Source organism: Caulobacter sp. SRI_014 (assembly GCF_057586315.1).
This window is the reverse complement of record NZ_JBYCZQ010000006.1, coordinates 165,256-220,430: the sequence shown is the minus strand read 5'-3', so window position 1 is coordinate 220,430 and position 55,175 is coordinate 165,256. Positions and strand designations below refer to the sequence as shown.

52 protein-coding genes and 2 tRNA genes (2 of these 54 only partly in view) are annotated in these 55,175 nt (G+C 68.3%); 22 read left to right on the top strand and 32 right to left on the bottom strand.

The features are described from left to right. Positions 1-489, top strand: partial view of an MFS transporter gene (locus tag AC2YG9_RS15200; protein ID WP_487298820.1) — the 3' portion only. 807 nt of this gene lie to the left of the window's left edge; only the last 489 of its 1,296 coding nucleotides appear in the window; its start codon lies off the left edge, out of view; it ends in the stop codon at positions 487-489. A gap of 201 nt (positions 490-690) precedes the next feature. Here the strand turns inward: AC2YG9_RS15200 and AC2YG9_RS15195 are convergent, their stop codons facing one another. Next, the gene (locus AC2YG9_RS15195) at positions 691-2,118 is read right to left on the bottom strand and encodes a UdgX family uracil-DNA binding protein (protein WP_487298819.1); all 1,428 of its coding nucleotides are present in this window, start codon (positions 2,116-2,118) and stop codon (positions 691-693) included. Continuing rightward, a complete protein-coding gene (locus tag AC2YG9_RS15190; RefSeq protein ID WP_487298818.1) occupies positions 2,115-3,335 on the bottom strand; it encodes a putative DNA modification/repair radical SAM protein in 1,221 nt (406 codons plus the stop codon). Before AC2YG9_RS15190 ends, AC2YG9_RS15195 begins: the two co-directional genes overlap by 4 nt. A gap of 104 nt (positions 3,336-3,439) precedes the next feature. On the opposite strand from AC2YG9_RS15190, the gene AC2YG9_RS15185 reads away from it, so the two are divergent. The 4 genes from AC2YG9_RS15185 to AC2YG9_RS15170 all read left to right on the top strand — a co-directional run bounded on the left by AC2YG9_RS15185 (position 3,440) and on the right by AC2YG9_RS15170 (position 6,713). Next, positions 3,440-4,297 (top strand): transglutaminase family protein, encoded by an 858-nt coding sequence (locus AC2YG9_RS15185; protein ID WP_487298817.1) that lies wholly within the window; start codon positions 3,440-3,442, stop codon positions 4,295-4,297. Between the two features lie 18 nt (positions 4,298-4,315). Then, on the top strand, positions 4,316-4,462 hold the full coding sequence (locus AC2YG9_RS15180; protein WP_487298816.1) for a hypothetical protein: 147 nt from the start codon (positions 4,316-4,318) through the stop codon (positions 4,460-4,462). A 162-nt stretch (positions 4,463-4,624) separates the two neighbouring features. Next, a complete protein-coding gene (locus tag AC2YG9_RS15175; protein WP_487298815.1) occupies positions 4,625-5,545 on the top strand; it encodes a hypothetical protein in 921 nt (306 codons plus the stop codon). Between the two features lie 148 nt (positions 5,546-5,693). Then, a complete protein-coding gene (locus tag AC2YG9_RS15170) occupies positions 5,694-6,713 on the top strand; it encodes an ABC transporter ATP-binding protein (RefSeq protein WP_487298814.1) in 1,020 nt (339 codons plus the stop codon). Here the strand turns inward: AC2YG9_RS15170 and AC2YG9_RS15165 are convergent. The 7 genes from AC2YG9_RS15165 to AC2YG9_RS15135 all read right to left on the bottom strand — a co-directional run bounded on the left by AC2YG9_RS15165 (position 6,710) and on the right by AC2YG9_RS15135 (position 11,741). Further along, entirely contained in the window at positions 6,710-7,096 is a 387-nt protein-coding gene (locus AC2YG9_RS15165) for a VOC family protein (protein WP_487298813.1), read from the bottom strand. The genes AC2YG9_RS15170 and AC2YG9_RS15165 overlap by 4 nt on opposite strands. A gap of 38 nt (positions 7,097-7,134) precedes the next feature. Then, entirely contained in the window at positions 7,135-8,199 is a 1,065-nt protein-coding gene (locus tag AC2YG9_RS15160; RefSeq protein ID WP_487298812.1) for a Glu/Leu/Phe/Val dehydrogenase dimerization domain-containing protein, read from the bottom strand. 76 nt (positions 8,200-8,275) lie between these two features. Beyond that, positions 8,276-9,283 carry a lysophospholipase gene (locus tag AC2YG9_RS15155; RefSeq protein ID WP_487298811.1) on the bottom strand — a complete coding sequence of 336 codons (1,008 nt, stop codon included), beginning with the start codon at positions 9,281-9,283 and terminating at the stop codon, positions 8,276-8,278. After that, positions 9,280-9,861, bottom strand: coding sequence for a uracil-DNA glycosylase family protein (locus AC2YG9_RS15150; protein WP_487298810.1), 582 nt, complete (start codon positions 9,859-9,861; stop codon positions 9,280-9,282). Before AC2YG9_RS15150 ends, AC2YG9_RS15155 begins: the two co-directional genes overlap by 4 nt. Positions 9,862-9,876: 15 nt before the next feature. After that, complete coding sequence (locus AC2YG9_RS15145; RefSeq protein WP_487298809.1) at positions 9,877-10,506, bottom strand: glutathione S-transferase family protein; 630 nt, start codon at positions 10,504-10,506, stop codon at positions 9,877-9,879. Beyond that, positions 10,503-10,811, bottom strand: coding sequence for a DUF3253 domain-containing protein (locus AC2YG9_RS15140; protein ID WP_487298808.1), 309 nt, complete (start codon positions 10,809-10,811; stop codon positions 10,503-10,505). Before AC2YG9_RS15140 ends, AC2YG9_RS15145 begins: the two co-directional genes overlap by 4 nt. Positions 10,812-10,832: 21 nt before the next feature. Then, positions 10,833-11,741 carry a hypothetical protein gene (locus AC2YG9_RS15135; RefSeq protein ID WP_487298807.1) on the bottom strand — a complete coding sequence of 303 codons (909 nt, stop codon included), beginning with the start codon at positions 11,739-11,741 and terminating at the stop codon, positions 10,833-10,835. Between the two features lie 50 nt (positions 11,742-11,791). On the opposite strand from AC2YG9_RS15135, the gene AC2YG9_RS15130 reads away from it, so the two are divergent. Next, a complete protein-coding gene (locus tag AC2YG9_RS15130) occupies positions 11,792-12,247 on the top strand; it encodes a PaaI family thioesterase (RefSeq protein WP_487298806.1) in 456 nt (151 codons plus the stop codon). Between the two features lie 289 nt (positions 12,248-12,536). After that, positions 12,537-13,535 carry an MsnO8 family LLM class oxidoreductase gene (locus AC2YG9_RS15125; RefSeq protein WP_487298805.1) on the top strand — a complete coding sequence of 333 codons (999 nt, stop codon included), beginning with the start codon at positions 12,537-12,539 and terminating at the stop codon, positions 13,533-13,535. Positions 13,536-13,538: 3 nt separating this feature from the next. Here AC2YG9_RS15125 and AC2YG9_RS15120 read toward each other — a convergent pair whose 3' ends face one another. Continuing rightward, positions 13,539-14,171, bottom strand: a complete 633-nt coding sequence (locus AC2YG9_RS15120; RefSeq protein ID WP_487298804.1) for a glutathione S-transferase family protein — start codon at positions 14,169-14,171, stop codon at positions 13,539-13,541. 18 nt (positions 14,172-14,189) lie between these two features. After that, entirely contained in the window at positions 14,190-15,572 is a 1,383-nt protein-coding gene (locus tag AC2YG9_RS15115; protein ID WP_487298803.1) for a NupC/NupG family nucleoside CNT transporter, read from the bottom strand. Between the two features lie 160 nt (positions 15,573-15,732). On the opposite strand from AC2YG9_RS15115, the gene AC2YG9_RS15110 reads away from it, so the two are divergent. Both AC2YG9_RS15110 and AC2YG9_RS15105 read left to right on the top strand, forming a co-directional pair. Beyond that, on the top strand, positions 15,733-17,661 hold the full coding sequence (locus AC2YG9_RS15110) for a S9 family peptidase (RefSeq protein ID WP_487298802.1): 1,929 nt from the start codon (positions 15,733-15,735) through the stop codon (positions 17,659-17,661). 89 nt (positions 17,662-17,750) lie between these two features. Next, complete coding sequence (locus tag AC2YG9_RS15105) at positions 17,751-19,247, top strand: amidase (protein ID WP_487298801.1); 1,497 nt, start codon at positions 17,751-17,753, stop codon at positions 19,245-19,247. A 166-nt stretch (positions 19,248-19,413) separates the two neighbouring features. Here AC2YG9_RS15105 and AC2YG9_RS15100 read toward each other — a convergent pair whose 3' ends face one another. The 3 genes from AC2YG9_RS15100 to AC2YG9_RS15090 form a co-directional block, all read right to left on the bottom strand. After that, a complete protein-coding gene (locus tag AC2YG9_RS15100) occupies positions 19,414-19,788 on the bottom strand; it encodes an iron chaperone (RefSeq protein WP_487298800.1) in 375 nt (124 codons plus the stop codon). A gap of 62 nt (positions 19,789-19,850) precedes the next feature. Next, a complete protein-coding gene (locus AC2YG9_RS15095; RefSeq protein WP_487298799.1) occupies positions 19,851-21,596 on the bottom strand; it encodes a class I adenylate-forming enzyme family protein in 1,746 nt (581 codons plus the stop codon). A 409-nt stretch (positions 21,597-22,005) separates the two neighbouring features. Then, entirely contained in the window at positions 22,006-22,890 is an 885-nt protein-coding gene (locus tag AC2YG9_RS15090) for a LysR family transcriptional regulator (protein ID WP_487298798.1), read from the bottom strand. 78 nt (positions 22,891-22,968) lie between these two features. On the opposite strand from AC2YG9_RS15090, the gene AC2YG9_RS15085 reads away from it, so the two are divergent. From AC2YG9_RS15085 to AC2YG9_RS15075, 3 genes are read left to right on the top strand one after another with little or no spacing between them, the layout of a single operon-like run. Next, positions 22,969-23,532: a carboxymuconolactone decarboxylase family protein gene (locus AC2YG9_RS15085; RefSeq protein WP_487298797.1), complete on the top strand. Its 564-nt coding sequence runs from the start codon at positions 22,969-22,971 to the stop codon at positions 23,530-23,532. Positions 23,533-23,544: 12 nt separating this feature from the next. Continuing rightward, entirely contained in the window at positions 23,545-24,003 is a 459-nt protein-coding gene (locus tag AC2YG9_RS15080) for a YHS domain-containing (seleno)protein (protein WP_487298796.1), read from the top strand. Next, positions 24,000-24,479 carry a hypothetical protein gene (locus tag AC2YG9_RS15075; RefSeq protein WP_487298795.1) on the top strand — a complete coding sequence of 160 codons (480 nt, stop codon included), beginning with the start codon at positions 24,000-24,002 and terminating at the stop codon, positions 24,477-24,479. Before AC2YG9_RS15080 ends, AC2YG9_RS15075 begins: the two co-directional genes overlap by 4 nt. On the opposite strand, the gene AC2YG9_RS15070 is transcribed toward AC2YG9_RS15075, so the two are convergent. The 4 genes from AC2YG9_RS15070 to AC2YG9_RS15055 all read right to left on the bottom strand — a co-directional run bounded on the left by AC2YG9_RS15070 (position 24,472) and on the right by AC2YG9_RS15055 (position 30,172). Further along, a complete protein-coding gene (locus tag AC2YG9_RS15070) occupies positions 24,472-27,129 on the bottom strand; it encodes a valine--tRNA ligase (RefSeq protein ID WP_487298794.1) in 2,658 nt (885 codons plus the stop codon). The genes AC2YG9_RS15075 and AC2YG9_RS15070 overlap by 8 nt on opposite strands. A 138-nt stretch (positions 27,130-27,267) precedes the next feature. Then, a complete protein-coding gene (locus AC2YG9_RS15065; RefSeq protein WP_487298793.1) occupies positions 27,268-27,840 on the bottom strand; it encodes a DUF2497 domain-containing protein in 573 nt (190 codons plus the stop codon). Between the two features lie 121 nt (positions 27,841-27,961). Beyond that, a complete protein-coding gene (locus tag AC2YG9_RS15060) occupies positions 27,962-29,443 on the bottom strand; it encodes a TolC family outer membrane protein (RefSeq protein WP_487298792.1) in 1,482 nt (493 codons plus the stop codon). Between the two features lie 159 nt (positions 29,444-29,602). Beyond that, entirely contained in the window at positions 29,603-30,172 is a 570-nt protein-coding gene (locus tag AC2YG9_RS15055) for a protein-L-isoaspartate O-methyltransferase family protein (protein WP_487298791.1), read from the bottom strand. A 155-nt stretch (positions 30,173-30,327) separates the two neighbouring features. Between AC2YG9_RS15055 and AC2YG9_RS15050 the strand changes: the two genes are divergently transcribed. After that, positions 30,328-30,401 (top strand) — tRNA-Cys (locus tag AC2YG9_RS15050). 93 nt (positions 30,402-30,494) lie between these two features. After that, the gene (locus tag AC2YG9_RS15045; RefSeq protein WP_487298790.1) at positions 30,495-31,322 is read left to right on the top strand and encodes a hypothetical protein; all 828 of its coding nucleotides are present in this window, start codon (positions 30,495-30,497) and stop codon (positions 31,320-31,322) included. Here AC2YG9_RS15045 and AC2YG9_RS15040 read toward each other — a convergent pair. Next, a complete protein-coding gene (locus AC2YG9_RS15040; RefSeq protein ID WP_487298789.1) occupies positions 31,319-34,009 on the bottom strand; it encodes a TonB-dependent receptor in 2,691 nt (896 codons plus the stop codon). The two genes, AC2YG9_RS15045 and AC2YG9_RS15040, sit on opposite strands and share 4 nt — an antisense overlap. Before the next feature lie 136 nt (positions 34,010-34,145). Continuing rightward, complete coding sequence (locus tag AC2YG9_RS15035) at positions 34,146-36,371, bottom strand: TonB-dependent receptor (protein ID WP_487298788.1); 2,226 nt, start codon at positions 36,369-36,371, stop codon at positions 34,146-34,148. A gap of 155 nt (positions 36,372-36,526) precedes the next feature. Here AC2YG9_RS15035 and AC2YG9_RS15030 point away from each other — a divergent pair, with 155 nt between their 5' ends. From AC2YG9_RS15030 to AC2YG9_RS15015, 4 genes are all read left to right on the top strand, one after another. After that, positions 36,527-37,810, top strand: coding sequence for a TetR/AcrR family transcriptional regulator (locus tag AC2YG9_RS15030; protein ID WP_487298787.1), 1,284 nt, complete (start codon positions 36,527-36,529; stop codon positions 37,808-37,810). Continuing rightward, a complete protein-coding gene (locus AC2YG9_RS15025; RefSeq protein WP_487298786.1) occupies positions 37,807-38,946 on the top strand; it encodes a serine hydrolase domain-containing protein in 1,140 nt (379 codons plus the stop codon). Before AC2YG9_RS15030 ends, AC2YG9_RS15025 begins: the two co-directional genes overlap by 4 nt. A gap of 172 nt (positions 38,947-39,118) precedes the next feature. After that, positions 39,119-39,194 (top strand) — tRNA-Asn (locus AC2YG9_RS15020). 116 nt (positions 39,195-39,310) lie between these two features. Beyond that, positions 39,311-40,894, top strand: a complete 1,584-nt coding sequence (locus tag AC2YG9_RS15015) for a Na+/H+ antiporter (RefSeq protein ID WP_487298785.1) — start codon at positions 39,311-39,313, stop codon at positions 40,892-40,894. Positions 40,895-40,897: 3 nt separating this feature from the next. Here AC2YG9_RS15015 and AC2YG9_RS15010 read toward each other — a convergent pair whose 3' ends face one another. The 6 genes from AC2YG9_RS15010 to kynB form a co-directional block, all read right to left on the bottom strand. Further along, positions 40,898-41,263, bottom strand: coding sequence for a response regulator (locus AC2YG9_RS15010; protein WP_487298784.1), 366 nt, complete (start codon positions 41,261-41,263; stop codon positions 40,898-40,900). A 108-nt stretch (positions 41,264-41,371) separates the two neighbouring features. Further along, positions 41,372-41,587, bottom strand: a complete 216-nt coding sequence (locus AC2YG9_RS15005; RefSeq protein ID WP_487298783.1) for an MbtH family protein — start codon at positions 41,585-41,587, stop codon at positions 41,372-41,374. Positions 41,588-41,661: 74 nt separating this feature from the next. Continuing rightward, on the bottom strand, positions 41,662-42,438 hold the full coding sequence (locus AC2YG9_RS15000; RefSeq protein WP_487298782.1) for an SDR family NAD(P)-dependent oxidoreductase: 777 nt from the start codon (positions 42,436-42,438) through the stop codon (positions 41,662-41,664). Beyond that, positions 42,439-42,879, bottom strand: coding sequence for a lactoylglutathione lyase (gene gloA, locus AC2YG9_RS14995; protein WP_487298781.1), 441 nt, complete (start codon positions 42,877-42,879; stop codon positions 42,439-42,441). Between the two features lie 11 nt (positions 42,880-42,890). Further along, a complete protein-coding gene (gene kynU, locus AC2YG9_RS14990) occupies positions 42,891-44,120 on the bottom strand; it encodes a kynureninase (protein ID WP_487298780.1) in 1,230 nt (409 codons plus the stop codon). Further along, entirely contained in the window at positions 44,121-44,741 is a 621-nt protein-coding gene (gene kynB / locus AC2YG9_RS14985; protein WP_487298838.1) for an arylformamidase, read from the bottom strand. Positions 44,742-44,977: 236 nt separating this feature from the next. On the opposite strand from kynB, the gene AC2YG9_RS14980 reads away from it, so the two are divergent. Together AC2YG9_RS14980 and AC2YG9_RS14975 are read left to right on the top strand one after the other, a co-directional pair. Next, positions 44,978-46,087, top strand: coding sequence for an efflux RND transporter periplasmic adaptor subunit (locus AC2YG9_RS14980; RefSeq protein ID WP_487298779.1), 1,110 nt, complete (start codon positions 44,978-44,980; stop codon positions 46,085-46,087). An 8-nt stretch (positions 46,088-46,095) separates the two neighbouring features. Further along, positions 46,096-49,317: an efflux RND transporter permease subunit gene (locus tag AC2YG9_RS14975; protein ID WP_487298778.1), complete on the top strand. Its 3,222-nt coding sequence runs from the start codon at positions 46,096-46,098 to the stop codon at positions 49,315-49,317. A 40-nt stretch (positions 49,318-49,357) separates the two neighbouring features. On the opposite strand, the gene ypfJ is transcribed toward AC2YG9_RS14975, so the two are convergent. The 3 genes from ypfJ to AC2YG9_RS14960 all read right to left on the bottom strand — a co-directional run bounded on the left by ypfJ (position 49,358) and on the right by AC2YG9_RS14960 (position 51,593). Beyond that, a complete protein-coding gene (gene ypfJ, locus AC2YG9_RS14970; RefSeq protein WP_487298777.1) occupies positions 49,358-50,218 on the bottom strand; it encodes a KPN_02809 family neutral zinc metallopeptidase in 861 nt (286 codons plus the stop codon). A gap of 260 nt (positions 50,219-50,478) precedes the next feature. Beyond that, positions 50,479-51,030, bottom strand: a complete 552-nt coding sequence (locus tag AC2YG9_RS14965; RefSeq protein WP_487298776.1) for a tetratricopeptide repeat protein — start codon at positions 51,028-51,030, stop codon at positions 50,479-50,481. Further along, entirely contained in the window at positions 51,027-51,593 is a 567-nt protein-coding gene (locus AC2YG9_RS14960; protein WP_487298775.1) for a tetratricopeptide repeat protein, read from the bottom strand. Before AC2YG9_RS14960 ends, AC2YG9_RS14965 begins: the two co-directional genes overlap by 4 nt. Before the next feature lie 73 nt (positions 51,594-51,666). Between AC2YG9_RS14960 and cuyA the strand changes: the two genes are divergently transcribed. Together cuyA and cuyB are read left to right on the top strand one after the other, a co-directional pair. Further along, positions 51,667-52,665: a D-cysteate sulfo-lyase gene (cuyA, locus tag AC2YG9_RS14955; RefSeq protein WP_487298774.1), complete on the top strand. Its 999-nt coding sequence runs from the start codon at positions 51,667-51,669 to the stop codon at positions 52,663-52,665. Next, complete coding sequence (gene cuyB, locus AC2YG9_RS14950; protein ID WP_487298773.1) at positions 52,662-53,318, top strand: cysteate racemase; 657 nt, start codon at positions 52,662-52,664, stop codon at positions 53,316-53,318. Before cuyA ends, cuyB begins: the two co-directional genes overlap by 4 nt. A gap of 276 nt (positions 53,319-53,594) precedes the next feature. Here the strand turns inward: cuyB and AC2YG9_RS14945 are convergent, their stop codons facing one another. The 3 genes in view from AC2YG9_RS14945 to AC2YG9_RS14935 are tightly spaced (at most 60 nt apart) and all read right to left on the bottom strand, a layout consistent with a single transcriptional unit that may run on beyond the window. Further along, the gene (locus AC2YG9_RS14945) at positions 53,595-53,987 is read right to left on the bottom strand and encodes a GFA family protein (protein WP_487298772.1); all 393 of its coding nucleotides are present in this window, start codon (positions 53,985-53,987) and stop codon (positions 53,595-53,597) included. Next, positions 53,984-54,838, bottom strand: coding sequence for a taurine dioxygenase (gene tauD, locus AC2YG9_RS14940; RefSeq protein WP_487298771.1), 855 nt, complete (start codon positions 54,836-54,838; stop codon positions 53,984-53,986). The genes AC2YG9_RS14945 and tauD overlap by 4 nt, the downstream gene beginning before the upstream one ends. 60 nt (positions 54,839-54,898) lie before the next feature. Next, a protein-coding gene (locus AC2YG9_RS14935) for an MFS transporter (protein ID WP_487298770.1) crosses the window boundary here: on the bottom strand, positions 54,899-55,175 show its 3' portion. The gene runs 1,133 nt beyond the window's last position; only the last 277 of its 1,410 coding nucleotides appear in the window; its start codon lies off the right edge, out of view — the gene reads right to left on this strand; it ends in the stop codon at positions 54,899-54,901.

Here is a 55,175-nt window from a genome sequence, read left to right as displayed (position 1 = left end):
GGCCTTGATCTGAAGACCTTCGGCATCCCGCTGGTGTGCATCTATCTGCTCAGCGACGTCGGCAGCGTCGGCGGCGGCTGGATGAGCTCGGCGATGATGAAGCGCGGCATGAGCCTCAACGCCGCCCGCAAGACCGCCATGCTGATCTGCGCCCTGCTGGCCGTGCCGGTCTGCCTCGGCGCGGTCGTCGACAACCTGTGGATGGCCGTGCTGATCATCGGTGTCGCCACCGCCGCCCACCAGGGCTTCTCGGCCAACCTCTACACCCTGCCCTCGGACGTCTTCCCACGCTCGGCGGTAGGCTCGGTGGTCGGCATCGGCGGCATGGTCGGGGCCTTCGGCGGCATGGCCATGGCCAAGTACGCCGGCTGGGTGCTCGACAAGATCGGCAGCTACACCCCGATCTTCATCGTCGCCGCCAGCGCCTACCTGCTGGCCCTGCTGGTCGTCCACCTGCTGACCCCGAAGATGGAGCCGGTGAAGCTGTAACGCTTCGAGCGTCTGTAAACCCTCTCCTTCCCACCGTCCTGCGGACGGCGGGCCCCTTCCTCTCCCTCGCGGGAGAGGAGCAAGAGGGCGACAGCACCACAAACGAAAGGCGACCCTCCACCAGCCCCTCTCCCGCGAGGGAGAGGGAGGGGCCCGACCGCGAAGCGGTTGGGAGGGAGAGGGTTTACGGACGCCAGACGATCAGGCCGCCAGTTTCCACGCCAGCGCGAGGTCTTCTACCAAGGCCTTGAACCCCTCTTCCTTCGCCTTCGCGTCCGGCACGCGCAGCAGGAAGGACGGGTGGTAGGTCACCACGCCCTGCGCCTGATCCGGCAGCTGCAGCGCCTGCCCCCGGTTGGCGGCGATCGGCATCGTCTTGCCGAACACCGCCTTTGCCGCCGTCGCGCCGAGCGCCACGATCACCCGCGGCCGGATCAACCGCCGCTCGTGGTCCAGCCACCAGCGGCAGGCGACGCTCTCCGGCGTTTCCGGCGTCTTGTGGATGCGCCGCTTGCCGCGCAGTTCGTGCTTGAAGTGCTTCACGGCGTTGGTGACGTAGGTCTCCTCGCGCGGCACACCGGCCTTCTCAAGCGCCTGGTTGAACAACTGCCCGGCAGGCCCGACGAAAGGCCGTCCCGCCAGGTCTTCCTGATCGCCCGGCTGCTCGCCGACGAACATCAGCCGGGCCCGCGCCGAGCCCTCGCCAGGCACGCCCTGGGTCGCATCCCGCCAGAGGTCGCAGCGGCGACAGGCGTCGACGAAGGCCGCCAGGTCCTCCAGCGACTGCGGTTGCCCGTCTGCGAACGGCGCGGCCGGCGCGGCCCGCACCGCCTTGCCGGCGTGTCTCGACGGCGACGTGGGCGCGGCGGCGACCATGGCGGCGGTCCTTGTCCCGGCGGAGGCGATCAGGTCGGGAATGAGCCGGGCCTCGGGAAGGTTGCGCCAGTAGCGCTTGGGCATCTCGGCCTGCATGGCCTTCACCTTCAGCCGGGCGGGGTTGAAGATCGAGGCGTAGTAGGTCCGCCAATAGTCCTCCAGCACGTCGTCGGCCGGCGCCTGGTCGCGGGAAACACCCGGCGAGAAGCTGAGCTCGTCGCCGTTCCAGTGGCAGCAGAGATCCGGGGTCAGGATCGAGAACCGCATCCCCGCAAACCGCCGCACGAAGAAGCCGGCGGTTCGCTCGACGACGAAATGGGCCGGCTCGAACCAGGCGGCGTAGGCTTCCGGCTCGGCGCCCTCGATCCGCCGGAAGCGGACGAAGGCCTTCATCTTGTGGCTGGCGCGGGAGACGTTCTTGGCCATCTCGCGGGCCCGGGCGACGTCCGGGTCGGTGATGTCCAGCATCAGGCTCGGCTCGCGCTCAAGTCGCCAGAGCAGGCGGTACAGCAGGTCGAACCGCTCGTCGTCGCGGTGGCAGATGACGTCCTGCGCCAGGTCGACAAAGGCGCGCGGCGTGCGGAAGGCGGGCGCGGCGGCCTCCTCGACCCCGCCCTGCTCGGCGAAAAGGTCTCCCTCCCCCGCCACGGCCCAGGCCACCGTCGTCGGCGCCATGCCCTGCAGCCGCAGCGACCGGGCCGCGTGGCGCCAGCCCTCGAAGTCTGTCGGCCCCTGCAGTCGCGCCAGTCTCAAAGCAGCCTCGGCTGCTCGAGCGCAACCTGGGCCCGCAGATCGAGCCGGTCGGTCAGCGAGCCCGGCGTCCAGTCCTCGGCGACGATGAAGGGTTTGACCTTCTCCACCCCGCGCGCCAGCCGCTTCACATCCTCCAGCCGCAAGCGCTTCTGACGGCGCAGCGCGATCAGCCGGTCGACCGTCTTCACGCCCAGCCCCGGGGTGCGCAGCAAGGTCTCGCGGTCGGCCTTGTTCACGTCGACCGGGAAATCCTCGCGATGGGCCAGGGCCCAGGCCAGCTTGGGATCGATCGCCAGATCGAGGTTGCCTTCGTCGGCGACGATCTCCTTCCGCTCGAAGCCGTAGAACCGCATCAACCAGTCGGCCTGGTACAGCCGGTGCTCGCGCAACAGCGGCGGCCGCTCCAGAGGCAGATTGCGCGAGGCGTCGGGGATAGGGCTGAAGGCCGAGTAGTAGACCCGCCGCAGGCCATAGCCGCCATAGAGCCGGGCGCTGCGGTTCAGAATCTCGCCGTCGCTGCAGGCGTCCGCCCCGATGATCAGCTGTGTGGACTGGCCCGCCGGGGCGAACCGCGGCGGTCGGGTCTTGCGGCCCTTCTCCTTGCCCTCGTCGATGGCCAACCCCACTCCGCCCATCGCCTTCTTGATCACCCGCACGTCCTTCTGCGGCGCCAGTTGGCTCAGGCTCGCATCGCTCGGCAGCTCGATGTTGATCGACACCCGGTCGGCGTAGAGCCCCGCCTCCAGCACCAGGGCCGGCGAGGCCTCCGGGATCAGCTTGAGATGGATGTAGCCTCGAAAGTCGTGGTCCAGCCGCAGGGACTTCGCGACCCGCACCATCTCCTCCAGCGTGTAGTCGCCGGATCGGATGATGCCCGAGGAGAGGAACAGCCCCTCGATGTAGTTGCGCTTGTAGAAGCCCAGCGTGAGGTCGACGACTTCCTGCACCGTGAACCGCGCCCGGGCCACGTTCGAGCTGACCCGGTTGATGCAGTAGGCGCAGTCGTAGATGCAGAAGTTGGTCAGCAGGATCTTCAGCAGGCTGATGCACCGCCCGTCCGGCGCATAGGCATGGCAGATGCCCATGCCCTCGGTCGATCCCACCCCCTTGCCGCCCATCGAGTTGCGCTTGCTGGAGCCGGAGGAGGCGCAGGAGGCATCGTACTTCGCCGCGTCGGACAGGATGGAGAGTTTACGCTTGAGATCGAGCACGGCCATGCCCGACCTATAATGTTCCTATTTTGTTCTAACAATGGCCATCACGCGAAAAGTGTTTGGAACCAAAGGCTTCCCGCACGGTTCTGCCCTGCGTGGCACGCCTCATGATCCAGCACGAAACCCGCTACCGCTACGAGAAGCCGGTGGCGTTCGGGCCCCAGCGTCTGCTGGTCCGGCCCCGCGACAGCCATGGACTGAAGGTCGAGAAAGCCTCCCTCGCCGTCGGACCGCCGGGCGGCATCCGCTGGACCTACGACGCCTACAGCAACTGCGTCTGCTGGTTCACGCCTGAAGGCGAGGCTACTGAGCTGGCGATCATCAGCCAACTGGTCATCGAACGCTTCCCCGCCCCGCTGGCCCCCTTTCATCCGGATAATCCGCACACCGCCCTGCCCATCACCTACGGCCAGGACGAAAAGGCTGCCCTGGCCCCCTACATCGTCCCTGACAGCGAGGACGATCCGAGCGTCACCGCCTGGCTGCATGAGCAGGCTGGTCCGCCCGGCGAACCAGCGCTCGACTTCCTGCTACGGCTGAACCGGACCATCGACGCCTTCGCCTACCGGGCCCGGTACGAGGAAGGCGTCCAGACGCCGGCCCAGACCATCGCCACCCGGTCTGGCACCTGCCGCGATTTCGCCTGGCTGATGGTCGAAGTCCTGCGCCGGGCCGGCTTTGCGGCCCGGTTCGTCACCGGTTACCTGCACAGCCCGGCCGCCACCCTGCGCGGCGCCGGCGCGACCCATGCCTGGTGCGAGGTCTTCCTGCCGGACCTTGGCTGGACCGAGTTCGACCCGACCAACGGCCTGGCCGAGTCTCCTGACCTGATCCCTGTCGCCGTCAGCCGCACGCCGCGCGAAGCCGCCCCGGTCAGCGGAATCCTGATCGGCGATCCGGGCCGGCGCAGCCTCACCGTCAACGTCACTGTTTCCGCCGCCGACGACCTGGCGGCAGCCGCCTGAAGCCTGGAGTATTGCGTCATGACCTCGAATTTCCAGCAGCAGGAACCGGCCTGGAAGGACGCCTTCCCCAAGTCCGCCCCGGAACCGCAGCATGGCCAACCGGCCCAGAAAGAGGCGACCAGAAAAGAGGACAAGGCGGTCCCCAAACGCCGGCCCGCGCACTGACCGCTCATATCGGGCGTAAGTTCGGCGACCCACGATACGAAAAGTGATCGAATGGGGCTCGCCTGCCCCGCGACTGGGCTTGCTAGCCGCCCACAGCCGGTTAACGTTCCTTAACGCGGAAGGGGATCGGGGGAGCTTATGCGGCCGATAGCCGGAATTGCCTTGACGAGCCTGACCGCCGTGTCGATCGCGGCAATGTCGGCTGTTTCGGTCACCGGCGCCGCCTCCGACGGCCTTTCCGACACCAACCTTCTGAAAGACGCCAACATCTCCGGGGTCTTCTCCGGGGCCGCCCGCGTGCCGGACGACCCTGACGCCCCGATCCGCACCGCCCGCTTCGATGATACCCCCGGGCCCACCGTCGAACTGGCCGGCGGCCCGGCCAAGCCGATCATCCACCCGGCCCAGATCGTCGAGATGGCCAGCGCCGACGCCAGGCCGGCCCCCGACGCCAAGGCCGTGATGCTGGCCCGCTTCATTCCCAAAGCCGATCCGGCCCCGACTGGCTATGCCGAGCCGCGCGTGGCGGCCTACGCCACCCCGGCCGTGCGCCAGGCGATGGCGCCGTCCTCGGCCCCGGCGCCAATGGGCCTGTTCAATCCGCTGCGCCGGATCAGCCTCAGCCTGACCAACGAAAGCCCGCTTAACCCGGGCTCGGGCCTGTCCTTCGGCGGCCGTGACAGCCGCCAGAACCCGGCCGCCCAGCAGATCGCCCCACGCGGTCGGCTGTTCGACACCAAGCGCCTGGGGGTCCAGGTCGACGTCTCTCCGGCCCGCACCAAGAAGGGCCGCTGGTTCGCCTTCGCCGCAACCTCGGGCGATGCGCTGGGCTTCAATTTCGGCGACAAGAGGCGCAACAAATCCCAGCGATGGTCGGTCGAGAAGCTGGCCGAGTACGGCAAGGTCCAGCTCGGCATCGGCTGGCGCAAGGGGCCGATGCAGATCTCCGCCGCCGCCACCCAGCGCGAAATCGGCGCCTACGGCTACAAGCGTGACGACACGGTCTTCGGCCTGTCCTTCACCATCAGCGGCGGCAAACGCCTGCCGGCGCCCAAGGCCCGGCGCGGCATGCCGCGCGACTAGGGTTTCCACTGCCCGTCGACCCACACTACTAAGGGAGCGTGTCCGACCTCCCCGCCGCCCAGGTGACCCTGCTGGCCGTCCCGATCTATCTTGCCCTCGTCCTGCGGGCCGGCGCCATCATCAGCGGCCACCGCCGACGGGAGGAGGCATGAACCTGGCCCTGGAAGTCCGTGACGTCCGCCGCACCTACGGCGAGGAGCGGGCCCTGCGCGGCGCCAGCCTGACCCTCGAGGCGGGCCGCATCACCTGCCTGCTGGGTCCCAGTGGCTGCGGCAAAAGCACCTTGCTGCGCCTGATCGCCGGCCTGGAGCCCGTCGACAGCGGCGAGATCCTCAAGGAGGGCGCGGTGGTCTCCGGCGCGGGCGTCCATGTGCCGGCCGAGCGGCGCGGCATCGGCCTGGTCTTCCAGGACTACGCCCTGTTTCCGCATCTCAGCGGCTTCGGCAACGCCGAGTTCGGCCTGCACGGCCTGCCGCCCGCCGAACGCAAGCGCATGGCCGCCGACGCCATGGCCCGGGCCCACATCTGGCAGCGCGGCGAGGCCCATCCGGCCCAGCTGTCCGGAGGCGAGCGCCAGCGGGTGGCCCTGGCCCGCGCCATCGCTCCGGCTCCGTCGGTGCTGCTTCTAGACGAGCCCTTCTCGGGCCTCGACGGAATGCTGCGGGCCCAGGTCCGCGACGCTGCCCTGGAGACCCTGCGCGAAAGCGGCGCGGCCGTGCTGATCGTCACCCACGATGCCGAGGAGGCCATGCGCATGGGCGACCAGCTGGCCCTGATGCAGTCGGGCGCCATCCTGCAGGCCGGCACGCCCGAGGACTGCTACCTGCGCCCGACCAGCGTCGACGCCGCCCGCCTGTTGGGTCCGGCCAACGCCTTGAGCGCCCGCATCGAAGACGGTCAGGTCCACACGGCCTATGGCCCCATCCCGGCGGGCCCCGGCGGCGACACCGTCATCGCCCGGCCCGAGGCCTTCATGCTTGCCGACGATGGCGTCGAGGCCGAGGTGATTGAACGCCATTTCGCCGGCGCCCGTTGCGACGTCAGGCTGCTGGCCAACAACAGCGTCGTCACGGCGGGGTTACCCAGCCTTACGGCCCCTCATGTCGGTCAGCGCATCCGCGTCCGCCTCGACCCGGCCCTCTGCACCGTTGTCACCGAAGACGATTAGGCCGCCGCGTTGTCCGGCTGCATGACCCCGAAGATATTGCCCTCGGTGTCCTTCAGATAGGCCAGCCAGCCGACGCCCGGGATCGCATGTTTCGGCAACGCCTCGGTCGCGCCGCTGGCCACCGCGGTGTTCAAGCTGGCGTCGAGGTCTGTGGTGTCGATGGTGCAGACATAGCCGAAGACCGGCGCGCCCTCGGCCGGCGCGGGCCCTTGCCGCTTGATCAGACCGCCATTGATCCCGGGCTGATCGTCCGGGCCCGTGGTGATCAGGCTGTAGAAGCCCGGCTGGAACGGCGTGAAGGTCCAGCCGAACACCGCCGTGTAGAAGGCCGAGGCGCGGTCTAGGTCCTCGGCGTGGATTTCGAAGTGAATGGGTCTGCCCATGACGTCCCTCCCTTGAGCGTGAGAGACGCTACGCCCGCCTATTTGCGGGCGCCAGCCGCGATGCGCTCGCGGGCCATCTCGTTGGCCACGGCATGGGTGGGACGCCCCTCGGCGACCGCGCGGTCCAGCACTTCGGCCAAGGTCAGAGCCAGGGTATCAAGCTTGGTATCGACCCAGGCCTGGTCGAAGGCGCTGTCGGTCTCCAGGCCGCGGATCTCGGCCGCGACGTTGATGATGCCGCCGCCGTTGATGACGTAGTCGGGCGCGTAGAGCATGCCCTTCTCGAACAGCGCCTGGCCCACTTCAGCGGATGCCAGCTGGTTGTTGGCGCCGCCGGCCACGACCCGGCCCTTCAGGCGGCCCAGGGTGTCGAAGCTGACCGCGCCGCCCAGGGCGCACGGCGCGAAGACCTCGGCGTCGACATCGAAGATGGCGTCCGGGGCAACGACCTGGGCGCCGGTGCGGGCCGCCACGGCGTCGAGCGAGGCCTGGTTGACGTCGGTGATGATCAGCTTGGCGCCGGCCGCATGCAGCTTGTCGGCCAGGTAGGCGCCGACATGTCCGACACCCTGGATGGCGACGGTGACGCCGTTCAGGTCACGGCCGTAGGCGCGTTCGACGCAGAGGCGCACCCCCCGGAACACGCCCTCGGCGGTCACCGGGCTGGGATCGCCGGAGGCGGCCTTGTGGCCCTCGAGACCGGCGACGTAGCGGGTTTCCTTGCGGGCTTCTTCCAGGTCGGCCGGCGAGACGCCGACGTCCTCGGCGGTCCAGTAGCGGCCACCGACCCGCTCGACAGCGCGACCGAAGGCCTGGAACAGTTCAGGCGTCTTGTCCTTGCGGGCGTCGCCGATGATTACCGACTTGCCGCCGCCCAGGTCGAGGCCGGCCATGGCGTTCTTGTAGCTCATCGCCCGCGACAGCTTCAGAGCGTCTTCAAGCGCCGCCTCGGCGCTCTCATAGGGCCACATGCGGCAGCCGCCGGCGGCGGGGCCGAGCGTCGTCGAATGCACCGCGATGATGGTCTTCAGACCCGAGGCCGGATCGGCAAAGGCGTGGACGCCTTCGTGGCCTTCAAAGGACGGAGAATCGAACAGGGTCATGCCAAAAACTTCGCGATTGGGGGAAGAGCGATGCGCGATAGGCGATCTACGCCGCACGAGCCTTCCTCACAACCCTTCAAACGCGGGAAGGCTTCATCCCGGGTCCGGGGATGCGGGGCGCCCCGGATGGCAGCGGCGCGTCGGGGTTCAACATAAAGCTGGCGGCGTCGTCGATGACCGTCTGGCGCTGATGGTCGCGGATCAGCAGGTGGTAGCCCTTGGCGTAGAAGGCGGTCTTGTCGCCGGGCTTCAGCCGCGCGGCCGCCTGGCGTGACGGCGCCTCGGGGATGACCTGATCGTTGGCCCCATACAGGTAGGCGACCGGAACCTTGACCGCGCCGATCTCCTTCCAGGCCGCCTCCATCAGATCGACCAAACCGCTGATGGTGTCGGGCCGGGCTCCCCAGATCATCAGCCTGTCGCGGCCCATGGCGATCATCTCCTCGGTGTTGTCCGAGGGGTGGATGGTATTGGTAAGCCAGCCCGGCGGCTCCACCGGCTTGCCGGGACTGACCCGCGCGGTGATCCACAGGACGGTCTTGTAGGGCAGAGGCTGGCTGGACCATCCCCAGACGGCCGGGGCCAGAAGCAACAGACGGTCAGCCGCCGGCGGACGGTCCGAGGCGAAGGCGCAGATGGCCACCGCCCCGCCCATGCTCTCGCCCGCCACGACGACGGGGACGCCCGGATGCCGGGCCTTGATCAGGGTGACGAAGACCCGCAGGTCCTCGCTCATCAGCTCACGCCCGGCCCAGATGCCTCGTCCGACCGAGCGGCCGAACCCCCGCTGGTCGAAGGCATATGTGGCGACGCCCCGCGCCGCCCAGTCCGGCGCCGCCAGGTGAAAGGCGTTGGCGTAGTCGTTCATGCCGTGCAGGCCGACCAGCACGACCTTGGGCTCGCCCTCGGTGGGCCAGCTGCTGACCCCCAGACGCGCGCCGTCGAAACTGACGAACCATTCGCCATCGAAGTTCGGGCCGCTGAAGCCGGCGGCCGGGGTCAGCGGCGTCTGCAGGGCCATGGGCGCGCAGGCTCCCAGGGCCGAGGCGGCGACGGCGCTGAACAGGAACAGGCGGCGGTTCATGCGCCAAGAATGTCAGCGACGCGGTGGCGAAGATAGGGCGTCACCTCGTCCTCGAACCAAGGGTTGCGCCTCAGCCAGGCGGTGTTGCGCCAACTGGGATGCGGCATGGGCAAATAGTGCGGCAGATACTCCCACCAGGCCGCCACGGTGTCGGTCATTGTTCGCTTGGCCCGGTCGCCCAGCGCCCAGGCCTGGGCATAGCTGCCGACCAGCAGGGTCAGCTCCATCTTCGGCAAGGCCGCCATCAGGCGCGGCCGCCAAAGCTGCGCGCAGCGCGGCGGCGGCGGATAGTCGCCGCCCTTGGGATTGGTCCCCGGAAAGCAGAAGGCCATGGCGGCCACGCCGATCCTCGGCCCATAGAAGGCGGCCCGGTCGATGCCCATCCAGGCCCGCAGGCGATCTCCGGACGGATCGTCGAACGGCAGTCCGCTCTCATGCACCCGCCTGCCCGGCGCCTGGCCGCAGATCAGCAGTCGGGTCTCGGCCGAGACCCGGGTGACGGGCCTAGGCTCATGCGGAAACTCGCCTGCACAGGCGCGGCAGGCGGCGATGTCGGCGAGGACGGCGTCGAGGCTCATCCCCGCCTAACGCTTTCAGCCGCCAAACATCTTGGTTTCGGCCGCCACCATGCCGGCGAAGGACGGCCGGGCCAGCATGTCGTCGGCCCAGGCCCTGGTCTTGGGCCAGCGGCTCAGGTCGAATTTCAGGTGCCGCAGATTGGCGAACGGGCTGGCGACGGCGAGGTCGGCCAGGGTCAGGCTGTCGCCGACCAGATAGCCGCCCGGGGCCGGCACATGCGCTTCCAGATAGTCGAGCACCGGCTCGAGGGCCTTCTCGCCCTTCTTGGCCGCTTCTTCGTCGCCCGGCATGCCGAGCAGGGGCGCGACAACGCGGTTGAAGAACATCGGCCCGGCGGCGCCGACCATGATGGTGTCGGCGAACTCCTCGTACCAGACGACTTTCGCCCGGGCCCTGGCCTCGGTCGGGATCAGCGCCGGCTCGGGCTTGGTGGCCTCGAAATAGTGGATGATGGCGCTGGAGTCGCAGACGGTGAAGTCGCCGTCGCGCAGGGCCGGAATCTTGCGAAACGGGCTGGCGGCGTCGAACTCCGGATCAGGCTGGCCGAACCGGGTCGGCTTGCTGGTCACCTGGATGCCCTTCTCGGCCGCGGCGGCCAGGGTCTTGCGGACAAACGGCGACAGCGTCGCTCCATAGACGATCATTCTGTTTCTTCCCCTTGATCCCAAACACTGTCGGGGGCGTCGCCGCTTGGAATGACGTCGCCTTCCATGGGCAACCTAAGCCTATAGACGCCCTTGAAGCTATCGGGATTGGCCGGCTTGTTGTGCCGCAGGATCACCACCTGGCCGGCCCGCGCCATGCCGATGGCGGTCGACCGCACCTGGCCCAGCGCCCGCTGCCAGCGCTCGGGCAGAATGATCTTGGCCACATTGGCCGGGTCGATGCTCTTGCCGGCCGGCAGGTCGGCGAGCTGGGAGAGGATGGCGTCTTCGATGGGGGAAGTCATGGCCCCTCCATACTCCCGCGCTCAGCGATAGGGATAGTCCGCAAAGAGGGCCCATTTGCCGCCCCGCCGAACCAGCATGCCCGAGGTGACCACCGGCTCGCCGAATTCCTCGGGTTCGTCGATCAGTCCCCGCGCGATCAGCTTCAGGTCGCGGATCGAGTCAGCCTTGCCCTCGAACCCCACCGCCAGGGTGTTGCGATCAGCCAGGAAGACCACGGGATTGCCCAGCCCCGTCGCCTGCAGCTTGTCCCAGAAGGCGTCGACGGCCAGCAGACTGCTGGCGGAGCCGTTTCGGGTGGTGAGCACCACGATGGACCCGGCCTCCGCGCCGTCGGCCTCGCCGATCCGCCCCTCGGTATTGGCGATGGCCCGGGTCCAGGCCGCCTCGACCGAACCCAGGGTCTCGATCAGATCGTCCGACGAAACATAGAGGTACGCCTGCGGTTGGTCGGATACGATCAGCATGACCAGGTCGCCCGGCAACTCGCGATAGGCCAACGGGCTCTGCGGCCTGCCGTCCTTCTGCGGCTTTTTCCGCAGTTCGGCCTGGGCCGTGAGGAAATCCTTATGCCGGACCACGACCATGGCGTTCTCCGGCGTGATCAGCGGGCCGTCCTTGCCGGCATTGGCGCTCAGGCCCGCGTGGCGCTGCAGGAGTTCGCCCAGCGTCTCGGGATTGGCGCGGTAGCGACGATAGGCGTTGTCGAGAAAGGCGGTCTGCTCCTCGTCGCCGGGCTTGGCGATAATGCGCAGTTCGGTCTCCGAGATGATCCGGACCTTGGAGCCGGGCAGTTGACGCTGGACCTCGGCGATGAAGGCGTCGCGGAACTGCAGCGGGGTCAGCGGCTCGGCCGCCGCGGCAAGACCAGCGCCGGCCAACCCGCAGGCCAGGACAATCACCGCCGAAATTCGCCAAATCCAGGATCGCATCGTCGGCCCTCCCCCGCTATCTACGCTGCAACAAGCAAGGGGATACACAAATGGACGGCGGCAGCGAAGCACCCAGCGGCGGACCCCGCTCGATCACCGCAGGCGACTGGGCCGGCTGGAAGTCCTGGACCAGCGATCCGTTCGAGAACCAGTCCGGGCCGTTCTATTTCCGTGAGGACGCTGACGGCCGGGTCCACTGCGCCTTCCGCGCCGAGCAGAACCACATGAACGGCGGCGGCTTCATGCACGGCGGCTGCATGCTGACCTTCGCCGACTTCTGCCTGTTCGCCATCGCCCACAAGGAGTTGGAGGGCGGCCATTCAGTCACCGTCAGCCTCGGTGGCGAGTTCCTCGGCCCTGCCCACGTCGGCGACCTGATCGAATGCACCGGCGAGGTGACCAAGGCCGGCAAGTCGATGGTCTTTGTCCGTGGCCTGATCCAGACCGGCGGCGCCCCGATGATGAGTTTCTCGGGCGTGGTGAAGCGGGTGGCGCGGCGTCTGTAAGCCGCGCTCATCGCGACATGAAAAAAGCTTCATGCCGAATTACGTAGGGTTAAGTTGAAATCCGAACGTCGATCTCCCACGTACACGCTCCAAGGACACGGGAGATTTGGCCATGAGGAAACTGTTCCTCATTTTTTGTTCGTCGCTGGTGCTCAGCACCGCGGTTGCCGTCGCGGGCCTCAGCAGCGCTCGTGACAACAACCTCTACACCACGATTTCGCGCAGCGTCTGACCGCTTGCGCCCCGGCCACTTGCGCGCCGCCTTGGCGCCGGGCAGGAACGGCAGGGCATGACCCTGCCCCTTTCCATCCTCGACCTCTCGACGATCCAGGCCGGCGCCACACCGGCCCAGGCCATTCGCGTGAGCGTCGAGCTGGCCAAGGCGGCCGATGCCTTGGGCTACCGCCGCTACTGGCTGGCCGAGCACCATTCGACCGACTCCCACGCCGGGACCGCGCCGGAAATCCTGATTGCCGCCCTCACCCAGGCGACCAGCCGAATCCGGCTGGGCAGCGGCGCCGTGCTGCTGGCCAACTACAGCCCCCTGAAGGTGGTCGAGCAGTTCATGACGCTCGAGGCCCTGGCCCCGGGCCGCATCGATCTGGGGATCGGCCGGGCCATCGGCGGCGATGAGTTGACGGGCCAGGCCCTGCGCACCGCCGGCCTGCAGAGTTTCCCGACCTTCTTCAGTCTGATGCAGTCCTGGCTGCTCGACGCCGGCGGCAAACAGCCCTTCCCGCTCAACCACCCGGCCAAGGGCGTGCGCGCCCAGCCCTGGGGCCGCAGCCACCCGGACCTGTTCGTGCTCTGCTCCTCGGCGAGCAGCGCCGCCATCGCCGGACAGCTGGGCGTCGGCATGGTCTATGCCGAGTTCATCACCGGCCAAGGCAGCAAGGCCGCCATCGACGCCTACCGCGCCGCCTTCCGCCCATCGCTGTTCCGCCGCGAGCCGCACGCCGCCATCGCGATTGCGGCCTTCGCGGCCGATACGGACGAAGACGCCCGCCGGATGGATACACCCCGCATAGCCTGGGTGGTGGGCGAGGCCGAAGGGCTGAAGGAGCCCTACCCCTCCCTTGAGGTCGCGCAGGCCCGGCTGGCGGAAAAGGCCGGCCATCCGGCCATCGCCGAGGCGCAAGACCGCGCCCTGATCGGGGATGGTCCGACTGTCCGCGCCGGGCTCGCCGCCAAGCTGGCGGAAACGACCGCCGACGAGCTCTTCGTCATCGCCGCCGGTCCGACCCTGGCCGATCAGGTCCGCTCGCTGGAGCTGATGGTCGGCCCTTAGGTCCTATTGAGGGGCCTTCACGCCCGCCGCCGCCGCCGGCCGGGCCAGCATGGCGTCATACCAGCGCCTGGCCGCCTCCATCTCCTCGGGCACGGCGAACTTGGCCATGCGGGAGAAGTCGATGGCCGTGGCCGCGACGATGTCGGCCATGCTGATGCGGTCGCCGGCGATGAACTCGTTATCCTTGAGCTGGCGGTTGAAGATCTTGATGGCCCGGGTCCCGCCCGCCAGGTTGCTGGCGGCGATCTCGGGGATCTGGGTCTCCAGCGCCGCCAGGGCCGGGTGGCTGTGGCGCACGGCAAGCATCAGCGGGGTGGCCAACATCATCTCCACCCGGCGCAGCCACATCTCGAACACCGCCGCCTCCTTGGGATTGCGGCCGAACATGTTGGGCTCGGGATAGACGCTTTCCAGATAGCGGCAGATCGCCACCGACTCGGTGATGGTCGTGTCGTCATCGATCTCCAGCGCCGGCACGTTGGGCAGGCCGGCCTTGGACAGGAAGCTCTTGGTCTTGTGCTCGCCGCTGAAGACATCGAGGTTGACGATCTCGACCCCCTCCGGATTGCCCTTCTCGGCCAGGAACCAGCGAACCCGGCGCGGATTGGGCGCGCGGAAACTGTCGTAGAGTTTCAAGATCTTATCTCCCCAACTTTATTTCTTTTCCGGCGTCGCCGCCGACGGCTGCTCGATGGCCGGCGCCGGCTTGGCGGGCGGAGCCTCGGCAGGCGCGGGCGCGGCGGCGGGCGGCGCATCCGGTGCAATGCCGAACAGTTCGCGCGGCATCGCCCCAACCACGGCGGCGGTCATGCAGGTGGCCAGGAAGCCCGCCAGCAGCGCCTTCCACACCATGCCGATCACCTCGGCCCGCCGCTCGGGCATCAGCACGCCAAGGCCCGACACGGTGATCCCCACCGATCCGACATTGGCGAAGCCGCACAGGGCGTAGGTCATGATCATCCGGGTCCGCTCGGTCATCTCGCCGGGCGCGATGGCGCCCAGCTGGATGAAGCCGATGAACTCGGTCAGCATCAGCTTGACCCCCAGGAGGTAGCCCGCCTTGCCCGCCTCGTTCCAGTCGATGCCCAGCGACCAGGCCAGGGGCGCGAAGAGGAAGCCGAGGATGCGCTCGACGCTGACCTTCTCGCCGCCGACGGCCGGCAGCAGGCCCAGCAGTTCATTGCCGATGGCCACCAGGGCCACGAAGACGATCAGCACGGCGCTGACGTTCAGCACCACCATCAGTCCGTCGGCCACCCCCTTGGTGATGGCGTCGATCGAGCTCTCGTAGCGCAGCAGCGAGGTGTAATCGACGTTGACCCCGCCCTCGCCCTTCTTCTCCGGGACGATGATCCGGGCCAGCAGCACACCGGCCGGGGCCGAGACCACCGACGCCACCAGCACGTGCGCGGCGGCGTTGGGCAGGCTGGCCTTCAGCACCAGGGCGTAGGCCACCATGGTCGAGCCGGCCACCGTGGCCAGGCCGACGACCATCATCATGAACAGTTCGGAACGGGTGAGCTTGTCGAGGTAAGCCCGGATAATGATGGGCGTTTCCACCATGCCGACAAAAATATTGGCGGCCGTCGCCGTGGCCGAGGCGCCGCCCATGCCCATGGTCTTCTCGAACAGAAAGCCGAAGCCCTTGATGATCCACTTGAGAATCTTCCAGTGCCACAACAGCGCCGACAGGGCCGAGATCACCAGGATCAGCGGCAGCACCTGGAAGGCGAAGACAAACCCGGCGCTGGGGTTGGTCATCGGATAGGGAGAGGGACCCCCGCCCAGATAGCCGAACACAAACTGCGTGCCCTGGGCCGTCGCCGCCGCCAGGCCGTCGACCACGCCGCTGATGCCGCTGACAACCCCGCGCAGGACCGGCACGCCGAAGAGCAGCACGATGAGCCCGACCTGGACGACCAGCGCGCCGATGGCCAGCCGCCAGGGGAAACCCTTGCGGTTCTCCGAGACCAGCCAGCAGATCAGCAGGGTCGCCGCCAGCCCGACCAGGCTCTGGGCGTTCTCAAGACGAAACATGGTCCACTCCCGAGCGCCCGACTCCCCGCCGGCTATCCGCGCCCCAACGGTCGATTGACTACGAATGGGCGTCCCGGCGCAAGGCGGCTCACGGTCGGACCAACGGTTGCCCGGCGCGGGCCGCGATGACATCGTTCGGCAAATCCCCGGAGGCCTCAGCATGAAACGCCTTGCCGCCCTGCTCGCCGCGCCCGCCGCGGTGCTGCTGATCGCCGCTGGTCCGCCCGATTGGCCGAACAAGGAGGACATTCCGGTTCCCGGCCCTGTCAGTGTCGGCCTGGCCGGTAGCGACGAGGTCGATACGACCCGTTACTTCCTGGCCCAGGGTCCCAGCAACGGCAGCCTGTCGCCGGACGGCCGCTGGCTCGTCTACCTCAGCAAGATCACCGGCAAGCCCCAGGTCTGGATCGTCGATGCGGTGAATGGCGGCGCGCCCCGGCAGCTGACCTACGGCCTCGGCGTCGACGCCGTTGTCTGGATGCCCGATGGCAAGTCCATCCTCTATTCGGCGGACCGCGGCGGCGACGAGCGCTATGGCTACTACCGCATCACGCCAGACGGCATCCGCGAGGCGGTGGTGTTTCCCGCCTCCGAGGCCTTCATCTACTTCGGCGACTTCACCAGCGACGGCCAGCGGGTGATCTACGGCTCGACCGCGCGCAATGGCCGCGATTTCGATCTGTTTTCAGCCTCGCTGGCCGGCGGCGATGTCCGGCCCGTCATGCAGGGCCGGATGGGCTTCTATCCCTACAGCGCCCAGCCCAATGGTTCGCTGATCGTCGTCCTCGAGGCCCGAGGCGAGGCGGCCAATGACGTCAGCCTGGTTGACCTGAACACCGGCAAGGAGGCTGTCCTGTTCAAGCCCAAGGGGCCTGCGGCCTACGACGGCTTCGAATGGACCCCGGACGGCAAGGGCTTCTACCTGACCACCGACGAGGGCCGCGAGTTCACCGCCCTCGCCCACTACGATCTCGCCTCGGGGAAGACCCGGATCGTCGAGGCGCCGGACGCCGATGTCGTCCGCGTCATCGTCACGCCCGACGGCCGCTACCTGATCTGGAGCACCGATGAGGGCGGCTTCCACACCCTCCACGGCCGTGACCTGAAGACCGGCAAGGCGCTGAAGATTCCGCGCCTGCAGCCGGGGACCTACGGCCTGGACTACGCCGGGCAAGGGGCGTTCCTGTCGATCCATGTCAGGGGGCCGGCGACCCCGGGCGAAATCTGGCGCTGGGACGTGGCGGCGGGCAAGGCGAACATGGTCGTCGCCCCGGACGCCGCCGGCCTCGACCTGTCGGCCATGGCCATCCCGACCGTGGTCCGCTTCAAGGCCCGCGATGGCGTACCGCTCAGCGGCCTGCTCTACATGCCCTCAAAGTCCAAGGGGGATGCGACAGGGAAGGTCCCCGTCTACCTGCGCCTGCACGGCGGCCCGACCAGTCATGCCCGGGCCGATTGGAAGCCGGAGATCCAGAATCTGGTGGCCAACGGCTATGCGGTGCTCGATTTCAACTACCGGGGCTCGACCGGGTCCGGAAAGACCCTGGCCACGCTCAACGACCGCCGCCTGCGGGTCAACGAGGTGGGCGACCTGATCGACGCTGTCGCCTGGATCAGGCAGCAGCCGGGCCTCGACGGCTCGAAGGTCGCCGTCGGCGGCGCCTCCTACGGCGGCTATCTGACCAATGCCGTTCTGGGCGCCCACCCGGGCGTCTTCGTTGCCGGGGTCAGCGAGGTCGGGGTCGCCGACTGGGTGCGGAACCTGCAAGACGCCTCGCCGCAGCTGAAGGCCTCGGACCGTCTGGAATACGGCGACATCGACAATCCCGACGACCGCGCCTTCCTCGCCTCCATCTCGCCGATCAACAACGCCGGCAAGATCAAGGACCCGCTGCTGCTGCAGGCCGGGGCCAACGATCCGCGCAACGGTATCGGCGAGCACGACGAGTTCATCACCGCCATCCGCAAGGCCGGCGGCGTGGTCATCTACCGTCGCTACAACGGCGAGGGTCACCAGATGACCGACCTGGCCAACATCGTCGACTACAACCGCACCAAGGCCGCCTTCCTGAAGGAACATTTCAAGTAAGGCCGCTTGCAGCCGGCGAAGGCCCGCCGCACTCTGTTCGATGAAGCGCGCGACAGACGCGCTCACTCGGGAACGACAGGGGCGAAACGATGACTGACCTGAACCGCCGCGGCCTGCTGGCCGCTTCCGTGGGCGCGACCGCGCTGGGCATGGCCGGCTGCGCCACCGACGGGCCGGTCACCGTCCCGGCCAACGCCGCCCCGTGGACGCCGGATGCCACTGAGTGGGCCAGCCGCATCCGCAAGGGCGAGATCAGTCCAGGCGAACTGATGGAGGCCACCGTCCGCAAGGCCGAGGCGCTCCAGCCCAAATTGAACTTCATCGTCAATTCCGACTTCGACCGCGCGCTCGACAAGGCGAAGAAGGGTGGACAGACCGGGCCGTTCGCCGGCGTTCCCTTCCTGGTCAAGGACCTCGACGACTACGTCGGCATGCCAACCCGATCAGGCTCACGCTGGACCCTGGGCCATCCGCCGGCCAGGTCTCAGGACAGCTACATCGACGCCTTCGAACGCGCCGGCCTTGTCTTCTTCGGCAAGTCGGCGACGCCGGAGTACGGCTTCCTGCCGACCACCGAGCCGATCGGCTACAACCCCACCCGCAATCCCTGGGACCCCAGCCGCAGCAGCGGCGGCTCGTCCGGCGGCGCCGCCGTGGCCGTGGCCAGCGGCGTCATCCCGATGGCCCACGCCAGCGACGGCGGCGGCTCGATCCGCATCCCCGCATCGAGCTGCGGCCTGTTCGGCCTGAAGCCCTCCCGCGGCCGGATGATCGATCCCACGCCGCAGGACAGGGTGGTCGACATCAGCGTCAACCACGTCGTCACCCGCAGCGTGCGCGACTCCGCCGCGATGTTCGCCGCCTCCGAGCGGCCCAACGGCGCCCTGCCCCCGGTCGGGATGGTGACCACGACGCTGCGCCGCAAGCTGAAGGTCGGGTTGCTCTACAAGAGCGGCAACAACAAGGATCCGGGCGCCGACGTCCGCGCCGCCATCGACGGCACGGCCAAGCTGCTGGAAAGCCTCGGCCACCACGTCGAGCCGACGGACTGGCCGGTGGACAGTGCAAGGTTCGGCCAGGACTTTTTGACCCTTTGGTCCTCCGGCGCCGCCCAGCTGGTCCAGGCGGTCGGCAAGGCGACCGGCAAGACCCCGGACGCCAGCATGCTGGAGCCCTTCAGCCTCGGCATGGCCCAGCTGATCGCTACCCTGCCGGCCGGCAGCCTGGAGGCCGTCATCGGCAGGCTGACCGCCAACGCCGCCGCCTACGACGCCTGGTTCACCAGGTTCGACGTGGTGCTGATGCCGGTGCTGACCAGCCCGCCCGTGCCCCTGGGCTATGTCAGCGGCGATGTGCCGTTCCAGGAGCTGGCCGCGCGGTTGACCGACTATGTCGGCTACACCCCGCTGCACAACGTCGCCGGCGGCGCCTCGATGAGCGTGCCCCTGCACTGGACGCCCGATGGCCTGCCGGTCGGCAGCCAGATCTGCGCCCGGCGGGGCCAAGAGAAGATGCTGTTCGAACTGGCCTATCAGCTGGAAGAGGCCCAGCCCTGGGCTGGCCGCAAGCCGCCCGTCAACGCCTGATACGAAAAAGGGGCCGCCCCCCCGGGCCGGCCCCAAAAACGCGGTTTCCCCCCGCGCGGGGCGGACATTGACCCGGACCGACCAAGGTTACTAGTGGGTCACGCCCCGAATTGATCAATCGGCGCACTTTTCTGTATCGAATGTTCGGCTTTTCGCTCCCGCAGCGTCAACAGGCCCCCTCGCGGCGGGCGTGGATGTCCTTGAGCATCGCCTCGATGACCGTGAAGTCCATCTTCTTGGGGTTCATGTAACGAATGCAGCTCTTGCCGCAGCTGATGCCCGGCACGGCCAGCTCGGCCTTGAACCTCTGGATGGCCTTCTCTCCGACGTACAGCGCAACGTGCTGGATCTGGTTGTTGAAGGCCATCCCGACATCCGCTGCGTCGGCCGGCCCATAGGCCGGCATGCCGTAACTCATCTTCTCTTCCCAACCTGGCAGGGACTTGAGGCAGGCCTCGCGCAGGGCCTGGATGTAGGGAAGCCGCTCGGGGCTGACCTCCAGCATGAAGGCGTCGACGGTCGGGGCGCTGGACTGGACCATGGGCTGTCTCCTCGCCCGCAGACTAAAGGCGAGCGGGCGCGATGGTCCAGTCCGGGGGCCGCCTAGCTCATTGCCTCGAGAATCTTCTTCACCTCGGGCTTCATGATCTTGCCGTTGGCGTTGCGCGGCAGGGTCTCGTGCCAGAAGGCGATCCGCACCGGCACCTTGAAGGCGGCCAGGCGGTCGGCGACGAAGGCGCGCAGTTCCTGCTCGGTCGCATGGCTGCCGGGCTTGAGCGTCACCACGGCCCCGGGCTCCTCGCCCAGTTGCTTGTGCGGGATGCCGACGAGGGCGGCATCCATCACCGCAGGGTGGTCGTAGAGCACGTTCTCGACCTCGATGCAGTAGATGTTCTCGCCGCCGCGGATCAGCATGTCCTTGGCCCGGTCGATGATGTAGCAGAAGCCCTCTTCGTCCAGCCGCGCCAGGTCGCCGGTCTTCACCCAGCCGTCGACGAAGGTCTGGGCCGTGGCTTCGGGCTTGTTCCAGTAGCCCTTCACCACCTGCGGGCCCTTGCACCACAGTTCGCCGACCTCGCCGACCGGCAGTTCGCGATCACCCTCGACGCTCATGATCTTCAGGTCGGTGACGGCGACGGGCGGGCCACAGCTGGTCGGGCGGTGCTCATAGTCCTCGGCCCCGTGCTGCGTGGCCGTGGCGCTGGTTTCGGTCATGCCCCAGCCATTGCCGGGAGCGGAATTGGGCCAGGTCTCCTTGATCTTTCGGACCAGTTCAGGCGCGCTTGGCGCCCCCCCGTAGGAGACGCTTTCCAGGCTGGAGAGGTCGTACTTCTCGCGGGCCGGATGCTCGATCAGCTGCCAGGCGATGGTCGGCACGCCGCCGGCGGCCGTGACCTTCTCGCGCTCGATCAGCTGCATGGCCAGTTCGGCGTCCCACTTGCGCATCATGACGATCTTGCCACCCCCGAACATCACCGGGTTCAGCACGGCGAAGCAGCCGGTGGCGTGGAAGAAGGGCACCGAGATCATCATCGCCTTCTGCGGCGCGTCCGGATCGGGGGCCGGCGGCTGCTCGCCCCGCCGCAGGAAGCTGCGGGCGGCGCTGCTGGCCGAGGACATGATGTTGGAATTGACGTTGCGGTGAGTGGCCAGGGCCCCCTTCGGCTTCCCCGTGGTGCCCGAGGTGTAGAAGATGGTGGCGTCGTCCTCCGGGCCGAGCTCGCAGTCGCACAGGGGAAGTTCCGGCAGCGCCTGCCAGCTGTTGGGCTCGCCCAGGACCTCTTCGATCTTGGTCACATAGGGATGGGTGACCTCGTCAGCCATGCGGCTGACAAAGACGTGGGTCAGGTCGGGGCAGTTGGGCAGGTGCTCAGCCAGGCGGTCGAAGCGCTCGACGTCCATGACCGCCACCTTGGTGCCCGAGTCGGTCAGGCCGTACTCCAGCTCCGGCCCCGTCCACCATGCGTTCAACGGCGTGACGATGGCCCCCAGGCTCTGGGCCGCATAGAAGGCCACCGGCCATTCGGGCAGGTTGCGCATGACGATGGCGACGCGGTCGCCCTTGGAGACGCCCTTTTCCTTCAGCGCCTCGGCGAAGGTGACGACGGCGCGGTAGAAGCCTTCGAAACTGACCCGCTCGTCCTCGTGGACGAGGAAGATCTTCTCCCCATGGGCGCGGGCGGCGACCAGGGTGTCGCGCAGGGTCGGCGGGACGTTCTTCCAGGTCCGGGTTGGCACCCCGCGGATGACCACCTCCTCCATTTCGCACGGCGCCCCGGGCGCGGTGAGGAGGGCATGGGCCTCCTGGATCGACATGGCGGGCCAGGCGGACGCGGCGGCGTCGGTCATCGTGTTGCTTCCTCGTGATTCCTTGGGCGGCCTGCTTCTGCGGCGGGCTCACCTTGGGTGAAGCACAGCCTGCCGGCCGATGCAAACGCCTGTTTGACTGCTCGCGCAGCTCCAATCGAAGCGGCGGCCATTATACCGCGCCCGGCGATAAGCGGGGAAAAAGGCCGCGCCGGCACAAAGGCCCGAAAAAGCCCGGCGGCGTTGAGGTTTGCGTGGTTGAGGCGGTTGCAAATGTTGAGGTTGGCGTAGGCGCCGCGTTGATGTTGGCGCGGGGAATGTAGGCGCCGGACTGGCGACCGGCGCCTACACTGCGCGCCAGATCGGTTCGAGACCGCCTCCGAGGCCCAGATGGCCCATGAATATGTCTAGACATATTGTTTAGGCCACTGAATTTTATGGCCTTTTGTTGCTAGCTTACCGCCAGCCGCCCACCCATGAAGTCCAGAAACACCCGCGCCTTTCGCGGCAGGCCGCGCCCATGCCAGACGGCCCATAGACCGAGCGGGGGCGCGCTCCAGTCGGGCAGCAGGCGGACCAGCCGCCCGGCCTCCAGATCGGCCCTGACCAGGAACCCGGGGGCCAGCACGGCCCCCAGGCCGTTCCGGGCCAGATCGGCCAGCACATCGCCGTTGGCGGTGCGGATGGCGGGATTGATCTCAACCTCGACCCTGGCCTTGCCGCTGCTGAGCGGCCAGCGCGTGGCGAAGGCCGAACTGGTCAGGCTGATCGCCGGCCGCGCGGCGAGATCGCCCGGCGACGCCACCGGCCCATGCGCCGCCTCGAACCCCGGCGTCGCCACCACCATGCGCGGATAGTTTCCCAGCCACAGGGCCGTCAGCCGGCTGTCCTCCAGCTCGCCCAGCCGCAGGGCGACATCCACCCCCTCGGCGATCAGGTCGACGCGGTCGTCGCGGGCCATCAGGTCCAGCCGCATGCGCGGAAAGGCCTCCAGGAAGGTCCCGGCCTGCGGCGCCAGTTCGGCCCGGGTGAAGGCGACCGAGGCCGACACCCGCAGCAGCCCCGCCGGTTCCCGCTCGGCCCCGCGCACGACGGCCTCGATGGTCTCGGCCTCGGCGACCATGATCCGGGCATGCTCAAGGACCTTCTGGCCGGCTTCGGTCAGGGCCAGGCTGCGGGTGGTGCGGTTCATCAGCCGGCCGCCGAGCTCGGCCTCCAGGGTCGCCACCGCCCGGCTGGCCACCGACTGGCCGACGCCGGCCTCTGCGGCGGCGCGGCTGAAGCTGCCGGTCTCGGCGACGCGCAGGAAGAGGCGCAGGGCGGTCAGACGATCCATGATTTATGCTCTCACGACATAGATCATATGCGCAATCGGTGGATTATCACGGAACGGCGATCAGCCTATTCCGTCGCCATGGCCGATTTCCCCCTCCACAGCCGCGCCACCGCGCCCTCCGCCTCCAAGCCGTTCATCGAACAGGCCCAGGCGACCGCAGGCTACGTCCCCGCCCTCGTCGGCCAGATGGCCGAGAGCCCGCAGCTGCTGGAGGGCTACTTCGCCCTCTCCGCCATCTTCGCCAAGTCGAGCTTCACCCCGGCCGAGCAACAGCTGGTCCTGCTGGCCGTCTCGGTCGAGCATGACAGCCACTACTGCACGCCGGCCCACGCCCACCGGGCCCGCATCGCCCACCTGCCCGAGGCCGACATCCGGTCGATCCGCGACCGCCGTCCCCTGCCCGATCCGCGCCTGGAGGCCCTGCGCGCCTTCACCGTCCGCATGGTCCGCGAGCGCGGCTTCCTCTCGGACGCCGAGATCGCCGCCTTCGTCGCCGCCGGCTTCACCCGCGCCCAGGCGCTGGATGTGGTGCTGGCCGTCGGGCTCAAGACGATGAGCAACTACGTCAACCACCTGGCCGAGACGCCGTTGGACCCCCCGTTCGCCCCAGATTCCTGGGTGAATGGCAGCCAGGTCGCCTGAAGGACCCCCGCCATGAAACGCCTAGCCCTCGCCTTCGCCGTCCTCGCCCTGGCAGGACCACTGATGACGCCGACCCTCGCGGCCGCCGCCAAGCCGGCGGTCTACACCCCGGCCCTCAACAACGTGGCGGTCGGCGGCTACGATACCGTCGCCTATTTCACCCAGGGGAAACCCGTCGTCGGCGCAGACACCTTCAAGACCGAGTGGAACGGCGCCGTCTGGAAGTTCAGTTCCGCCGCCAACCTCGCGAAATTCAAGGCCAACCCCAGCGCCTATGCCCCGCAGTACGGCGGCTACTGCGCCTGGGCCGTCGCCCAGAACTACACGGCCAAGGGCGATCCCCGGAACTGGAAGATCGTCGGCGGCAAGCTCTACCTCAACTACAACGCCGACATACAGGCCAAGTGGTCCAAGGACATCCCGGGCTTCATCGCCAAGGGCAACGCCAACTGGCCCCGCGTGCTGAAATGAGAAAGGTCTGGAAGTACCTGCCGGACGCCATGGCCGTCTTCATGGCCGTGATCTTCCTCGACAGCCTGCGCTACAAGTTCACCGACCATCCCAAGACCCAGGAAATCTTCGGCCGCCTCGACGGCTGGTCGACGTCGCTGGGCCTGCCCGGCCTGTTCGATCACACGGGCCTGTTCAGCCAGTATGTCATCGGCAGCATCGAGCTCCTGGCCTCAGGTCTGCTGATCCTCGGCCTGCACCCGCGGTTCAAGCCTCTGCAGGCGGGCGGCGCCCTGGCCGGGCTGCTGGTGATGATGGGGGCGGTCAGCTTCCACCTGTTCACCCCGCTCGGCATTGATCCGAACGGGGACGGCGCCGGCCTGTTCGCCGCCGCCTGCACCAACCTGGCGTTCGCTCTCGTCCTTCTGGCCGGCTTCCGGCGGAACGACCTGATGGTTCTGCTCCGCCGGGTGCTGGATGTCGTGAAGCCTAGCTGACGCCTTCCAGCCGCTTCAGCGCCGCGCCCAGCTTGGCCTTCGCCGCTTCGGCGTCGGCCAGCTTGGTGCGGTTCTCCTCGATCACCTCCTCCTTGGCCTTGGCCAGGAAGTCGGGGTTGCCGAGCTTGCGGTTGACCCGGTCGATGTCGGCCTCGTGGCCGGCGATCTCCTTGGTCAGGCGAGCCTTCTCGGCGGCCAGATCGATGAAGTCGGCAACGGCCAGGGCGCCGGTCGCCTCGCCGATCACGAACGGGACCGAGCCGGCCGGCGCCTCGCCCAGGTCCGCGCTCTGCAGACGTCCCAGGGTCAGGATCAGGTCGCGGTGGCGATCCAGCCGCGCGGCGGCCTCGCCGCCGGCCCCGGACAGGGTCAGCGGGATGCGGGCGCCGGGCGGGACGTTCATCTCGGCGCGCAGCGAGCGGACCTCGGTCACCAGATCAACGACCCAGCCGATCTCGGCCTGGGCCAAGGCATCGACCCAGGTTTCCGGATAGCTCGGCCATTGCTCGGTCATCAGGAAGCCGGCGCGGGCTGGGCCTTCCTCCGCCGTCTTCTCCCACAGCTCTTCGGTGATGAAGGGCATGACCGGGTGCAGCATCAGCAGGCATTGGTCGAGGACCCAGGCGGTGGTCGCCTGAATCTCGGCCTTGGCCGCCGCGTCCGAGCCGTTGAGGATCGGCTTGGCCAGCTCCAGGTACCAGTCGCAGAAGACGTTCCACACGAAGCGGTAGAGGCTGTTCGCGACCTCGTCATAGGAACAGGCTTCCAGCGCCGCGGTGACCTCGGCCACCGTCCTGGCCGTCTCGCCACGAATCCATTTGGCCAGGGTCTGCTCGACCGCACCGGGATCGAAGCCTTCGACGCGGACGCAGCCGTTCATCTGGGCAAAGCGGGTCGCGTTCCACAGCTTGGTGCCGAAATTGCGATAGCCTTCAATGCGTTGTTCGGAAAGCTTGATGTCCCGCGCCTGGCCGGACATGGCGGTCAGGGTGAAGCGGACCGCGTCGCAGCCGTACTGGTCGATGAGGACCAGCGGATCCATGACGTTGCCCTTGGACTTGCTCATCTTCTGGCCCTTGGAGTCGCGGACCAGGGCGTTGATGACCACCCGCTGGAACGGGACCTCGCCGGTGAAGTGGATGCCCATCATCATCATCCGGGCGACCCAGAAGAAGATGATGTCAAAGCCGGTGACCAGGGTGTGGGTCGGGTAGAAGCGCTCGAGGTCCGAGGTCTTCTCCGGCCAGCCGAGCGTCGAGAAGGGCCACAGGCCCGACGAGAACCAGGTGTCGAGGACGTCCTCGTCCTGGTTCAGGTTGGTCGGCTGACCGTAGTGCTCGGTCGCCTTGGCCTGGGCCTCTGCTTCCGTCTCCTCGACGAAGATCTTGCCGTCCGGGCCGTACCAGGCCGGGATGCGGTGACCCCACCACAGCTGGCGCGAGATGCACCAGGGCTGGATGTTCCGCATCCATTCGAAATAGGTCTTCTCCCAGTTCTTGGGGGAGAAGACGGTCTTGCCGGTCTCGACCGCCTTGATGGCCGGCTTGGCGAGCGTCTCGGCGTCGACGTACCACTGGTCGGTCAGGAAGGGCTCGATGACGACGCCCGACCGGTCGCCGTGCGGGACCTGGTGTTTGACCTTCTCGATCTCGCGCAGCAGGCCAAGCGCCTCGAACTGCTCGACGACCTTCTTGCGGGCGACGAAGCGGTCCAGGCCCCGGTATTCGGCCGGCGCCTGGTCGTTGATCTTGCCGTACGCGTCCATGATCGAGATGGACGGCAGGTTGTGGCGCTTGCCGACCTGGAAGTCGTTGAAGTCGTGCGCCGGCGTGATCTTGACCGCGCCCGAGCCCTTTTCCGGATCGGCGTACTCGTCGGCGATGATCGGGATCGGCCGCCCGACGATGGGCAGGCGGACGCACTTGCCGATCAGGTGCTTGTAGCGCTCGTCATCCGGGCTGACCGCGACGGCGGTGTCGCCCAGCATGGTTTCGGGGCGCGTGGTGGCGACGACGATCTCGCCGCTGCCATCCTCGAGCGGATAGGCGAAGTGGTAGTAGGCGCCGTCGACTTCCTTCTGCTCGACCTCGAGGTCGGAGATGGCGGTCTGGAAGTGCGGATCCCAGTTGACCAGACGCTTGTCGCGGTAGATCAGCCCCTGGCGGTGCAGCTGGACGAAGACCTTGCGGACGGCGGCCGACAGGCCGGGATCCAGGGTGAAGCGCTCACGCGACCAGTCGCAGCTGGCGCCGAGGCGGCGCAGCTGGTTGACGATGGTGCCGCCGCTTTCGGCCTTCCATTCCCAGACCTTCTCGACGAAGGCGTCGCGGCCCATGTCGCGGCGGCCCATGTTGCCGCTCTCGGCCAGCTGGCGCTCGACGACCATCTGGGTGGCGATGCCGGCGTGGTCGGTCCCGGGCAGCCACAGGGCCGCCTTGCCGCGCATGCGCTGGAAGCGGATCAGCACGTCCTGCAGGGTGTTGTTCAGCGCATGGCCGATGTGCAGGCTGCCGGTGACGTTCGGCGGCGGGATGACGATGCTGAACGGCTCGGCGGTCGGGTTGTCGGTCGGCGCAAAGGCGCCCGACTGTTCCCAGGCCGCGTACAGGCGCGGTTCGGCGGACTTGGGGTCGAAGGTCTTCTCAAGCATGGCGGTGTCTATCGTGGGTGTGAGCGGGACTGGCAAGCGCCAGACGCGATAAAGGGCAGCCCGGCATGGCCGGCGCCGCCCTCATCCGACCCGCAGGCGCGGGCCACCTTCTCCCGGCAAGCGGGAGAAGGGAAATTGTTATACTCGGCCGCGCATGACCTTTTCGACCGCCTCGGTGACCTTGGCCTCGGCGATGCGCGGCAGGTTGTCGTCGAGCCACTGCTTGAGCAGCGGCTTGAGCAGTTCGCGGACAACGTCGTCCAGTGTGCGGCCAGGAGCCGGCATGGCCAGAGCCGCTTCCAGGCGGCCGAAGGCGCTGGCCGTCGCGGTGGCGGCCGCCGCGCCGATCAGGTCGCTGTCGTCCTGATCCGGAGCGCTGTAGGTCGGCGGCGGGACGTAGGGCTCGGGTTCCGGCTCGGGCGCGCTGAACACCGGCTCGGGCTCGGGCTCGGGCTCGGGCGTCCAGGCGGGCTCGGGCGCGGCCGGCTCGTAGACGTCGATGTCGCCATGGGTTTCCAGCGGGGCCGAAGCCTCGATGGCGTCGGTCAGCTCCAGGACGTCCTCGTCCTCGGGCTCGACGGGGGCCGGCGCGAAGGCCGGTTCGGGAGCAGCCTGGGCCTCGGCCGGCGGCGCGTCATCCTCCGAGATGATGCGGCGGATAGAGGCCAGGATTTCCTCCATCGTCGGTTCCTGGGCGGTCTGTTCGGACATTTGACGGGCCTGGGCTTGAGCGGAGCGAATCCGGACTGGTGGGCAAAGCGTATGCTCTGCCATCAGTTCCTGCAAATAGGTGCGGTAATAAGTCTTACGCGTCCGTTGCGGACGCGCAAACTCACTTGTTCGCGGTCCTTACCGCTTCGTCCGGTGCTGGGCCGACTTTAGGCGCCAGAACATGGTCCACAGCCGCGACAACAGGCTCCCACGGCACCCAGCCGAAGCTGCGGTAGACGCGCTTGTACGAGGTCTTGGGGTCGTACAGCGTCTGGTCCGGGGTCAGCCAGCGGGCCTCCAGCTTGCCGATGGCGGCCAGCACGAAAGCGCCGGCCAGGTATTCGTCGCGGCGGGCGTTGATCAGCGACAGCTCGGCGTTGCGCAGCTCCTGCTGGGCGTTCAGCACGTCGAGCGTGGTGCGCAGGCCGACCTGGGCCTCCTGGCGGACGCCTTCGAAGGCGATGCGGGCGGCGCGGACCTGTTCTTCGTTGGACGCCAAGGCGGCGCGGGCGCCGAGCAGCTGGTTCCAGGCCTGGGCGACGTCCTGCTGGGCGGCGCGGCGGGCGCCCTCGATGGCGGCCGCGTCGGCGTTGTTCTGCTCCTGGGCCTGACGGATCGAGGAGGAGATCTGGCCGCCGGTGAACAGCGGCACCGACAGCGACACCTGGCCCGAGACGCCACGGTCGAAGTCATCGAAGGGATCGTTGGTGACCGAGGAGCCGGAGGCGTCGATCTGGCCGCGCAGGTTGACGCTCGGACGGGTCGCGGCCTTGGCCTGGGCGACGCGGGCGCGGCTGGCCTGCTCGGCGTAGTTGGCGGCCAGCAGGGCCGGGTTGTTCTCTTCCGCCATCTGGAAGGCTTCTTCGATGGTGGCGGGCAGCAGCTCGGCCAGCGACGGCTCGGCTTCCAGGTCACCCGGGTTCTGGCCGACGACCTGGGCGTAGTTGGCGCGGCTGATGGCCAGCTGGGCGCGGGCGTTCGACTGCTGCGACTTGGAGGCGGCCAGGCGGGCCTCGGCCTGGGCGACGTCGGTGCGGGTGATTTCACCGACTTCGAAACGGGCGCGGGCCTCGTCGAGCTGGCGCTGGAGCACGGCGACGTTCTCGTCGGCGATGCGCAGCGATTCGATGTCGCGGCGGACGTCGACGTAGAACTGGATGACCTGGCTCAGGACGTTCGATTCGACGGAGCGCAGGTTTTGCCGGCCGGTTTCGACGTCGGCCTGGGCGGCGCTGATCTGCGAGCGGACGCGGCCGCCCGTGTACAGCGGCTGGTCCAGGGTGATGGCGGCGCTGGTCGAGGACCCTCGGCTGTCATCGTTGAAGCCGGTGAAGATGCTGCCCTGGGGGCTGCCGAACCGGTCGTAGCTGATGCCGTAGTTGACGCTGGCGCTGACGTCGGGGCGGTAGCCGCTGCGGGCCTGAACCACGGTTTCGTCGAGGGCGCGCAGGTTGGCCCGCTGCTCGCGCAGGGTCGGGTTGGTCTGGTAGGCCAGCGCGATCGCATCGGCCAGCGACTCGGCAAAGGCCGGCGCGGCCGTGCCGGCGAGGAGGCCGGCGGTGCAGATGGCGGCCAAAAGTCCGGCCTTACGGCTCTTGAACATAAGAACTATCCCCAGAGGCGACGATGCCGCCCTTATATGATCGCCTGTAAGTCTCGCCGCCAGTCGCGGCCAGTTAAGCTTTTTTCACGCACCAACGTTGCCACAGGATTACAGCCTTGACGGGTTCGCGCCAAAGTCGCCAACCGTCGCAGCCCCTGTCTAGAAGGCAAAGGCGGCCTTGGGCTCGAAACCGGGCAACAGCGGGGCCGCCGAGTCGAACACCGAGCGACCGCCGACGCCATCGTCGGAGCGAACATAGGTCATCGCGCGGCCGACGGGACCCGTCCGCTCGACGATTCCCAGCCGGCCGTGCAAGGCGAGCACACCGGTCCAGGCCGTCGGCACGGCCGAAACCGCGCCTTCGCTGATGATCAGGTCGTAGGGGCCACCGCTCACCGCCGTCAGGTCGCCATCGAGGCGGGTGACGCTGAGGCCCATCTTCTCGAGCACCGCCGCCGCATAGGGGGCGGCGATGGCCAGGGCCCGCTCGCCGGCCTTGGGGCCGAGGACCTGCAGCAGCTTGGCGACATCGCGCGGGCGCATCAGATACAGGCCGGGCCCGTACTCGACCTCGGTGTCGGCGTAGGCCCCGGCGGTCTTGCCGGCCGGCAGCAGGGCTTCGCGGGCGACACCGCGAATCGCGTCGGTGATGGTCAGGTCGGTGACATCGGCGGTGCGGACCTGGCTCTCGACCATGTTCTCGCGCGCGGCGGCGAAATCGGCGGCCATGGAATCCCTCGAAAAAAGCGCTGCGTTTGCTGGTGCGGCTTATAGGTCCGCCCTTAAGGGGAACGCAATGGAAGCATCGCTAATGCTTGTTCTTGGCGTCCGCCTCTGATAGCGAACCGCCTCCCCGACGCACCGCCAGTGTCGAGGGAACGGAAGGCCCGATGGCGGAGTGGTTACGCAGAGGACTGCAAATCCTTGCACCCCGGTTCGATTCCGGGTCGGGCCTCCAACTTTTCAGCATCACATCCGAACGCGCCTGCCCTTGCCGCGGCCGATGGCGCAGGCATCATTCCGCCTGGCGTCGGGGCGAGGCGAAGGACACATGCCGTACAATGGCCATCTGATCGGAACCCGGCTCGGCCCCATCGACTGGCCGGCCACGACGCGGCGGGCGCTGGCCTTCCGGGCGGTGCTGGCGCCGGACGATGCGTCCGGTCTCGACGACGCCGCCGGGTCCCTCGAACTCCTGCCGATGCAGGTGGTCAGCCCCGAATGGGTGCTGGCCCTGATGGCCCGCGACCTGCCCGGCCAGGCCCTCAGTCCCGAGGAGCAGCGGCGCGGGGTGCATGTCTCGCAGGACAGCCGGTTCCTGCGTCCGATCCTGGCCGGCGAGCGGCTGACGGTCAGCGGCGACATCGTGGGGGTTCGCGACAGCCGGGCCGGCGCCGTCGTCACGACCCGCTATGAGACCCGCGTCGAAACAGAGGTTGTCGCTGTCAGCACCAGCGTCAGCATCCTGCGCGGCGTAGCGGTTGATGGCCCCAACACCCCCGAGGCCGCCGAACCGCCCTGGCCGGCGTTGGAGGCTGCCGGCGAGCAACGGCCGATCCTGACCAGCCGGGGCTTTCCGCACCAGTATTCGGAGTGCGCCGAGATCTGGAACCCGATCCATACCGAACGCGCCGTCGCCCTGGCCGCCGGGCTGGACGACATCCTGATCCACGGCACCGCCCTCTGGGCCCTGGCGGGCCTCGCCCTGACCCCCACCGGCGGACGTCTGACCCGTCTGGCCGCCAGGTTCCGCGCCCCTGCCTGGGCCGGCCAGCCGATGGCGCTGCAGGCCGGCGGCGCGGTGGACCGCCAGACCCCCTTCCGGCTGACCGCGCCGGACGGCCGGCTGCTCTGCGAGGGCTTCGCCGAGAGCGCCTAGAGGACCTTGCGGATCCTGAAGGTGACCGTGCGGCCGTAGGGATCCATGTAGTCGGCCTGGTAGTTCAACGGCCGGCTGCCCGTGCTGCTGACGACGGTCTGACGCTCGTCGAAGATGTTGGCGAAGTTCAGCTGCAGCTCGACGCCCTTCAACCAGGGCGCCGCCTTCATCAGGTCCGGCCGGCTCGACAGGTCGACGGTGAAATCGAGGTTGATCGTCGCGTAGGGCTCGAACGTCAGGTCCGTGCCCCCGGCGCCGCCGTCGATCCGGCTCTCACCGCGCCAGCTGAAGGCCAGGCCGGCCATGTTGCCGTCCTTGCTCAGCCGCACGAAGCCGTCGGCCTGGTCGCGCGGCTGGCGGCCGCTCTCCAGCTGGTCGATGACCGGCAGGCCCGGGCGGACCACGATCTCGTCCTGGATGCGGTGCTGGTAGGTGAAGTGCATGAACACCCGCGCCTGGCCCGGCGGTCCGCCGAACCCGCCGCCGCCCATGCCGCCTCCGCCGGGGCCCATCATCCCACCGGGCCCTCCCGGGCCGCGGAACCCGCCCGGTCCACCCGGCCCTCGAGGTCCGCCGCCGGGGCCGCCTGGACCACCAGGCCGACCGCCGCCCCGCCCGCCGGGGGCCGCAGTCGGCTTGCCGATGGGGAAGTTGTAGAAGAAGGAAAACCGCAGGTCCTGCCGCTCGGTGCGGCTGTAGTTCAGCGCCCGGGCGTCCAGGGCGATCAGCTGGCCCGAGCCGTCGCGGGTGAACCGGCCCGGCAGGGCGGCCTCGATCTGCGGGGTGATGGTGGGGAAGAAGCTGATGGCGTCATCGACCCGGTTCGAGACGTAGGAGACATTGAAGATCAGCTCACGCGCCTTGAACGGGCGATATCGCAGGCTCAGGCGCGTCGTTTGACGGGTGTCGGCGTCGAGCGCCGGATTGCCGCCGGTCACATAGTTCACCAGCACCGTCTGGCCGGTCGCGAAGTCGAACACCGGCGTGTTCGGCGTCGAGACGATCGGGTCGTTGAGCAGGCCGAGGTCCGGCGCGGTGCGGTCGTGGCTGTAGGACAGGTTGATGCTGACCCCGTCCCACGGCGACCAGTTGCTGTTGGCGGTGAAGTTGAGCAGGCCGCCGAAATCGCTGGCCTCGTAGTACTCGACATCGAAGCCGGCCGAGAGATTGCCAAGGGCGCCGAGCGGTCCTTCATCGCGGTTGATCAGCTCAGCCCACAGGTCGAGCTTGCCGTAGGTGCGGTCGCGCGACAGCGACCGGTCGAAGCGCAGGCCCGAACGCAGGCTTTCGGAATCCAGTGAGCGGGTGTCCCAGCCCAGCGTGACGACCGATTGCAGCGCCCCGGTCGGCAGGTCGAACAGGTCGCCCGCGATCGTCAGCTCGACCGAGCCGTTGGTGCTCACCGAATCGGCGGTGTCGTCCGGCAGGCGGGTCAGGCCGGCGCTCAGGTCACCGAAGGGATTGACCCCCGGCGCCCCGGCGTTGAGCTGGCTCTGCAGGGCAGCGGCGCTGAAGCCCCGCCCGGTGCGGCTTTCGCTGTCGACCCGGTTGTAGTCGCCCGACAGCGTCCAGCGCCAATCCCCGACGATGTAGCCATCGGCCACCGCCCCGAGGGTGGTGGTCAGGCTGTCGTTGGTCCGGATCATGGTCTTCGGCGCATCGATGTAGCGGAAGAGCTGCACATCATTGGCGAACGGCGACCAGGGATTGGTCGAGGGCAGGGTCAGGGTGATGGCCGGCAGGCCCAGCCACGTCCGGGTCGAGCGGTCCACCAGCGAGGCGCTGACGGTTACCTTGGTCTTGTTGTCGATGTCGTGGGCTACCGAGCCGTCGACCTTGGCCGTCTCCAGCTCGGAGACCCGCGAGCGCCAGGCCGACAGGTCGTCCGTGCGCGGCGCTCCGGCCCCGGAGGCGAAATCGGCCGGGCCGGGCGCGGTATTGCCTTCAGGGACCGCCGCTACCAGCACCGTCTGACCGGCCAGGCCCGACAGCGCCGGATCGATCTCGGCGCCAAAGGGCCGGCCCGTGATGTTGCCGGTCAGATCGAAAGGCCGGCTGCCGGGATCGCGGACCAGGTCGCGCTCGGTCTCGAACAGCGGGTTCTGTCCCTCGACCTCGATGTCGAGGTTCCAGCGGTCGCCCTTGTGGACGCGGAAGTAGCTGGCGCCGACCTTGCCCTTTTCGGCGCCGCCCTGGGTCGGAACGGTCGCCTCGGCCCGGACGGATGTCTGCTGGAAGGCCGGCTTGAGGACGAAGTTGAGGACCTTCTGGTCGACCGGATAGCCGTAGGCCAGCGCGACCTGCTCGGGCAGCACCTCGGTGCGCTCGACGGCGGCCCGGGGGATGTTGCGCCACTCCTGGGGTCCGCTGATGCGGCGGCCGTTGATCAGCACGATCGGCTGCCCGCCGCTGCCGGTGGCGGTCATCGTCGACAGCTGCTCGACCAGTTCGCCGACGGTGGCGCCGCCCAGGGCCTTGAGGTCCTCTTCGCCGAGGACGAGCTCAGGGTCGACATCGACCGTCACGCTGCCGCGAGGCCGCACGCCGGTCACCTCGACCGGCGTGACATCGCCCTGTTCTTCTTCCGACAGAGGCGCCGCGGCCGGCTCAGGCGGCGGCTCGGGCGGCGCGGTCGTCTGGAGCACACTGGCCGCCAGCGCGGTCAGCAGGGTGGCGGCAAGCGGCATCGAGTCGAACTTTTGGGTAAGCGGGAGGAATGCCGGCGGCAATTACCCCCACCCGCCGACATTGCAAATGCCTCACAGCCTTGCGGCTAGATTGTGGCTCCCGCTCCCACGCCCGTAAGGCGAGCGACCAGCGGTCCTACCAGCGCTTGGCGACGGTCACGCCGAAGGTGCGCGGGGCGTTGTAGGTGCGGAAGCCGACCCCCAGGGCGCCGTTGTTGACCCCCTGCACCACGTGGCTCTCGTCCGACAGGTTCTTGCCCCACAGGCTGAACGACCAGCCGCCTTCGGAGCTGACCCCGATCCGGCCGTCGAAGGTCCAGTAGCTGTCCTGGACCAGCAGCGGGTCGTTGATGGCGTCCTTGAACACCGAGTCGGAATACTTCGCCCCGCCCTGCAGCTGCAGGCTCCAGTCGGCGCCCAGCGGGATGTCATAGGCGCCCGAGGCGTTGAAGGTGACTTCCGGCGCGTTGGGCAGGCGGTTGCCCTCCGGCACGGTCCCGGCGGTGACCGCGAACTCGCCCAGTTCCGCGTCGAGCAGGCCCAGGCCCAGTTGCAGCGTCAGGCCGTCGAGGGCCGGCGGGCGCCAGGTCAGGTCGGCGTCGAGGCCGGTGATCGTCGCCTCATCGACGTTGCCCAGCCGCTGGATCGGCAGGGCGCCGGAGGTGTCGCGGATGAAGGTCTGCACATCGCTGTAGTCGTAGTGGAACAGGCTGGCGGTGATCTGCACCCCGCCGCCCAGCCGCGCCTTCACCCCGGTCTCGAAGGCGACGAGGGTTTCCGGGTCATAGGGCTTCAACTGGCCATTGTTGGTGGTGACGCCGCTGAAGAAGCCGCCCGACTTCACCCCCTGGCTGACCGAGGCATAGACCAGCACATCGTCCATCGGCTTCCAGTTGAGGCCCAGCTTGTAGGACCAGTTGGTGTCCGAGATGGTCTCGTCGATGAAGGAGATGCGGATCGGACCGGCCCCGCAGGGGGCGCCGCTGAGGGCGCTGCCCGGGCAAAGGGAAACCAGATCGTCGGTGCCGCCCTGATAGGCCTTCTCCTCCCAGGTGTAGCGCAGGCCGGCGACCAGGCTGAGGGTGGGCGCCAGCGTCCATTCGCCGTTGCCGAACAGGGCCGCCGACTGGGTCTCCTGTTTGCCGAAGCTGTAGGTGGTGGTGTTGAACAGATCCTGGAGGAAGCCCGGGTTGTCGGTGTCGACGTCGTCCGACGAGTAGAAGGCCCCGACCAGCCAGTTCATTCTGTCGCTGTCGCCGGCCAGCCGCAGTTCCTGCGAAAACTGGGTGATGGCGTCGTTCTGGATGAAGTCGGTCTGGCGCAGGGGCGTCGCGTCGGTGTCGATGTAGAAGCTGCGCTCGAAGTCCTGGTAGCCGGTGACGGATGTGAGGGTGGCGAACCCCAGGTTCCATTGGGCCCGCAGGGTCGCGCCCCACTGGTCGATGTCGTAGAAATTGTCGCCCGACCAGTCGCCCTTGAAGGGGTCGCCGTCCGGGTCGCGATAGCCGAAGAAGTCCGTGCAGCGCGGGTCGCCCGGGCAGGCGACGCCCGGCGACAGGGCCGAGGGGAAGACCCCCATGAACTCGCCCTGCCCCATTTCCGAGCGCACTCGCTGGCCTTCCAGCTTGAGCGTGATGTCGGCGTTTCCGGCCGCCCAGCGCGCCTGGACCCGGCCCAGCCAGACGTCGCGGCGGCCGATGTCGCGGTCCTGCACCCGGTTGAACCAGAAGCCCTCGTCCTGGCCGATCACCTTGGCGGCGACGCGCAGGGCAAGGCTGTCGCTGACCGGGATGTTGACCATCCCCTCGGCCTCATAGCTCTCGTAGTTGCCGATCCCAGCCGCCGCCCGTGCCGCGAACCCGCCGAAGCTCGGTCTGGCGGTCAGCACGTTAAGCGCCCCGGCCGTCGAGTTGCGGCCGTAGAGGGTGCCCTGCGGTCCCTTGAGCAGCTCGACCCGCTCGATGTCGAAGAAGTCGAAGTTCATCTGGGCCAGCGAGGCCAGGTAGACCTCGTCGATATAGACCCCGGCGCTGGGGTTGTTGGCCGAGGAGAAGTCGTCCAGCCCGACGCCGCGGATGGTGATCACCGGCATGGCGCCGGGCACCTGTTCCTTGACGTCGACGTTGGGGGTCAGCGTCGCCAGGTCCTTGACCTGCTCCACCCGGCGCGTCTGCAAAGTCTCCGAGCCGGCCACAGCCAGCGTACCGCCGACGTCATAGACGCTCTGCTCGCGCTTCTGGGCGGTGATGGTGATCTCGTCGACGAGCGCGGGCTCTTCGGTCTGCGCATGGGCCACGCCGGTCAGGCACAGGCTGATGGCGGCGCTGCCCAGCAGGGCGCGGCGGATCCGTTGGCTGGTCATCCCCAAGTCCTCCCTTCCGCAGCCCCCGGTCGGACGCCGGTTTTCAACACTGCGGTATGTGCGGATAACGACACGACGGAATTCGCTTGTCAAATTTTTCAACACTTGCGTATGTTGGTTGCATCAACTGTCGAGTTCGCCGACCCTTGAAGGCCATGGCCCCTCGTACCGATCCCGTCCGTCCGCCGACCGTCGCGCCGAAACCGCGTGTCACGGCCAAGCGCAACCTCAAGCGCGAGGCCCTGCTGGCTCACGCCACGCGGCTGTTCAATCAACGGGGGATCGCGGCGACCAGCCTGTCGGACATCGCCGAGGAGCTCGGCCTGACCCGCGCCTCGCTCTACTACTATGTGAACGACCGCGACGAGCTGGTCTTCCAGTGCTACCAGCGCGCCTGCGAGCAGATGGCCGAGGACCTGGCCCTGGCCTCGACCGATGCGGCGGACGGGTTCGGCAAGGTGCTGGCCTTTGTCGCCCGCGCCACCGACCCGGTCCGGCCGGCCACCGCCGTGCTCAGCGAAGTCCCCTTCCTGGCCGAGCCTCACCGCGCCGCCATCGAGACCGCCTCGCGCCGCAACGCCGACCGCCTTCAGGACCTGATCGAGGAAGGGATCGCCGACGGCTCCCTGCGCCCCTGCGATGGCCGCACGATCGGCCATGTGATCATCGGCATCCTAAATTGGGCCCAGCTGTCGCCCCAGTGGCTGGGCGGCGCCGACGGACGCGCCTTCCGCAAGCGGGTGCGCGCCGATTTCAACCTGCTGATCAGCAAGGGCACGTCCGTCGCGGGCATCTGCCCGCCCTGCCCTGTCGATGCGGAGACCTTCCTGCCCGGCCGTTTCAACGCCTTCGACCGCGCCGAGGCCGCCGAGATGAAGACCGCCCAGCTGGTCGCCACCGCCTCCCAGCTGTTCAACCGCCAGGGTATCGAGGCCACCTCACTCGACGACATCAGCGCCGCCCTGGGGGCCACCAAGGGCGTCGTCTACCACTACATGCAGGACAAGACCGACCTGGTGCTGCGCTGCTACGAGCGCGCCTTCGATCTGTTCGACGGCTTCGCCGCGGCGGCCCAGAAGACCGGGACCGACAGCCTGTCGCGCATGCTCATCGGCGTGCACCTCAACAGCCAGGCCCAGATCGGGCCCCTGTCGCCGCTGATGCCCCAGGCCGGCATGCAGGCCCTGCCCTCCCAGACCCGCCTGGCCCTGACCCGCCGCGCCCGCGCCCTGCGCGTCAAGTTTGCCGGCTGGCTGCGCCAGGGGATGGCCGACGGCTCCTGCCACCCCTGCGACATCGTCATGCGGGCCCAGATGGGGGCCGGCGCCTTCGGCTGGCTGCCCAAGTGGATCACCCCGGAAGACGCTGCCCGCCCGCGGCAGCTGGCCGACGAGATCACCCGCTTCTTCGCCCTTGGTTTGAAAGCCCGCACCGCATGACCGATGTGTCCGGAACCGTCGCCCCTGGCTTCGAGGCCGTCCGCGAGGCCTTCGCGGCCAACTTCCGCAACGCCGATCCCTATCGCGATGTCGGGGCCTCGCTCTGCGTCTATCACCGGGGCCGGCTGGTCGTGGACCTGTGGGGCGGCCACCGCGACGCGGCCCGCACCGCGGCCTGGACGCCCGACACCCTGGTCAACGTCTGGTCGACCACCAAGGGCGTCACCGCCATCGCCCTGGCCACACTCGTCGACCAGGGCCTGATCGACTATGCCGCCCCGGTCGACCGCTATTGGCCAGAGTTCGCCCAGGCAGGCAAAGGCGAGATTACCGTCGCCCAGCTGCTGTCGCACCAGGCCGGCCTGCCCGGCTTCGCGCTGCCGATCTCGCTGGAAGCGTTCTACGACTGGGACACCGCGACCAGCCGGCTGGCCGCCCAGGCCCCGATGTGGCCGCCGGGAACGAAGAACAGCTACCACGCCATGACCTTCGGCTTCCTGGCCGGCGAGCTGATTCGCCGGGTCAGCGGCCAGTCGGTCGGCGACTTCCTGCGCGACCAGGTCGCCGGCCCCCTGAAGGCCGACATCCATATCGGCCTTCCCGAATCGGAAGAGCCGCGAGTTGCTCCCCTGATCGGCCCGCTGGTCGCCGCCCCCTTCGATCCGGCCATGCCGCCCGAAGCCATCGCCGCGGTGACCAACCCCAACATGGAGCCGACCCTGCCCAACGACCGGGCCTGGCGCGCCGCCCAGATCCCGGCCGGCAATGGCCAGGCCACGGCGCGAGGCCTGGCCCGCCTCTATGGGGCCCTCGCCCACGGCGGAACCCTTGATGGCGTAAGGCTTATGGGCCCCGAGACCATTGCCAGGATGACCACGGTCCAGACCACCCGGCCCGACCTGCTTCTGGGTCTGGCGCCGTTCTGGTCCATGGGTCTGATCGTCAACGACGCAGGCGTCTACGGCCCGCTGGCTGACACCTTTGGCCATTCCGGCTGGGGCGGCTCGTTCGGCTGCGCCAACACCCGGGCCGATGTCGCCATCGGCTACACGATGAACCAGATGGGACCGGACCTGAACGGCGACCCGCGCGCCACCGGCCTGTGCAACGCCGTCTTCGCCGTCGCCGGGGTCTGAAAAATTTACCGCTGATTAACCATAAAAGCCGACCTTCCTCCCGTCTTCCTTGAAGACACCCCACCATCACCGACTTTGAAAAGCCCGGCCTTCCAGCCGGGCTATTTTTTCGCAGGTAGATGACTTGCACGGGCGGCGCCTGCATCGTATACGCCGCCTCCTTCCAACGTGATCCCCGATAGCTCAGTTGGTAGAGCAGTCGGCTGTTAACCGACTTGTCGCAGGTTCGAGTCCTGCTCGGGGAGCCACGGAAGACTTTCGCGCCAACGGGCGCCTTCCCCACAGATCAGAGTTCGTCGGCGCTTCGCCAAGCCGTGGCAACTGGGCTATGTCGGATTCGACGCCAACGCCCGGAGCCAGCCCCATGCATGCCGTTGCCGCCTTCGAGCTGGTGCTGGTGCTGCTTGGCCTGATCGTCGCCCTCTACTGGCTGGCCCTGAAGTTCAAGCTGCCGCCCTCCTCGGCCCTGCTGGTCGGCGGCGGGGCCCTGGCCTTCCTGCCCGGCCTGCCGACCGTCGCCCTGGACCCTGAGTTGGCCCTGGTGCTTTTCCTGCCACCCTTGTTGATGGACGGCGCCTTCCTGACTCCCCTGGGGCGATTCCGCCGGCACCTGCCCGGCATCCTGTCGCTGGCCGTCGGGGCGGTGGTCTTCACCACCCTCGCCGTCGGCGTGGTTGCCCACTGGCTGGTCCCCAGCCTGCCCTGGGCCGCCTGTTTCGCGCTCGGGGCCATCGTCTCGCCGCCGGACGCCATCGCCGCCCGGGCGGTGCTCAAGGACGTCGCCCTGCCCCGCCGCCTGACCGCCCTGCTGGAGGGCGAGAGCCTGCTCAACGACGCCACCGGCCTGATCCTCTTCCGGTTCGCGGTCGCCGCCACCCTCAGCGGGGTGTTCAATGCCGGCCAGGCCATCCAGAGCTTCGCGATGGTCGCCGTCGGCGGGGTCATCGTCGGCCTGGCGGTCGGTTTTGCCTGGATGCTGATCGTCAAGAAGCTGAAGGACCACATCCTGACGGTGGTGGTCACCGTCCTGCTCGGCTGGACGGCCTATATCGCCGGCGAGGCGGTCCACGTGTCCGGCGTCATCTCGACCGTCACGGCCGGACTGGTGCTGGGCTGGCACCAGCATGAGATCTTCACCGCCCGGGTGCGGATGACGGGCGGCTCCTTCTGGCGGGTGATGACCTTCCTGCTGGAGGCCATGGTCTTCATCCTGATCGGCTTCTCGCTGCGCAACATGGTCGAGCGGCTGGGGGGTATCGAGGCCTTGCCCCTGTCGATGCTCTGGGTCGCCCTGGCGGTCATCGCCACGGTGGTCCTCTGCCGCTTCGTCTGGGTCTTCGCCTCGGACAGCGTCATCGCCCTTATCAACAAGGCGGGGGTCAAGCGCGCCAACCCGCTGGGCTGGCGCCAGGCGACGGTGCTGGGCTGGGCCGGCATGCGGGGCGTGGTCACCCTGGCCGTGCCCCTGACCCTGCCGCTCGACATGCCGGGCCGCGACATGATGCTGGTCTGCGCCTTCTCGGTCATCTTCGCGACGGTGGTCGTGCAGGGCTCAAGCCTGGGGTGGCTGATCCGTCTGGTGAAGCCGGTCGACAAGGACCCGCCGGCGCCAATGAACATGCCCGCCTGTGAAGGGGCCATGGCCCGGGCCCGCCTGGCCGCCGTAGAAAAGCTGGCCCACGGGCCGGATGGGACGCTGCTGCATCCCCAGATCCTTGAGGATCACCGCAAGCGGGCCGGCTACATGGAGCGCTATGTTCAGGAGCCGGTGGCGGCCATGGAAATCCTGCGGCCGCACTTCGACGTGCTGCTGGGGGCCATCGCGGCCAGCCGGGTGGAGCTGATCCGCGTCCACCGGGCCGGGCTGATCGAGGACGAGGTGCTGCACGAGCTGGAACGCGACCTCGACGTCGAGGAAATGGGCATCACCTTCCAGCGCGGAGAGTAGGCCTCAGCCGGCCAGCCGGTTCACCGCCTCGACCAGTTCATCACCGTCCAGCGGCTTGGCCAGGGTGGCGTCGGCGCCGACCATCTGGGCCATCTTGAGGATGTCGTAGTCGGCAAAGGCCCCGCGCCCGGAAATGGCCAGAATGCGCACCGTCGGCCAGCTCTGCCGGACCGTGCGGATCAGTTCGACCCCGTCTCGCTCGGGCATCAGCATGTCGGTGAGGATGATCTCGGGGGCCATCAGCGTCATCAGCTTCAATGCATGGCCGCCGTCGATGGCCTCCTGCGTCCGGTGGCCTGCGTTCTGCAGCACCCGGCACGCGACAGCGCGGAACGCGGGATCGTCATCAACCACCAGTACAAACGCCATTGCCGACTCGTGAACCGCCCAGGCCGTAGGGCCAGCTAGGCGGTTCGCCGCGTCGATGCCAGCAAAAATCGACCCAATATGGGTCTTTTTTCGCCGAGACAGGGAGCGCTAACCGCCGTCCCGCTCCATCGCCTTGCGCAGGCTGAGGGGCCGCATGTCGGTCCAGACTTCCTCGATGTAGGCCAGGCACTCGGCCTTCGTGCCGCTCTTGCCCGCCCAGGACCAGCCGAGCGCCGGCTCACGGTCGACGGGCCAGATCGAATACTGTTCCTCGTGGTTGACCACGACCCCATAGATGGTGGTGTCTTCCTGCTCTTCACGCATGACGCACGCCTCCTTGACGCCACCCCGCGCCGTTCCGGAATATCGTCAAGGTAGCGGCGTTGGAAATGCTACCTTTAGTCCACCGCCACCGTGTAGTTGAGCGCCAGCCGCCCGCCGTCCGGGTACAGGGTCTGTCCGGTGAAATAGCTGGCGTCCTCGCTGGCCAGGAACACCGCCACCTTGCCGATCTCCTCGGGCTCGCCGAAGCGCTTCAGCGGGGTTCGAGACAGGATGCCCCTGGCGGCGTCAGGGCTGTTCATCACGCCCTTGAGGATGTCGGTGGCGATGGTCCCCGGCCCGATGGCGTTGACCCGGATGCCATGCGGCGCGAGGCCAAGAGCCATCACCTTGGTCAGCTGGTTGATCGCCCCCTTGCTGGTCACGTAGGCCAGCTGGGCCGGGATGGCCATGACCGCGTTGATCGAGCTCATGTTGATGATCGAGCCCTTCAGGCCCGCCGCCACCATACCTTGCGCGACGGCCTGACCGATGACGAAGGCGGCCCGGATATTGACCCCCAGCACCCGGTCGAAGTCCTCGAGCCTGGCCGTCAGGATGTCCCCCGCCGCGAGGATTCCGGCGTTGTTGACCAGCAGGTCGATGGGCCCGATGGCCTCGGCGGCCGCCTTCACCGCCGCCAGGGCGGCGTCCGCATCGCCGACATCGCAGGCCAGTCCGACAGCCTTGCGGCCGGTCTCGGCGGTGATGGCCACCGCCGCCGCCTCGACCCCCGCCTGGTCGATGTCCATCAGCGCCACATCGGCGCCTTCGCGCGCGAAGGCCTGCGCGCAAGCCAGACCAATGCCGTGCGCCGCGCCGGTGACCAGCGCCTTGCGACCCTGCAGCTTCACCTACCAGACCCCCGTGTTCGGCATTGAGGCCCAGGGCTCCCTGGGCTCCAGGTTCGGGCCCTTTTGCAGGAGCTCGATCGAGATGCCGTCCGGCGACCGCACGAACGCCATATGCCCGTCGCGCGGCGGCCGGTTGATGGTCACCCCGCCGTCGGCCAGCCGCTGGCAGGCCGCATAGATGTCGTCGACGGCATAGGCCAGGTGGCCGAAATTGCGCCCGCCCTGATAGTCCTCGGTGTCCCAATTGTAGGTCAGCTCGACCATCGGCGCCTTGCGCTGCCTGGCCATCTCGACGTCGTCCGGCGCCGCCAGGAAGACCAGGGTGAAGCGGCCGCCCTGGTTGTCGTAGCGGCTGACCTCCGCCAGGCCGAGCTTGGCGCAGTAGAAGTCCAGGGCGGCGTCGAGGTCCTTCACCCGGACCATGGTGTGCAGGTACTGCATGGCGAACTCCTTCAGGTGACGGCCGCCCGCTGGCGGAACCGGGGTTGGTCGTAGGCGCCGGTCGAAACCACCTCGCCGAGGATGTCGGCGGCCTCGGCGACCTGCGCGAAACTCAGGGTCAGGGGCGAGAAGCCGAAGCGGGCGATGTCCGGATCGCGGAAGTCGCCGATGACACCCCGGGCGATAAGAGCCTGGACGATGGCGTAGCCGTCCGGATGGCTGAAGCTGACATGGCCGCCCCGCTGGTCGGCCTCGCGGGGGGTGACGAGGCGCAGCTGCGCGCCGGCGGGCCCCGCCTCGACGCGGCGGATGAAGAGGTCGGTCAGGGCGGCGGCCTTGGCCCGCAAGGCCCTGGGCCCCGCCTTGACGCTGAGCGCCACGCCGCACTCCAGGGCGCTGACCCCCAGCACCGGCGGGGTGCCGCAGGCGAAGCGGCCGATGCCGCCGGCCGGGTCATAGGCGTCCTGGAAGGTGAAGGGGGCGGCATGACCCATCCAGCCCGACAGCGGCGAGATCAGGTTGCCCTGATGACGTTTGGCCACAAACAGGAAGGCCGGCGCCCCCGGACCGCCGTTCAGGTATTTGTAGCCACAGCCGACGGCCAGGTCGGCGCCGCAGCCGTTGAGATCGACCTCCAGCACCCCGGCGCTGTGGCTCAGATCCCAGATGACCAGCGCCCCGACCGCATGGGCCGCCGCCGTCAGCCGGCCCATGTCGCGGATGCGGGCGGTCTTGTAGTGGGCATGGCAGAGCACCAGCACCGCCACATCCTCGTTGAGCGCCGCCTCGATCTCCTGCGACGGCCGCAGTTCCAGCCGACGCCCTTCGCCCAGGGTCCGGACCGTGCCTTCCAGCATGTAGAGGTCGGTCGGGAAGTCGCCAGGCTCCGACAGCACCACCTTGCGGCCCGGCCGCGCCTGCATGGCGGCGACCGCCAGCTTGAAGAGGTTGGCCGAGGTCGAGTCGGCTACGATCACCTCGCCCGGCTCGGCCCCGATCAGCCCGGCGATGGCGTCGCCGACCCGGCGCGGGGCGCCGATCCAATCGTGGTCGTTCCAGCCGCGGATCAGGCTCCGGCCCCATTCCTGCTCGACCACCGCGCGCATCCGCTCACGGGCCGTCCTGGTCAGCGGCCCCAGCGAATTTCCGTCGAGGTAGAGCAGGCCCTCCGGAATCTCGAACTCATGGCGCAGGGCCGCCAGCGGGTCGGCTTCATCCAGGGCCGCGATCTCGTCGGTCATTCAGGTCAACTCACGCAACACGGCCCGCACCGGCGAGGCGTCCAGCCCGACCAGCGGCAGCGGCAGGGCGATCAGCTCATAGTCCCCCGGTGGCGGCGCGGTCAGCACCAGCCCCTCGAGAATAGCCATCCCCCGCGCCGCCACCCGGCGATGGGCGTCCATGGTCTTGGAGGTCTCCGGATCGAGCGAGGCGGTATCCACCCCGATCAGCTTCACCCCGTGGTCGGCCAGGAGATCGATCGTTTGAGGCGCGATGGCCTTGAAGTCGCTGTCCCAGGTCTCGTGCGGAAACGCCTCATAGGTCCGCAGCAGCACCCGCGCCGGAACCCCGTCCAGCGCCCCGGCGAGATCGGCCGGTTCGATTCGCGCCCCGGCTGCGCGGACGTCGATCAGCCGGCAGGGACCCAGATAGGTCGCCAGATCCACCGCCTCGGCCGTCACCCCGTCGGCGTCATAGTGAAACGGCGCATCGCCGTGCGTGCCGGCGTGGACCGACTGGCTGAAGCGGCCGACATTGACCGGCGTCCCCGGTCCCATGGCCCAGACCCCGCCGCTCTCGAACGGCGTATCCCCAGGCCAGGTCGGCATTCCGGGGCGCAAAGGCTGCGTGATGTCCCACATTTTTACTGTGAGGGGGCGGGCGGTCATGACTGCGCTTATGCGACCAGCGGGCGGCGATTGAAAGACCTGCGGCGCCGCCATCAACCGGCGCATGGAACCTGGACGATTAGACCCAATCTGTCTTGGATTTCATTTGCTCAAATCGCCTGCGAGCAGATATCAGAACACTGTTCAGATAAGTCTTTGGGGATAGGCGCGTCCGACGCGACAGGTCGGCTGCGCCCATAGGGCCGGTAATGCAGATCAAACAATCTCACCTCGTCGCCGTGGGTATCCTGGGCTTCGTCCTGCTGCTGTTCGTCATCGGCGGCCTGTGGGGCATGATGACCAAGAAGCCGGCCGAGAAGGCCGACGCCAAGCCCCAGGCCCTGATGGTCACCACCCGGCTGATCGAGCCGGAACTGCGCCCCGGAGCCATCGTCCTGCGTGGCCGCACCGAGGCCGCCCGCACGGTCATCGTCCGCGCCGAAACCGCCGGCCCGGTCGCCGCCGTCCCGGCCGCCGAGGGCAGCTTCGTGCGCCGCGGCGCCATCCTCTGCCGCCTGTCGGTCGACGCCCGTCAGGCGTCGCTTGACCAGGCCCGCGCCAATCTGAAATCCCGCCAGCTGCAGATGCAGGCCAGCCAGCGCCTGGCCGCCCAGGGCTACCGCTCCCAGACCCAGGTCCTGCAGGACCAGGCCAACCTCGACGGGGCCCAGGCCGCCGTCCGCCAGGCCGAGGTGCTGCTGGGGCAGGTCAATGTCCGCGCGCCCTTCAGCGGCGTCTTCGACCGCCGCGAGGCCGAGGTGGGCACCTATCTCGCCCCCGGCGCCGCCTGCGGCACCATGCTGGAGCTGGACCCGCTGGTCATCGTCGCCGACCTGGCCGAGAGCCAGATCGGCAAGGTCCGCGTCGGCGAGACCGCCAGCGCCGTCCTGACCACCGGCGAGACCCTGAACGGCCGCATCCGCTTCGTCGCCCGCGACGCCGATCCCCAGACCCGCACCTACCGGGTCGAGGTGGTGGTTTCCAACCCGGGCAGCCGCGCCCGCTCCGGCCTGTCCGCCGACCTGCGCATCGCCACGCCGGTGTCGACCGCCCACCGCCTGCCGTCTTCGGCCCTGGTGCTGGGCTCCGACGGCCGTCAGGGCGTCCGCCACATCATCGGCGCCGGCAAGGTCGCCTTCACCCCGATCGAAATCCTTGAACAGGGTCCGGACGGCGTCTGGGTCAGCGGCCTGGATGGCCAGGTCAACCTGATCATCGCCGGCCAGGCCTTCGTCAGCGAAGGCCAGACTGTCCGCGTCAAGGCCGAGACCGCCGCCGCCGCGCCGGCCCCGGTCGCCGTGAAAGCCGCCAGCAAATGATCTCCGCCATGATCCATGCCGCCATCCGGCGGCGAAAGGTGGTGCTGGGGGTCGCGGCGGTGCTGTCGATCTTCGGCCTGGTCACCTACCTGAACCTGCCCCGGGAATCGAACCCCGACATCCCGGTGCCCTTCGTCAGCATCCAGGTGCCCTACCCCGGCGTCTCGCCGGAGGACGCCGAGCGCCTGCTCGTCCGTCCGCTGGAAACCGAGCTTCAGTCCCTCGAGGGGCTGAAGGAGATGAACGGCGTGGCGGTGCAGAACGCCGCCCTGGTCTACCTGGAGTTCGACCCGTCGTTCGACGTCGACAAGGTGCTGCAGGACGTCCGCGCCAAGGTCGACATGGCCCGTGGCCGCTTCCCGCCCGACGCCGAAGAACCGATCATCAGCGAGAACAACGTCAACGACGACCCGTTCATCGGCATCCAGATGTACGGCGCCGCGCCCGAGCGGACCATGTACCAGACCGCGCGCGAACTGCAGGACCGGCTGGAGACCCTGGAGGGCGTGCTGCGCACCGACCTCGGCGGCGGCCGCGAAGAGGTTCTCGAAGTCACCATCGACCCGGCCCGCATGCAGGCCGCCAACGTCAGCGCCAGCGAGCTGGCGCAGGTCATCGGCCGCAACAACCAGCTGATCCCGGCCGGCAACCTGCGCACCAAGGACACCGAGTTCGCGGTCAAGATTCCCGGCGTCGTCGAGGAACCGGCCGACATTCTGGCGCTGCCGATCAAGCGCAACGGCGACCGGCTGATCACCGTCGGCGACATCGGCGAGGTGCGCCGCACCTTCAAGGACCCGGGCCGCATCACCCGCTTCAACGGCCAGCCGACCTTCTCCATCGACGTGGTCAAGCGCTCCGGCGCCAACATCCTCGACAGCGTCAAACAGGTGCGCGCCGCCGTCGCCGATGAGCAGAAGCGCTGGCCCTCGACGATCCAGGTCGAATACACCTTCGACGAAAGCGAGTTCATCGAACGCTCCCTGACCATCCTGGAGAGCGGGCTGATCATCGCCACCATCCTGGTCATGACCATCATCGTCGGCAGCCTGGGCGTGCGTCAGGGGATCATGGTCGGCCTGTCGATCCCGGTCTGTTTCATGATCGGCTTCCTGCTCCTGCAGGCGTTCGGATTGACCCTCAACCAGATGGTCATGTTCGGCCTGGTGCTGGCCGTCGGGATATTGGTCGACGGGGGCATCGTCGTCGTCGAGTACGCCGACCGGAAGATGGCCGAAGGCATGGACCGCGAGGAGGCCTTCGCGGCCGCCGGCACGCGCATGTTCTGGCCGGTGGTCAACGGCACCCTGACGACGCTGTGCGCCTTCGTGCCCTTCCTGTTCTGGAACTCCATCCCCGGCAAGTTCATGAGCTTCCTGCCCATCACCCTGATGATGGTGCTGGGCGCCTCGATCTTCGTCGCCCTGATCTTCACCCCGGCGCTCGGCTCCCTGATGGGCCGCAAGCAGGGGGTCGACCTCCATCACCTGGAGGAGATCCGTAAGTCCGAGCATGGCGACCCGCGCAAGATGGACGGCTTCATGGGCTGGTATGCCCGCGTCCTCTGGTGGTCCGGCCATCACCCCTTCCGGGTGACCGGGGCGGCGCTGGTCATCCTGTTCATCATCGGCTTCCTGTTCTTCGGCCAGAAGCACCGCACCGAATTCTTCCTCGACCAGGACCCCGAGTTCGCGGCCGTCTACGTCAAGGCGCGGGGCAACCTGACGCCTGAGTCCGCCAACATCCTGGTCAGCCAGGTCGAACAGCGGCTGGTGGGCATCAAGGGCATCAACTCGATCTACGTCTCGGCCGGCAAGATGGGCAGCGGCGGCTTCGGCGGCCCGCCCGCCGACTCCGTGGGCCGCATCAACGTCGACTTCGTCGACTTCGAGGAGCGCAAGGAGCTGGGCGTCCGCGGCAAGGACATCGCCGACGAAATCCGCAAGCGCGTCGCCGACATGCCCGGCGTCCTGACCGAGGTGCGCCTGCCCCAGGGCGGCCCGCCGCAGGGCAAGGACGTCCAGGTCGAGATGCGCGGCTCCGATCCGGCCGCCCTCAACCGCGCCGCCGACCTGATCAAGGCCAAGCTGGCCGCCGATCCCCAGCTGATCGAGCAGGAGGACAACCGCGCCTCGCCCGGCATCGAGCTGAACCTGACCATCGACCGCGCCGCCGCCGGCCGCTACGGCGTCGACGTGCTGTCGGTCGGCCAGGCCATCCAGTTCGTCACCACCGGCGTGCTGGCCGGCCGCTTCCGGCCCGACGACGCCGACGACGAGCTCGACATCCGCGTCCGCTTCACCCGCGAGAACCGCAACCTGGCGGCCTTCGAGCAGCTGAAGATCACCACCCCCTTCGGGCCGGTGCCGGCCAGCTACTTCATCAAGGAAAAGCCCAGCCAGCAGGTGACCAGCATCCAGCGCCGCGACGGCCAACGTCTCGTCCTGCTGCAGGCCAACACCATCGACGGCGTCGCCGCCAACCAGAAGATCGCTGAACTCAGGCCGTGGCTGGAAAAGGCCCCGATCGAGAGCAGCGTGCGCTGGAAGTTCAGCGGCTCCGACGAGGAAGGCGCCGAGGCGGCCCAGTTCTTCATCTTCGCCATGCTGGCCACCCTATGCATGATGGCCGTGATCCTGCTGTGGCAGTTCAACAGCTTCTACGGGATCTTCGTCACACTCTCGGCAGTCATCCTGTCGGTGTTCGGGGTGTTCCTGGGCGTGGTCGTCAACGTCGCCCACACCTTCGACTACATCTCGGTGATCATGATGGGGACAGGGATCATCGCCCTGGCCGGGGTCGTGGTCGGCCACAACATCGTGCTGGTCGATACCTTCTACCAGCTGCGCAAGCAGGGCTACTCGCCGGACGAGGCGGCCATGCGCTCGGCCGTCCAGCGGTTCCGGCCTGTCATGCTGACCACCGTGGTGACCGTCGTCGGCCTGCTGCCGCTGATGTTCGAACTGCACCCCAACTTCCGGGGCTTCCACTTCGAGTACAAGGCGCCGGGCTCCGAATGGTGGGTCCAGCTGTCGGGCGCGGTGGTCTGGGGCCTCAGCTTCTCGACCCTGCTGACCCTGTTCCTGACGCCGGCCGCCCTGGCCGCGCCCAAGACCCTGGTCCGCCGGTTCTGGAACATCTGGAACATGATGTTCAAGGGCGTCGCCTGGCGCGACCGCGTCCGCCAGGGCGACGAGGTCCGCATGGACGACCACGCGGGCGGGGTCTGAGCTAGCGCCCTTCTCCCGGCGAGCGGGAGAAGGAACAGGTTCAGAGCGACCGCGCGTTGAACGTATCGCAGGCGGCCGGGTCGCCGGCCTCATAGCCGGCGCGGAACCAGCGCATGCGCTGTTCGGCCGTGCCGTGGGTGAAGGCGTCGGGCACCACCCTCCCCTGCGTCTTGCGCTGGATGGTGTCGTCGCCGACCGCCGAAGCGGCGCCCAACCCATCGACGATGTCCTGGGCGTTGAACTTCAGACCGCCGCCCGCCTGGGTCCCGGCCCGGGCCGCCCAGACGCCGGCATAGCAGTCGGCCTGCAGCTCCAGCCGCACAGCGCCGCTTTCGGAACCGCGCATGCCGGCCCGCCGAGCCTTGTCCATGGCGCCTTCCAGGTTCTGCACATGGTGGCCGACTTCGTGGGCGATGACATAGGCCCGGGCGAACTCGCCGCTGGCCCCGAACTTGGACTCCAGCTCGCTCCAGAAGGACAGGTCGATATACACCTTGCGGTCGGTCGGGCAGTAGAACGGCCCCATGGCCGACTGCCCCGTGCCGCAACCCGTCCCGGTCGCGCCGTCGTAGAGCACCATGCCGGAGGGCCGCTGATACTGCTGGCCGGAGGCGGCGAAGATCGCCGCCCACACTTCGTTGGTCGAGGTCTCCACGACGTCGACGAACTGACCGGCCTCGTCCTGGGGCGTGCCGCGCGCGCCCTCCTGGGCCGGAACCGCCCCGCCGCCGGCGCCGCTGACCATGTCCATGGCCTGCTGCGGGTCCATGCCGAACACGAACACCCCGATCAGGACCGCCGCGATGCCCACCAGCCCGACCCCGCCGCCGACCATGGCGCCGCCGCCCATGCCCCGCCGGTCTTCGATATTGCCGCTCCGGCGGCCGCCGCGCCATTCCATGAGGTCTTCTCCCAGCCAGTTCCGTGCAGAGTGACCTCAGGAACGCGGGCGGGGCAACAGCGATCCGCAAGCGAAGCGTCCTTCTCCCGCTTGCCGGGAGAAGGTGGCAGCCCGAAGGGCTGACGGATGAGGGCAGCGCCAGCCCATCCGTTTGCGCGTGTTCTGGCGCGCGTCAGCGCTGTCGCTAACCTTGGTCGGCCGGTGCTGCCCTCATCCGACCCCCTTCGGGGGCCACCTTCTCCCGGCAAGCGGGAGAAGGGCTACGGCGTTTCAACCCTGAACCGCACCAGCTGCTTGGCCGGCGCGTCCCATTCGGGATCCAGCGACTGGGCCTTGCGGTAGTCCAGCCACGCCGCCTTGGCGTCACCCAGACCCTCCTGGGCCAGCGCCCGGTTGTAATAGGCCTTGGCCGGCTCATCGACGCCAAGCTGGATGCCCCGGTCGATCTCGGCCAGCGCCCCGGCATAGTCCCGGTCCGCCATACGCAGCACGCCGCGATTGACGAAGGCCTCGCCCAGATTTGGAGCCAGCCGGACGGCGTCCTCGAAGTCCCGCGCCGCATCGCCATAGGCCTTGCCGCGCATCAGCATCACGCCGCGGTTGACCAGGGTGCCGGCGCGGTCACGGGTCGCCAGCGCCTCGTCGAGGGCGCGCGTACAGGTTTCGATGGACGCCTTGTCCGCCTTGCCGCGGAAGGCCGCCTTGGAGCAGGCCGGCGCCAGGCCTTCGCCCAGCACCAGGACTGAAGCGCTGGCGGATCCCGCCGCCAGCACCATCAGCGCGGCCGCAACGACTGCGGGCGCTGCCCTCATTTGCGCTGCACCGTGAAGCGGGTGAGCTGCAGCTGCGGCTCCTTCCACTCCGGCGCCAGGGCGATGGCCTGTTGGTAGGCCAGGTAGGCCGCCTTGGGATCGCCCATGGCTTCATAGGCGATGGCCCGGTTGTACCAGGCCTTCTCGGGCTCATCGACGCCCAGAGCCATGCCGCGATCGATCTCGGAGAGACCCTCGGCATACTTGTTCTCGGCGATCAGGCTGGCGCCCCAGTTGACGTAGGCTTCGCCCAGGTTCGGGTCGAGGCGCAGGGCGTTGGCGAAGTCGGAGCGGGCGTCGTCATAGGACGCGCGGCGCAGCTTCAGGATGCCCCGGTTGACGAAGGTGCCGGCCCGGTCACGCGGGCCCATGGCCTGGGTCTCGATGGCCAGGGTGCAGTTGTCGATCGACTTCAGATCGTTGCGGCCGCTGATGGCGGCCTTGGAACAGACCGTCGCCAGACCGGCGCCCAGCACAAGAGCTGCGCCCGAGGCCGGGGTGGAGGCGGCGATGATGGAAGCTACCGTCAGAGCGGCGGTGGCGAACGCGATTTTACTGGGCATTATGTTTCCTCCCCAGTCTTCGAGTTATGACCAACTCGAGCGTAACACGCTTCGCAAAACGGTGGCATTACAAATGAACCTGACCGGCTTTCCTCGCGCACGTTTTGCTCATCTGCCGACACCTCTGGAACCGGCCCCTCGCCTGGGCGCGGAACTGGGCATCGACCTGTGGATCAAGCGTGACGACTGCACGGGCCTGGCCGGCGGCGGCAACAAGACCCGGAAGCTGGAATTCCTGCTCGGCGAGGCGCTTGAAGCCGGGGCCGACACCCTGATCACCCAGGGCGCGGTGCAGTCCAACCATGTGCGCCAGACAGCCGCCGCCGCCGCCCGCTTCGGCCTCGGTTGCGAGATCATTCTCGAGGACCGCACGGGCAACCGCAGCCCCGACTACGTCGGCTCCGGAAACGTCCTGCTCGACCGCCTGCTCGGCGGAAAGATGCGCACCGTGCCCGCCGACACCGACATGAACGCCGCCATGGCGGCCCTCGCCGAGCAGCTGCGGGCCGAGGGCAAGACGCCCTACATCATCCCCGGCGGCGGCTCGAACAGCACCGGCGCCCTCGGCTACGTCGACTGCGCGCTGGAGCTGGCGCATCAGGCCAACGCCACGGGCCTCAAGATCGACCGCCTTGTCACCGCCACCGGCAGCGCCGGCACCCATGCGGGCCTCGTCGCCGGCTTCGCGGTCAGCGGCGCCGACATCCCCATCCTCGGCATCGGCGTCCGCGCCCCCAAGGCCAAACAGGAAGAGAACGTCTTCAAGCTGGCCGTCGAGACCGCCGCCCGTCTCGGCCACGAGGATCGGGTCAAGCGCGAGCAGGTCATCGCCGACTGCGACTACGTCGGCGCCGGCTACGGCCTGATCGACCAGGCGGTGATCGACGCCCTCAGCCTCGCCGCCCGCACCGAGGGCCTGCTGTTCGACCCGGTCTACACCGGCAAGGCGCTCAAGGGCCTGATCGCGCTGAGCAAGGCCGGCGCCTTCAAGGGCGAGACCGTCGTCTTCCTGCACACCGGCGGCGCCCAGGGCCTGTCCGGCTATCACCACGAACTCGAAGCCGGCCTGTGAAAACCCTCGGCGTTCTTGGCGGCATGGGCCCCGCCGCCACCCTCGACTTCCTCGCGAAGCTCCAGGCAGCAACCCCGGCCGCGCGCGACCAGGACCACATCCGCGTGCTCATGGACCTCAACCCCCAGGTCCCCGACCGCAACCACGGCGACGGCGCCGCAGGCCCGGTGTTGGCGCAGATGGCCGTGCGCCTGCGCGAGGCGGGCGCCGAGGTCCTGGCCATGCCCTGCAATACCGCCCATCTCCACGCAGAGGAGATCAGGGCCGCCGCCGCCCTGCCCTTCCTCGACCTGATCGACATCGCCATCGCCGCCGCCGGCGACGCCCGACGGATCGGCGTGCTCGGCACCAGCCTGGCCCAGGACCTCTATCGCCGGCGCCTGACCGCCGCCGACCGCGAGCCGATCCTGCCGACCGACGAGGCCCAGGCCGCCTTCATGGACATCCTCTACCGCATCAAGGCCGGCGAGACCGGCCCCACGGTCCGCGCCCTGATGGCCGCCTGCGCCGGCGGGCTGGAACACCAGGGCGCCCAGGCCGTCATCGCCGGCTGCACCGAGGTGCCCTTGGTGCTGTCCGCCGACGACCTCGCCGTGCCCCTGATCGACGGCTCGGCCGAGCTGGCCAAGGCCTGCGTCGCGGCCTGTCGGTAAAAATTCAACTCCGACAAATGCTTATCGAATATGTCTAGACATATTCAGACCGCTTCGACGCCGGGAGCCACCGCATCGGCTGTTCGCCGCCGCGCCGGCGGCTCAAAGGGTTGGCTTCCGGTAGGAAAAGGGTTGGACCTTTTGAGGGTTTTGACGGCGGTTAGGTAGGTCCGGGGTAGGTCAAAAACGCGACTTAAGTAGGTTGTTTTTATTGAAGAAATCGCCCGCCCAGTCTGCTAGAATGATCTTCTTCGGCAAATTGCCGGCCCGACCGCCTCAGCCAAACAACTCCTCGACCCCATGCAATTCGACCCAGGGATGGGCCCTGTTGCCATAGACCATCACGGTCGGCGCGGGGAAAGTCGGGTCGGCGAAGGCCCCGATCGCCACCAGGACCAGGCCTGGATATTCTCGCGGCCGCCACAGCACAGTCGCGCCGCAGGTCGGGCAAAACTGGAAGTCGGCGGTCGTGCCTCCATCGCCGGTGCGCGACCATTGCGCGCTCGGCCCCTCCACGGTGACCTGATCCTCGGCGAACCGGGCCTGCACGCCAAAGGCGCTGCCTGTGCGCTTCTGGCATTCCAGGCACTGACAGACACTGACCCGGGCCGGCTCGCCCTCGCAGTGTGCCTTGAGGGATCCGCAGGGACAGCTGGCCGTGCGGATCACGCCGCGAACACCGGCTTGTCGCCCAGCACCGTCGCCCGGGTCATGATCCGCCGGTGCGGCAGGAAGTCGTCGACCGCCCGGTGCTGGGTGTTGCGGTTGTCCCAGAAGGCCACGTCGCCCGGCCGCCAGCGCCAGCGGACCACGAACTCCGGCTGCTGGATGTGCTGGTTGAGGAAGGCCATCAGCGCCTTCGACTCCTCCCGCCGCAGCCCCTTGATCCGCCGGGTGAAGACCGAGTTGACGAAAATGCCGGGCTCACCGGTCTCCGGATGGGTGCGGATGACGGGGTGGGTCACCGGGGGATTGGCCGCCACCGCCTTCTCGTATTTCTCGCGCCCGGCCTGCGATCCGGCCAGACCCTCGGCGGTAAAGGCGAAGGAGAAATCATGCACCGCTTCAAGGCCTTGCAGGAATTTCTGCATAGGCTTGCTGAGCGCATTGTAGGCCGCCGTCATCGAGGCCCACATGGTGTCCCCGCCCACCGGCGGCAGCTGCCGCGCCGCCAGGATCGAGCCCATCGGCGGGGTGTCGATGAAGGTGACGTCGGTGTGCCAGAAGTTGTTGTCGGTGGGGTTATCGACGTGATTGTCGATGATCATGATCTCCGGGTGGCCCTCGTCCCGATCGTACAGCGGATGCACATGCAGATCGCCGAAGCGGGCGGCGAAGTCGCGCTGCTGGGTCGGGGTGAAGTCCTGCCCCTCGAAGAAGATCACCTGGTGCTTCAGCAGCGCCGCCCGGATGTCGCCGATCAGGTCGTCGCTGGCGTTCTCGGCCAGGTTCACCCCGCGCAGCACCGCCCCGATGGCCGGCGACAGAGGCTCGATCTCGAGCACGTTGGAGCGGGTCATGAAGCGTCTCCCTTGGTCCTTGTCGCACTATGCCTCGCGGCGGTCCCATCGCCCAGAGGGTCAGACCTTCCCGACCGGCGGATCCTCGGCGACGTCCACCGGCGTTGTCCGCACGAAGGCCGGCGCGGCCTCGACCGGCCCGCCCGCCTGCTGCGCCCGCAGCTCGGCCTGGACAAGGTCGTGCGCCACCTTGTCCAGCTTGTGGCCACTGATCAGCCAGGCGGCCACAACCCCCAGCCCGGCAGGCAGGAAGGCGAACATGCCGCTCAGTGTATTGAGCGCCAGCTGGCTGTTCTCCGCCCCGGCCTCGGCCTGGAACCCGACCGCCGCGAGCACA

What these genes read in the sequence shown, in the direction of transcription:
- AC2YG9_RS15080 (WP_487298796.1), top strand. Translation starts at nt 23,545, where the DNA reads ATGAAACGCCTAGCCCTCGCCTTCGCCGTCCTCGCCCTGGCAGGACCA.
- AC2YG9_RS15060 (WP_487298792.1), bottom strand. Translation starts at nt 29,443, where the DNA reads ATGTTCAAGAGCCGTAAGGCCGGACTTTTGGCCGCCATCTGCACCGCC.
- AC2YG9_RS15045 (WP_487298790.1), top strand. Translation starts at nt 30,495, where the DNA reads ATGCCGTACAATGGCCATCTGATCGGAACCCGGCTCGGCCCCATCGAC.
- AC2YG9_RS15110 (WP_487298802.1), top strand. Translation starts at nt 15,733, where the DNA reads ATGAAACGCCTTGCCGCCCTGCTCGCCGCGCCCGCCGCGGTGCTGCTG.
- gloA (WP_487298781.1), bottom strand. Translation starts at nt 42,879, where the DNA reads ATGCAGTACCTGCACACCATGGTCCGGGTGAAGGACCTCGACGCCGCC.
- AC2YG9_RS15040 (WP_487298789.1), bottom strand. Translation starts at nt 34,009, where the DNA reads ATGCCGCTTGCCGCCACCCTGCTGACCGCGCTGGCGGCCAGTGTGCTC.
- AC2YG9_RS14965 (WP_487298776.1), bottom strand. Translation starts at nt 51,030, where the DNA reads ATGAGGGCAGCGCCCGCAGTCGTTGCGGCCGCGCTGATGGTGCTGGCG.
- tauD (WP_487298771.1), bottom strand. Translation starts at nt 54,838, where the DNA reads ATGACCCGCTCCAACGTGCTCGAGATCGAGCCTCTGTCGCCGGCCATC.
- AC2YG9_RS14975 (WP_487298778.1), top strand. Translation starts at nt 46,096, where the DNA reads ATGATCCATGCCGCCATCCGGCGGCGAAAGGTGGTGCTGGGGGTCGCG.
- AC2YG9_RS15100 (WP_487298800.1), bottom strand. Translation starts at nt 19,788, where the DNA reads ATGGTCCAGTCCAGCGCCCCGACCGTCGACGCCTTCATGCTGGAGGTC.
- AC2YG9_RS15185 (WP_487298817.1), top strand. Translation starts at nt 3,440, where the DNA reads ATGATCCAGCACGAAACCCGCTACCGCTACGAGAAGCCGGTGGCGTTC.
- AC2YG9_RS15140 (WP_487298808.1), bottom strand. Translation starts at nt 10,811, where the DNA reads ATGACTTCCCCCATCGAAGACGCCATCCTCTCCCAGCTCGCCGACCTG.
- AC2YG9_RS15155 (WP_487298811.1), bottom strand. Translation starts at nt 9,283, where the DNA reads ATGAACCGCCGCCTGTTCCTGTTCAGCGCCGTCGCCGCCTCGGCCCTG.
- AC2YG9_RS14960 (WP_487298775.1), bottom strand. Translation starts at nt 51,593, where the DNA reads ATGCCCAGTAAAATCGCGTTCGCCACCGCCGCTCTGACGGTAGCTTCC.
- AC2YG9_RS15170 (WP_487298814.1), top strand. Translation starts at nt 5,694, where the DNA reads ATGAACCTGGCCCTGGAAGTCCGTGACGTCCGCCGCACCTACGGCGAG.
- AC2YG9_RS15035 (WP_487298788.1), bottom strand. Translation starts at nt 36,371, where the DNA reads ATGACCAGCCAACGGATCCGCCGCGCCCTGCTGGGCAGCGCCGCCATC.
- AC2YG9_RS15160 (WP_487298812.1), bottom strand. Translation starts at nt 8,199, where the DNA reads ATGACCCTGTTCGATTCTCCGTCCTTTGAAGGCCACGAAGGCGTCCAC.
- AC2YG9_RS15190 (WP_487298818.1), bottom strand. Translation starts at nt 3,335, where the DNA reads ATGGCCGTGCTCGATCTCAAGCGTAAACTCTCCATCCTGTCCGACGCG.
- AC2YG9_RS15095 (WP_487298799.1), bottom strand. Translation starts at nt 21,596, where the DNA reads ATGACCGACGCCGCCGCGTCCGCCTGGCCCGCCATGTCGATCCAGGAG.
- AC2YG9_RS15115 (WP_487298803.1), bottom strand. Translation starts at nt 15,572, where the DNA reads ATGTTTCGTCTTGAGAACGCCCAGAGCCTGGTCGGGCTGGCGGCGACC.
- AC2YG9_RS14980 (WP_487298779.1), top strand. Translation starts at nt 44,978, where the DNA reads ATGCAGATCAAACAATCTCACCTCGTCGCCGTGGGTATCCTGGGCTTC.
- AC2YG9_RS15005 (WP_487298783.1), bottom strand. Translation starts at nt 41,587, where the DNA reads ATGCGTGAAGAGCAGGAAGACACCACCATCTATGGGGTCGTGGTCAAC.
- ypfJ (WP_487298777.1), bottom strand. Translation starts at nt 50,218, where the DNA reads ATGGAATGGCGCGGCGGCCGCCGGAGCGGCAATATCGAAGACCGGCGG.
- AC2YG9_RS15025 (WP_487298786.1), top strand. Translation starts at nt 37,807, where the DNA reads ATGACCGATGTGTCCGGAACCGTCGCCCCTGGCTTCGAGGCCGTCCGC.
- AC2YG9_RS15180 (WP_487298816.1), top strand. Translation starts at nt 4,316, where the DNA reads ATGACCTCGAATTTCCAGCAGCAGGAACCGGCCTGGAAGGACGCCTTC.
- AC2YG9_RS15015 (WP_487298785.1), top strand. Translation starts at nt 39,311, where the DNA reads ATGCATGCCGTTGCCGCCTTCGAGCTGGTGCTGGTGCTGCTTGGCCTG.
- AC2YG9_RS15085 (WP_487298797.1), top strand. Translation starts at nt 22,969, where the DNA reads ATGGCCGATTTCCCCCTCCACAGCCGCGCCACCGCGCCCTCCGCCTCC.
- AC2YG9_RS15105 (WP_487298801.1), top strand. Translation starts at nt 17,751, where the DNA reads ATGACTGACCTGAACCGCCGCGGCCTGCTGGCCGCTTCCGTGGGCGCG.
- AC2YG9_RS15010 (WP_487298784.1), bottom strand. Translation starts at nt 41,263, where the DNA reads ATGGCGTTTGTACTGGTGGTTGATGACGATCCCGCGTTCCGCGCTGTC.
- cuyA (WP_487298774.1), top strand. Translation starts at nt 51,667, where the DNA reads ATGAACCTGACCGGCTTTCCTCGCGCACGTTTTGCTCATCTGCCGACA.
- kynB (WP_487298838.1), bottom strand. Translation starts at nt 44,741, where the DNA reads ATGTGGGACATCACGCAGCCTTTGCGCCCCGGAATGCCGACCTGGCCT.
- AC2YG9_RS15130 (WP_487298806.1), top strand. Translation starts at nt 11,792, where the DNA reads ATGGACGGCGGCAGCGAAGCACCCAGCGGCGGACCCCGCTCGATCACC.
- AC2YG9_RS15090 (WP_487298798.1), bottom strand. Translation starts at nt 22,890, where the DNA reads ATGGATCGTCTGACCGCCCTGCGCCTCTTCCTGCGCGTCGCCGAGACC.
- AC2YG9_RS15075 (WP_487298795.1), top strand. Translation starts at nt 24,000, where the DNA reads ATGAGAAAGGTCTGGAAGTACCTGCCGGACGCCATGGCCGTCTTCATG.
- AC2YG9_RS15065 (WP_487298793.1), bottom strand. Translation starts at nt 27,840, where the DNA reads ATGTCCGAACAGACCGCCCAGGAACCGACGATGGAGGAAATCCTGGCC.
- AC2YG9_RS15145 (WP_487298809.1), bottom strand. Translation starts at nt 10,506, where the DNA reads ATGATCGTCTATGGAGCGACGCTGTCGCCGTTTGTCCGCAAGACCCTG.
- AC2YG9_RS15055 (WP_487298791.1), bottom strand. Translation starts at nt 30,172, where the DNA reads ATGGCCGCCGATTTCGCCGCCGCGCGCGAGAACATGGTCGAGAGCCAG.
- AC2YG9_RS15165 (WP_487298813.1), bottom strand. Translation starts at nt 7,096, where the DNA reads ATGGGCAGACCCATTCACTTCGAAATCCACGCCGAGGACCTAGACCGC.
- kynU (WP_487298780.1), bottom strand. Translation starts at nt 44,120, where the DNA reads ATGACCGACGAGATCGCGGCCCTGGATGAAGCCGACCCGCTGGCGGCC.
- AC2YG9_RS15030 (WP_487298787.1), top strand. Translation starts at nt 36,527, where the DNA reads ATGGCCCCTCGTACCGATCCCGTCCGTCCGCCGACCGTCGCGCCGAAA.
- AC2YG9_RS15070 (WP_487298794.1), bottom strand. Translation starts at nt 27,129, where the DNA reads ATGCTTGAGAAGACCTTCGACCCCAAGTCCGCCGAACCGCGCCTGTAC.
- AC2YG9_RS15150 (WP_487298810.1), bottom strand. Translation starts at nt 9,861, where the DNA reads ATGAGCCTCGACGCCGTCCTCGCCGACATCGCCGCCTGCCGCGCCTGT.
- AC2YG9_RS15135 (WP_487298807.1), bottom strand. Translation starts at nt 11,741, where the DNA reads ATGCGATCCTGGATTTGGCGAATTTCGGCGGTGATTGTCCTGGCCTGC.
- AC2YG9_RS15125 (WP_487298805.1), top strand. Translation starts at nt 12,537, where the DNA reads ATGACCCTGCCCCTTTCCATCCTCGACCTCTCGACGATCCAGGCCGGC.